This is a genomic window from Enterobacter sp. ku-bf2 (assembly GCF_001742765.1).
In the GTDB taxonomy this organism is placed as follows: domain Bacteria; phylum Pseudomonadota; class Gammaproteobacteria; order Enterobacterales; family Enterobacteriaceae; genus Enterobacter; species Enterobacter quasiroggenkampii.
The window spans coordinates 57,672-115,342 of record NZ_MDVW01000024.1; the positions used below are offsets into that span (position 1 = coordinate 57,672).

General features: G+C 56.6%; 47 protein-coding genes, 1 pseudogene and 1 riboswitch (2 of these 49 cut by a window edge). Of the genes and pseudogenes, 18 read left to right on the forward strand and 30 right to left on the reverse strand.

Annotated elements, in window-relative coordinates; all coding sequences use genetic code 11:
• From wcaM to BFG58_RS22535, 20 genes are all read right to left on the reverse strand, one after another.
• Positions 1-1,069, reverse strand: the 5' portion of a protein-coding gene (wcaM, locus tag BFG58_RS22440) for a colanic acid biosynthesis protein WcaM (protein WP_069720604.1). It extends 323 nt beyond the left edge of the window; 1,069 of the gene's 1,392 nt are visible here — the first part of the coding sequence; it begins with the start codon at positions 1,067-1,069; the stop codon falls past the left edge of the window.
• Positions 1,070-1,081: 12 nt separating this feature from the next.
• Positions 1,082-2,302, reverse strand: coding sequence for a colanic acid biosynthesis glycosyltransferase WcaL (wcaL, locus tag BFG58_RS22445; protein ID WP_069720605.1), 1,221 nt, complete (start codon positions 2,300-2,302; stop codon positions 1,082-1,084).
• Positions 2,299-3,579, reverse strand: a complete 1,281-nt coding sequence (gene wcaK, locus BFG58_RS22450; protein ID WP_045908618.1) for a colanic acid biosynthesis pyruvyl transferase WcaK — start codon at positions 3,577-3,579, stop codon at positions 2,299-2,301. The genes wcaL and wcaK overlap by 4 nt, the downstream gene beginning before the upstream one ends.
• A gap of 17 nt (positions 3,580-3,596) precedes the next feature.
• Positions 3,597-5,075 carry a colanic acid undecaprenyl disphosphate flippase WzxC gene (gene wzxC / locus BFG58_RS22455; RefSeq protein WP_069720606.1) on the reverse strand — a complete coding sequence of 493 codons (1,479 nt, stop codon included), beginning with the start codon at positions 5,073-5,075 and terminating at the stop codon, positions 3,597-3,599.
• A gap of 1 nt (position 5,076) precedes the next feature.
• Positions 5,077-6,471 (reverse strand): undecaprenyl-phosphate glucose phosphotransferase, encoded by a 1,395-nt coding sequence (gene wcaJ, locus BFG58_RS22460; RefSeq protein ID WP_048030843.1) that lies wholly within the window; start codon positions 6,469-6,471, stop codon positions 5,077-5,079.
• 46 nt (positions 6,472-6,517) lie between these two features.
• Positions 6,518-7,888, reverse strand: coding sequence for a colanic acid biosynthesis phosphomannomutase CpsG (gene cpsG, locus BFG58_RS22465; protein ID WP_069720607.1), 1,371 nt, complete (start codon positions 7,886-7,888; stop codon positions 6,518-6,520).
• A 111-nt stretch (positions 7,889-7,999) separates the two neighbouring features.
• Positions 8,000-9,436: a mannose-1-phosphate guanyltransferase gene (gene cpsB / locus BFG58_RS22470; RefSeq protein ID WP_045908620.1), complete on the reverse strand. Its 1,437-nt coding sequence runs from the start codon at positions 9,434-9,436 to the stop codon at positions 8,000-8,002.
• Between the two features lie 3 nt (positions 9,437-9,439).
• Positions 9,440-10,663: a colanic acid biosynthesis fucosyltransferase WcaI gene (wcaI, locus tag BFG58_RS22475; RefSeq protein WP_069720608.1), complete on the reverse strand. Its 1,224-nt coding sequence runs from the start codon at positions 10,661-10,663 to the stop codon at positions 9,440-9,442.
• Entirely contained in the window at positions 10,660-11,139 is a 480-nt protein-coding gene (locus BFG58_RS22480; RefSeq protein ID WP_045418617.1) for a GDP-mannose mannosyl hydrolase, read from the reverse strand. The genes wcaI and BFG58_RS22480 overlap by 4 nt, the downstream gene beginning before the upstream one ends.
• Before the next feature lie 2 nt (positions 11,140-11,141).
• Complete coding sequence (locus BFG58_RS22485; protein WP_069720609.1) at positions 11,142-12,107, reverse strand: GDP-L-fucose synthase; 966 nt, start codon at positions 12,105-12,107, stop codon at positions 11,142-11,144.
• Positions 12,108-12,109: 2 nt separating this feature from the next.
• Positions 12,110-13,231 carry a GDP-mannose 4,6-dehydratase gene (gene gmd / locus BFG58_RS22490; protein ID WP_069720610.1) on the reverse strand — a complete coding sequence of 374 codons (1,122 nt, stop codon included), beginning with the start codon at positions 13,229-13,231 and terminating at the stop codon, positions 12,110-12,112.
• A gap of 24 nt (positions 13,232-13,255) precedes the next feature.
• Complete coding sequence (wcaF, locus tag BFG58_RS22495) at positions 13,256-13,804, reverse strand: colanic acid biosynthesis acetyltransferase WcaF (RefSeq protein WP_069720611.1); 549 nt, start codon at positions 13,802-13,804, stop codon at positions 13,256-13,258.
• Between the two features lie 15 nt (positions 13,805-13,819).
• On the reverse strand, positions 13,820-14,566 hold the full coding sequence (wcaE, locus tag BFG58_RS22500) for a colanic acid biosynthesis glycosyltransferase WcaE (protein ID WP_069720612.1): 747 nt from the start codon (positions 14,564-14,566) through the stop codon (positions 13,820-13,822).
• A 16-nt stretch (positions 14,567-14,582) separates the two neighbouring features.
• Positions 14,583-15,803: a colanic acid polymerase WcaD gene (gene wcaD, locus BFG58_RS22505; protein WP_045908624.1), complete on the reverse strand. Its 1,221-nt coding sequence runs from the start codon at positions 15,801-15,803 to the stop codon at positions 14,583-14,585.
• Positions 15,778-16,995, reverse strand: coding sequence for a colanic acid biosynthesis glycosyltransferase WcaC (gene wcaC, locus BFG58_RS22510; RefSeq protein WP_045908625.1), 1,218 nt, complete (start codon positions 16,993-16,995; stop codon positions 15,778-15,780). Before wcaC ends, wcaD begins: the two co-directional genes overlap by 26 nt.
• Positions 16,992-17,483 carry a colanic acid biosynthesis acetyltransferase WcaB gene (gene wcaB / locus BFG58_RS22515; RefSeq protein WP_039025009.1) on the reverse strand — a complete coding sequence of 164 codons (492 nt, stop codon included), beginning with the start codon at positions 17,481-17,483 and terminating at the stop codon, positions 16,992-16,994. Before wcaB ends, wcaC begins: the two co-directional genes overlap by 4 nt.
• Positions 17,483-18,325 carry a colanic acid biosynthesis glycosyltransferase WcaA gene (gene wcaA, locus BFG58_RS22520; protein WP_045908626.1) on the reverse strand — a complete coding sequence of 281 codons (843 nt, stop codon included), beginning with the start codon at positions 18,323-18,325 and terminating at the stop codon, positions 17,483-17,485. The genes wcaB and wcaA overlap by 1 nt, the downstream gene beginning before the upstream one ends.
• Before the next feature lie 149 nt (positions 18,326-18,474).
• A complete protein-coding gene (wzc, locus tag BFG58_RS22525; RefSeq protein ID WP_048028312.1) occupies positions 18,475-20,637 on the reverse strand; it encodes a tyrosine-protein kinase Wzc in 2,163 nt (720 codons plus the stop codon).
• 2 nt (positions 20,638-20,639) lie between these two features.
• A complete protein-coding gene (gene wzb / locus BFG58_RS22530; protein ID WP_045908628.1) occupies positions 20,640-21,083 on the reverse strand; it encodes a low molecular weight protein-tyrosine-phosphatase Wzb in 444 nt (147 codons plus the stop codon).
• 6 nt (positions 21,084-21,089) lie between these two features.
• Positions 21,090-22,229, reverse strand: a complete 1,140-nt coding sequence (locus tag BFG58_RS22535; protein ID WP_008499413.1) for a polysaccharide export protein — start codon at positions 22,227-22,229, stop codon at positions 21,090-21,092.
• Positions 22,230-22,913: 684 nt separating this feature from the next.
• On the opposite strand from BFG58_RS22535, the gene BFG58_RS22540 reads away from it, so the two are divergent.
• Positions 22,914-24,497, forward strand: coding sequence for a TerC family protein (locus BFG58_RS22540; protein ID WP_069720613.1), 1,584 nt, complete (start codon positions 22,914-22,916; stop codon positions 24,495-24,497).
• 75 nt (positions 24,498-24,572) lie between these two features.
• Here BFG58_RS22540 and asmA read toward each other — a convergent pair whose 3' ends face one another.
• The 3 genes from asmA to udk all read right to left on the reverse strand — a co-directional run bounded on the left by asmA (position 24,573) and on the right by udk (position 27,760).
• Positions 24,573-26,423 carry an outer membrane assembly protein AsmA gene (gene asmA / locus BFG58_RS22545; RefSeq protein WP_069720614.1) on the reverse strand — a complete coding sequence of 617 codons (1,851 nt, stop codon included), beginning with the start codon at positions 26,421-26,423 and terminating at the stop codon, positions 24,573-24,575.
• 22 nt (positions 26,424-26,445) lie between these two features.
• Complete coding sequence (gene dcd / locus BFG58_RS22550; protein ID WP_024908111.1) at positions 26,446-27,027, reverse strand: dCTP deaminase; 582 nt, start codon at positions 27,025-27,027, stop codon at positions 26,446-26,448.
• 91 nt (positions 27,028-27,118) lie between these two features.
• A complete protein-coding gene (udk, locus tag BFG58_RS22555; protein ID WP_008500855.1) occupies positions 27,119-27,760 on the reverse strand; it encodes a uridine kinase in 642 nt (213 codons plus the stop codon).
• Between the two features lie 343 nt (positions 27,761-28,103).
• Between udk and BFG58_RS22560 the strand changes: the two genes are divergently transcribed.
• A complete protein-coding gene (locus tag BFG58_RS22560) occupies positions 28,104-31,433 on the forward strand; it encodes a diguanylate cyclase (RefSeq protein WP_069720615.1) in 3,330 nt (1,109 codons plus the stop codon).
• Here BFG58_RS22560 and alkA read toward each other — a convergent pair.
• Entirely contained in the window at positions 31,392-32,270 is an 879-nt protein-coding gene (alkA, locus tag BFG58_RS22565) for a DNA-3-methyladenine glycosylase 2 (protein WP_045908632.1), read from the reverse strand. The genes BFG58_RS22560 and alkA overlap by 42 nt on opposite strands.
• 130 nt (positions 32,271-32,400) lie before the next feature.
• On the opposite strand from alkA, the gene yegD reads away from it, so the two are divergent.
• The 8 genes from yegD to yegQ all read left to right on the forward strand — a co-directional run bounded on the left by yegD (position 32,401) and on the right by yegQ (position 46,501).
• Positions 32,401-33,753 carry a molecular chaperone gene (yegD, locus tag BFG58_RS22570; RefSeq protein ID WP_069720616.1) on the forward strand — a complete coding sequence of 451 codons (1,353 nt, stop codon included), beginning with the start codon at positions 32,401-32,403 and terminating at the stop codon, positions 33,751-33,753.
• A gap of 280 nt (positions 33,754-34,033) precedes the next feature.
• Positions 34,034-35,236 carry an MdtA/MuxA family multidrug efflux RND transporter periplasmic adaptor subunit gene (locus tag BFG58_RS22575; protein ID WP_047747586.1) on the forward strand — a complete coding sequence of 401 codons (1,203 nt, stop codon included), beginning with the start codon at positions 34,034-34,036 and terminating at the stop codon, positions 35,234-35,236.
• Entirely contained in the window at positions 35,236-38,358 is a 3,123-nt protein-coding gene (locus tag BFG58_RS22580) for an MdtB/MuxB family multidrug efflux RND transporter permease subunit (protein ID WP_069720617.1), read from the forward strand. The genes BFG58_RS22575 and BFG58_RS22580 overlap by 1 nt, the downstream gene beginning before the upstream one ends.
• Positions 38,359-41,436 (forward strand): multidrug efflux RND transporter permease subunit MdtC, encoded by a 3,078-nt coding sequence (gene mdtC / locus BFG58_RS22585; protein WP_069720618.1) that lies wholly within the window; start codon positions 38,359-38,361, stop codon positions 41,434-41,436.
• The gene (locus BFG58_RS22590; RefSeq protein ID WP_069720619.1) at positions 41,437-42,852 is read left to right on the forward strand and encodes an MFS transporter; all 1,416 of its coding nucleotides are present in this window, start codon (positions 41,437-41,439) and stop codon (positions 42,850-42,852) included.
• Positions 42,849-44,252, forward strand: a complete 1,404-nt coding sequence (gene baeS / locus BFG58_RS22595) for a two-component system sensor histidine kinase BaeS (RefSeq protein WP_039025016.1) — start codon at positions 42,849-42,851, stop codon at positions 44,250-44,252. The genes BFG58_RS22590 and baeS overlap by 4 nt, the downstream gene beginning before the upstream one ends.
• Positions 44,249-44,971 carry a two-component system response regulator BaeR gene (baeR, locus tag BFG58_RS22600; RefSeq protein WP_024908120.1) on the forward strand — a complete coding sequence of 241 codons (723 nt, stop codon included), beginning with the start codon at positions 44,249-44,251 and terminating at the stop codon, positions 44,969-44,971. The genes baeS and baeR overlap by 4 nt, the downstream gene beginning before the upstream one ends.
• Positions 44,972-45,139: 168 nt before the next feature.
• A complete protein-coding gene (gene yegQ / locus BFG58_RS22605) occupies positions 45,140-46,501 on the forward strand; it encodes a tRNA 5-hydroxyuridine modification protein YegQ (protein WP_008500866.1) in 1,362 nt (453 codons plus the stop codon).
• Between the two features lie 161 nt (positions 46,502-46,662).
• On the opposite strand, the gene BFG58_RS22610 is transcribed toward yegQ, so the two are convergent.
• Positions 46,663-47,163: a DUF523 domain-containing protein gene (locus tag BFG58_RS22610; RefSeq protein WP_069720620.1), complete on the reverse strand. Its 501-nt coding sequence runs from the start codon at positions 47,161-47,163 to the stop codon at positions 46,663-46,665.
• A gap of 141 nt (positions 47,164-47,304) precedes the next feature.
• Here BFG58_RS22610 and yegS point away from each other — a divergent pair, with 141 nt between their 5' ends.
• The gene (yegS, locus tag BFG58_RS22615; protein ID WP_045908639.1) at positions 47,305-48,204 is read left to right on the forward strand and encodes a lipid kinase YegS; all 900 of its coding nucleotides are present in this window, start codon (positions 47,305-47,307) and stop codon (positions 48,202-48,204) included.
• A gap of 53 nt (positions 48,205-48,257) precedes the next feature.
• Here yegS and fbaB read toward each other — a convergent pair whose 3' ends face one another.
• Positions 48,258-49,310: a class I fructose-bisphosphate aldolase gene (gene fbaB / locus BFG58_RS22620; protein ID WP_008500869.1), complete on the reverse strand. Its 1,053-nt coding sequence runs from the start codon at positions 49,308-49,310 to the stop codon at positions 48,258-48,260.
• 250 nt (positions 49,311-49,560) lie between these two features.
• Between fbaB and BFG58_RS22625 the strand changes: the two genes are divergently transcribed.
• From BFG58_RS22625 to BFG58_RS22635, 3 genes are read left to right on the forward strand one after another with little or no spacing between them, the layout of a single operon-like run.
• A complete protein-coding gene (locus tag BFG58_RS22625; protein WP_069720621.1) occupies positions 49,561-50,838 on the forward strand; it encodes a nucleoside permease in 1,278 nt (425 codons plus the stop codon).
• Complete coding sequence (locus BFG58_RS22630) at positions 50,835-51,839, forward strand: ADP-ribosylglycohydrolase family protein (protein ID WP_069720622.1); 1,005 nt, start codon at positions 50,835-50,837, stop codon at positions 51,837-51,839. The genes BFG58_RS22625 and BFG58_RS22630 overlap by 4 nt, the downstream gene beginning before the upstream one ends.
• Positions 51,836-52,789: a PfkB family carbohydrate kinase gene (locus tag BFG58_RS22635; protein ID WP_069720623.1), complete on the forward strand. Its 954-nt coding sequence runs from the start codon at positions 51,836-51,838 to the stop codon at positions 52,787-52,789. The genes BFG58_RS22630 and BFG58_RS22635 overlap by 4 nt, the downstream gene beginning before the upstream one ends.
• On the opposite strand, the gene BFG58_RS22640 is transcribed toward BFG58_RS22635, so the two are convergent.
• The 3 genes from BFG58_RS22640 to thiM are packed head-to-tail and all read right to left on the reverse strand — an operon-like array spanning position 52,763 to position 55,119.
• On the reverse strand, positions 52,763-53,509 hold the full coding sequence (locus BFG58_RS22640; RefSeq protein WP_069720624.1) for a GntR family transcriptional regulator: 747 nt from the start codon (positions 53,507-53,509) through the stop codon (positions 52,763-52,765). The genes BFG58_RS22635 and BFG58_RS22640 overlap by 27 nt on opposite strands.
• Before the next feature lie 42 nt (positions 53,510-53,551).
• Positions 53,552-54,352 (reverse strand): bifunctional hydroxymethylpyrimidine kinase/phosphomethylpyrimidine kinase, encoded by an 801-nt coding sequence (thiD, locus tag BFG58_RS22645; protein WP_069720625.1) that lies wholly within the window; start codon positions 54,350-54,352, stop codon positions 53,552-53,554.
• Positions 54,349-55,119, reverse strand: a complete 771-nt coding sequence (thiM, locus tag BFG58_RS22650) for a hydroxyethylthiazole kinase (RefSeq protein ID WP_069720626.1) — start codon at positions 55,117-55,119, stop codon at positions 54,349-54,351. Before thiM ends, thiD begins: the two co-directional genes overlap by 4 nt.
• Positions 55,120-55,154: 35 nt before the next feature.
• Positions 55,155-55,251: riboswitch (TPP riboswitch) on the reverse strand.
• Positions 55,252-55,595: 344 nt separating this feature from the next.
• Between thiM and BFG58_RS23640 the strand changes: the two genes are divergently transcribed.
• From BFG58_RS23640 to BFG58_RS23650, 3 genes and pseudogenes are all read left to right on the forward strand, one after another.
• A complete protein-coding gene (locus tag BFG58_RS23640) occupies positions 55,596-56,060 on the forward strand; it encodes an STM2901 family protein (RefSeq protein WP_083261565.1) in 465 nt (154 codons plus the stop codon).
• A complete protein-coding gene (locus BFG58_RS23645; RefSeq protein ID WP_083261567.1) occupies positions 56,054-56,380 on the forward strand; it encodes a DUF1493 family protein in 327 nt (108 codons plus the stop codon). The genes BFG58_RS23640 and BFG58_RS23645 overlap by 7 nt, the downstream gene beginning before the upstream one ends.
• A gap of 18 nt (positions 56,381-56,398) precedes the next feature.
• Positions 56,399-56,813, forward strand: a pseudogene (locus BFG58_RS23650) (Hcp family type VI secretion system effector).
• Here the strand turns inward: BFG58_RS23650 and BFG58_RS24160 are convergent.
• The gene (locus BFG58_RS24160; protein WP_175430187.1) at positions 56,730-56,990 is read right to left on the reverse strand and encodes a hypothetical protein; all 261 of its coding nucleotides are present in this window, start codon (positions 56,988-56,990) and stop codon (positions 56,730-56,732) included. The pseudogene BFG58_RS23650 and the gene BFG58_RS24160 overlap by 84 nt on opposite strands.
• Positions 56,991-57,406: 416 nt before the next feature.
• Between BFG58_RS24160 and BFG58_RS24395 the strand changes: the two genes are divergently transcribed.
• A protein-coding gene (locus BFG58_RS24395; protein WP_254665216.1) for a YadA-like family protein crosses the window boundary here: on the forward strand, positions 57,407-57,671 show its beginning. Its footprint extends 851 nt past the window's final position; the window shows 265 of its 1,116 coding nt (coding positions 1-265); it begins with the start codon at positions 57,407-57,409; its stop codon lies off the right edge, out of view.

Here is a 57,671-nt window from a genome sequence, read left to right on the forward strand (position 1 = left end):
AAATCTGTATTCCGCGCAATTTATACGCAAGCTGGCGGTTATCGAGGTGAATATTATTGAGCTTAAAGTTCTGCGGGATGGACAAATAATCGCCTTTTATGACCCCATAGCCGATTAACATTCCCGCGCTGTTGACCATGTCGACATTATCAATAATGAAATTATCACAGCCATAAATGGCCACCGTGGCGTTGTCTATTCCTGCCTTTTTACTGAAGTCAGGGGTGATATTTTTGGCCTTAATATTACGGATAACAAAGTGTTTCCCGTTTTCCACGTGCACCAACTGACGACAGTTACTGCCGGTGATGTTGGCCACCACGAAGTTCTTAACGGTTTGCTTTTCCGGGTAGTCGTTGTCGTAGGTGCTGCCGGCGAGGCCAATGCCGATGCCCCAGTTGATCTTGCCGTTGGTGCAGTTGATGTTATCGATGACATGGTCGGAAATCAGGATATTGCGATCGTTGATAGCGACGTTCCACTCGATCGCATCCCCCTGCAGATGGCTAAATTTGCTGTTGGTGATGCGGGCGCCGTCCACCTGGTTGTGGAAACCCTGGCGCAGGATGGCGTAGTTGGCCTGACTCACGCTGATGTTATCAATCAGCAAATTGCGCATCACGCTGGGTTTCTTACCGCCGATGTAGATCTGCGTTACAGGGCCAAAACCGCTCATGGCCAGCCCTTTAATTACGCAGTCGGAGCCACGTACATCGAGAGTGATATTCTCTGTCCGTCCCTCGCCTTCCCCTATCACTTTGCTGCCTTCCTGCAGAACAAAGCGGCCGCGGCCATTGCCGGTTAACGCCCCGCGGATCAGCAGCGTTTTACCGTCGGGAATGAAAATACCCGTGTTGATGTTTTCACAGGTCAGCCCGGCAGGGACAACGACGGTGTCCCCGTCATTAAACGCCTGCTTAAAGGCCGCGATCCAGTCGTTGTTATTGTACTGTTTAACAGAGACCGTTCTTCCGCTCGCCGCCCGCGCAATGCGGGACGACAGCAGCGGCGTGGCCGCCAGAACGGACAAAGACGAGACAAAGGTGCGTCGGGTAATCTTTTTCAGCATACATCCTCGGCATTACAACGTTTGCAGCAGGCTGGCTAACTGACGGTTAATCACCTGCTGGTTAAAATCGGCTTCAACTTTTTGTCGGGCATTGTGCAGCACAGGCTCCAGCGCCTGTTGGTCGATATCGCTGAAGGCAGCTAGCCGATCGGCGAGCGCCATGGCATTATTCTCCGGCACCAGCCAGCCGGAATGGTCAGACTTAATCAGCTCCGGGATCCCGCTGTGCAGGGTCGAGACCACCGGGATCCCCACGGCCATTGCCTCCATCAGCGCCACCGGAATGCCTTCCATATCGCCATCGGCCCCCGTTACGGAAGGCAGCAGAAATACATCTGCCTCATCAAGCATGGCCTTGACCTCGTGGCTCGGCTTGAAGCCCGGCATCTCTACGACATCTTCCAGCTGATACTGTTCGATCAGCGTGCGCAGACGACGCTCCCACGGCCCAATCCCGAGAATGCGGTAGTGGAAATCCACCCCACGCGCTTTCAGCTGGCGGCAGGCTTCAATCGCCACATGCAGCCCTTTCTTCTCGGTCAGACGCGCGACGGAGATGATCTGCAGCGGTTTGCCCGGCACTTTCACCGGACGGCGGGTAAAGCGCGTTAAATCCACGCCCATGCGCGAAACGGCAATTTTCTCTCCCGGGCAGCCCATGTTTTTCAGGCGTCCGGCCCACAGTTCGCTGATCGGCAGCATCATGTCGCCACGCCGGAAAAGCTGCTGGTATTCCGGCGTGTAGTGGTTCAGCACTTCGCGGCTGGAGATGTCGATACCGTGGAAGATAGTCGCAATTTTACCGTCAATTACGCCCAGTTCGCGCAGCTTCGCGGCGGTTACGCCTGCCGGGCCAAAGTGGGCAATAAACACGTCGGCACGATACGGCTGCGCCGTTTGCCCGCAGATGGCCGACAGGATCAGATTGCGTGATTCTGATCCATAGCGGGAGACATTCAGCGCCCGCCACGTCGACGCGCGATGGAGCCCACGTAAGGTCTGGCTGGCGCGGTGGCGCAACTTACTCAGCTTCCCGGACGGCTCATCCTGCAGCCAGCGGGTTTTTGCCTCCAGCCCATACTGGGTATACGCCGCATGGGTATTTTGGGTATCGCCCTTTTGCAGGGCGATAATCTCCACGTCATATCCCATATCGATAAACGCGGTGATTTGGTTCAGAACAAACGTTTCGGACGACAGTGGAAATTTCAGTAAGAAGAAACCAACCTTCATTTCCCCTCCCGTACGCGATCGAGTACCGATTTCACCATTCCAATGCCCTTCTCGCGCTCGGCTTTCACCGCCACCGCCAGACGTTCATTGATAGCAGGCAGTTGGCCAAGCGTGTCCCCCACCATGGCGCCGAGCGATCCGTCCAGCAGGTGACGAATATCCACCGCCATTTCCGGCATACCGAGCTGCTGCATAATCCCGGCGGACTTGTGCTCATAGTTAATGGCAATGGCCGGCGTGCCAAAGTTCATGGAGATAATGGCCGAGTGCAGACGGGTGCCCACTGTCAGGTCGCAGGCGGAGAGCAGCTTGCCCATCTCCAGGTCGTTCAGTTCATCCATCACCACGTGATAACGTGATGGGTCATTGACCAGGTTGCGCAGGTTCAGCGCCACCATGCGGTCATCTTTGTTGTAGCTGTCGATACCGGTACAGGTGGACAGCGCCAGCACCTGGTACCCGCTGTCCAGCACGCGGTTCACCACGTCGGCGAACGCTTGCTCATACGCCGCCTGCGTCGTGCCTAAACGTTTATCGAAGGGCGCCAGCTCGCGCAGGGTAATCGCGACGGTTTTCTGTTTCGCCGCCACGTCGAGCCAGTGCTGCACCGCATAGCTCGGCTGGAAGCTGTCGTCCTGGTGATCCACCAGCCAGGCGGTATCCACGCCGTGCTCAACTTTTGACGTGTCAATCTCGCTGCGCTTCATCATCTCAAGGCTGACCGACTCGCGCAGGATCAGCGCGTCGCAGTGGCCGAAGACATAGTTTGCGAGCTGGTTAAACTGCGGATCCTGGAAAGGCCCCACGCTGTGGCCAATCATAAATAGCGGCTTTTTCGCCATGAACGTGCAGAGCGCATGCTCAAACTGCGGCACGCCGTAGAGATCGACGAAGAATGAACCGCCGACCTGGATAATGGCGTCATAGCCGGACAGCAGACGAACAAAGTCAGTGAAGCCCTGCGCGATGGCGATGTTGCGCAGCTTGCCGGTATCGGTCACCCGGGAAAGCAGCACCTGATGCTGGTAGCGACGACGCAGCACTTTTTTCACGCGGCCCATCACGCCCGCGGCGTTGTTGTGCTGTTTCATCTGGCTATAAAGCGGGTCGCCCATCACCGGGCGGTTCAGTAACCAGGATGAGCTGACCGGATAACGGCTCATCACGTCCACTTCGGTCTCAGGCTTAAGGGTGTTAATCGCATCCAGTAAACCGCGCAGGATGGCGCTGTCGCCACGGTTGCCGCAGGTATGGTTGCCAAGAATTAATAATTTCATAATGGCCTCTTAAAGAACTAGCCTGCGCGAAGCAGCGTTTTCATTTTTTCGTTACGGCAAAACTGGCGCTTCATCTCAACGACCAGCGCATTGCGAGAAAGTACGATCATCACGACGAAGGCCAGCGCCCCCGCGGCAACCTGCACCGCCAGCAGCGCGGCCAGCGGCAGATGGCCGCTGAGGATCGCGCCCAGACCGTAGCTCACCGCCAGGGTCGGCAATGAGAGATAGAACGGCAGCCACAGGCTCAGGATGTACTGACGGTAGCTTGAGCCCAGCACGGGTTTAATCATGATGAAGTAGCTCAGGACGGTATTGACGATCTGCACCAGCAGGAAGCCCAGCGTCACGCCAATGGCGCCCGCCATGTGCCCGCCGACGATAATTGCCGGAATAAACAGGAAGGTTTTGAACACGTTGAATTTAAAGCTGATGTCCACGCGCGCTTTTGCCATCAGCAGGGACCCAATCGGGTTCCCCACGGAGCGCAGCAGCCCTACCACGCATAGCAGCTGAAGGATCGGGATAATACCGTTCCACTTCTCGCCAAACACCAGCGGCACGAAGTTGCTGGACACCACCATCAGCCCCAGCAGCACCGGGAAGTTGATAATCCCCACCACCGAAAGCAGCTTGTAAAAGTTAACGCGCAGCTTTTCGGTGTCGTCCTGAATCTTGGCAAACGCCGGGAACAGCACGCGGGTGATTATCGGGTTCAGCTTCATCGGCGGCACCACCGCGACGTTGTAGGCCAGGTTGTAGCCCCCCGCCACGCTCGCACCGAGAATACGTGCCAGCACCAGCGTCGAGAGGTTGGTGTTCACGTAGTTGATAATGCTGTCCGCCGTCAGCCACGCGCCAAAGCGCAGGTTGGACGAGACGGATGCAAGAGAGAAATGCAGTCCCGGACGGTAAATTTTACGCCCAAAGTAGCCGAACAGCAGCGTACGCACGGCAGAGTTCACCAGGTAACCGAGGATGGCGGTCATCGCCAGCGGCCAAAAATGGGCGCTCACGACGGTAAAGGTAAAGCCCGCCAGCACGGCGCTGGTCTCGATAATACCGATCTTATTGAACTCCAGCTCTTTCTGCATCAGCGCGCGGAACTGCTGCCCGTGGGGGATCACCACGAACGCAAACGACAGCGTGCGCATCAACGGGGCGAGATCCGGGTTGTGCAGCACGCTGGCGATGGTGTCGCTCAGCAGGAACACCAGCACAAACACGAAAATCCCCAGCCCCACGTTCAGCCAGTAGAGCGTGGTCAGCTCAAGATGGCTGATCTCTTTGCGCTGGATAATCGAGTTGGCGATACCAAAGTCAGACAGCGTATCGGCCAGCGCGATGATCACCAGCGAGACGGTCAGCAGACCGAACTGGTGATTATCGATAATGCGCGCCAGCACCGTCATCTGCACCAGGCCGAGGCCAATGATGACGATGGTCGCCATCGCTGACCACTTGGCGCCGCTGATGGTTTTTTCACGTAAGCTCATCTTAGTACGCCGCTTTGTTCACGAAACCTTTGAAGATGGTCAGAAAAACAATCTTGATATCGAACCAGAGGCTCCACTCACGGATGTACTCCAGATCGAACTCGATGCGTTTTTCCATTTTTTCCAGCGTGTCGGTTTCGCCGCGCCAGCCGTTGATTTGCGCCCAGCCGGTGATGCCCGGCTTCACCTTATGGCGCAACATGTAGCCTTCAATCAGCGAGCGGTACTGCTCGTTATGCGCCACCGCGTGCGGACGCGGGCCAACAATCGACATCCCGCCGGTAAAGACGTTGATAAACTGTGGCAGTTCATCCAGCGAGGTGCGGCGCAGGAAGTTCCCGACGCGGGTGACGCGCGGATCGTTCTGCGTGGCCTGGGTCACGACCTTGTCGTTCTCCATCACCTTCATGGAGCGGAATTTCCACACCATAATCGGCTTACCGTCCATGCCGTAGCGGGTCTGACGGAAGATAACCGGTCCTGGTGAGCTCAGCTTCACCGCGAGGGCAATGCAGCACAGCACCGGAGAGATGAGCAGAAGAATCAGCGAAGAGAGCACGATATCTTCCAGACGCTTCAGCACGCGGTTAATACCGGACAGCGGTGTGTCGTACAGCGGTACGACCGGCACGCCGTTCACCTCTTCAATACGCGAATGAAGGATGTTGAAGGTAAACACGTCCGGGATCAGGAGCACTGAACAGGTCGTATCCGCCAGTTCGCGCATCAACTGCTTAATGCGGGAGTCGTCTTTCATCTGCATGGCGATGTAGACGTTGTGAATTTTGCCGGCCTTGGCATCGTCAATCAGCTGTTCGTAGTTGCCCGCCCAGTCTGCAGGCACGCCGCCAGGCTTCGCGTCGTGATAAATCCCGACCACTTCAAAGCCTAACCACGGCTCTTTGCGGAAGCTGTCGAGCAGCACCCTGCCGACGGGCAGATCGCCTGCTACCGCCACGAAGCGACGATTATAGCCACGGTTGCGCAGCCAGCCTGCGCCAAAGCGGATCAGGGAGCGGCACACTACCATGCCGACGCTGCTCAAAAGATACCAGCAGAGATAGGTCACGAGGCGATTATCAAAATCATGGCTGAACGCCACCAGGCCTGCGCTGAAGATCAGGCTCAGGGTCCAGTTCTGCAGCAACAGCATCAGTTCGGTGGTCATTTTGACGCCGCGCCACGAGCGGTAGAAATCGGTCATTCCGCCGATCATCTGAAACACGACCAGCGCAATCAGGGCCATCAGAAGATGCATATATAAGAACGGCAGCCCGCTGATCCGACACACCGCCCACAATCCACCGACCATGATGGTGATATCAGAAAAACGCTGCACCATAGAGATTAACGATGCATTCGTTCTCGCTCGTTCGCGTTTTTTTAGATTCGTCATCGTTGTTCCTGTATTCGGTTCCCCCTCCCACCGGGAGGGGCAGTTATTACTGATTCAACAGCGCCAGAATGTCCTTCGTTCGGGCTTCCATCAGCGCGGTGTCCGCACGGGACTCCACGTTCAGGCGCACCACCGGCTCGGTGTTGGACGAGCGCAGGTTAAAGCGCCACTGCGGGAACGCCATGCTGATGCCGTCGGTACGGTCAATTTCCAGCGCGTGAATGGCAAAGTGCTGCTCCACGCGGGCAATCGCCTCGGCCGGCTGCGCCAGCTTGCTGTTGATCTCCCCGCTCGCCGGGAACGCCGCCATACGGTCGCGCACCAGCTCGCCCAGGGGCTGCCCCTTCAGGCACAGCAGTTCGGTGACCAGCAGCCACGGGATCATTCCGCTGTCGCAGTAGGCAAAGTCCCGGAAGTAGTGGTGGGCGCTCATCTCGCCGCCGTAGATGGCGTCTTCTTCGCGCATGCGCTCCTTGATGAAGGCGTGGCCGGTTTTGGACATCACCGGCGTGCCGCCTGCGGCAGACACCACGTCGACGGTGTTCCAGGACAGGCGCGGGTCATGAATGATTTTCGCGCCCGGGTTTTTCTCGAGGAACGCTTCTGCCAGCAGGCCGACAATGTAGTAGCCCTCGATGAACTGCCCTTTCTCGTCGAACAGGAAGCAGCGGTCGAAATCACCGTCAAAGGCGATACCCATGTCCGCGCCGTGCTCAATCACCGCGTTACGAGTATCGTCGCGGCACTCCGGCAGCAGCGGGTTAGGAATACCGTTCGGGAAGTTGCCGTCCGGGGTGTTGTGCACTTTCACGAAGGTCACCGGCACGTTCAGCGCCTTAAAGCGCGCTTCAAGGGCATCGACAACCGGGCCGGCCGCGCCGTTACCGGAGTTAATCACCAGCTTCAGCGGCTTAAGGTTCGCCACGTTGATGTAGCCCAGCAGGTGGTCGATGTACTCTTTCTGCAGGTTGATTTTTTTGTAGCTGCCGCGCTTCGCCTCGTTCACCGGCGGGAAATCGTTGGCTTCCGCCAGGCGCTGCACGTCGCGCAGGCCGGTGTCGCCGCTAATCGGGCGGGCACCCTTGCGCACCAGCTTCATGCCGTTGTAGTCCATCGGGTTGTGGCTGGCCGTCACTTCAATACCGCCGTCCACGCCCAGGTGGAAGGTGGCAAAGTAAATCTCTTCGGTTCCGGAAAGACCGATGTCCAGCACGTCCACGCCCGCATCCTGCAGCCCTTTCGCCAGAGCCAGCTTCAGGGAAACGCTTGTCAGACGCACGTCGCCGCCCAGCACGATGGTCTGCGGTTTTAAATATTCGCCGTACGCACGACCAATGCGCCACGCAATGTCTTCATTCAGCTCTTCGCCCAGCTTGCCGCGAATATCGTAGGCTTTAAAACAGGTTAATTTTTCCATGATGACCCCTTTTTCAGGCAACAGTCGGTCCTGACCACTCAATGGCCAAATTGATTTTTTTGTCATTCGTAGGCCCGGTAAGCGCAGCGCCACCGGGCATGATACTGAGGGCTACACCCGTCCGTAGCGGTCCTGGAAGCGCACGATATCGTCCTCTTCCAGATACGAACCGGAGCGCACCTCAATTAAATCGAGAGGAATTTTCCCCGGGTTCTCCAGACAGTGCGTCGCCCCCAGCGGAATATAAATGGACTCGTTTTCACCCAGCAGTTTGACTTCACCGTCGATCGTGACTTTGGCGGTACCCGCGACCACCACCCAGTGCTCGGCGCGGTGATGGTGCATCTGCACCGACAGCCCTTCGCCCGGCTTCACGGTGATGCGTTTCACCTGATAACGATCACCTGCGTCAATAGAGTCATATTTCCCCCACGGACGGTAGACTTCGCGATGAATGTGGTGCTCGTGACGGCCATCTGCCTTGATCTTCTCCACCACTTTTTTAACGTCCTGCACGGCGTTACGGTCGGCAATCAGCACCGCGTCTTTGGTCTGGACCACCACCAGATCTTTCACCCCGACCGTGGTGACCAGGCCAGACTCGGCGTAGACGTAGCTGTTTTCCGTTTTGTGGCTAATGACATCACCGTGATGGACGTTACCCTCCGGGGTATGGGCGCTGATCTCCCACAGGGAGGACCAGGAGCCGACATCGCTCCAGCCCGCATCCATCGGCACCACAACGGCATCTGCCGTGCGTTCCATCACCGCATAGTCAATGGACTCTTCCGGACAGGCGAGGAAGGCTTCTTCATCCACGCGGATGAAGTCGAGATCCGGGTCCACTACCGCCATCGCTTTCTCGCAGGCTTGCAGAATATCCGGACGATATTTGCTCAGCTCTTCCAGATAGCGTCCGGCGCGGAACAGGAACATCCCACTGTTCCAGTAATATTCCCCGCTGGCGACATACGCCTGCGCGGTTTCAAGATTTGGTTTTTCAACGAACTGCGCCACGTCAAACGCCACGCTGTCGCCTTCACCCGGCGTCACGTTGCCGCGACGGATGTAGCCATAGCCGGTTTCCGGCAGATCCGGCACGATACCGAAGGTCACCAGCTTGCCGCTCTCAGCGTAAGGAATGGCCGCACGCACTGCGTCACGGAAGGCCTCTTCCTGCTGGATCACGTGGTCTGCCGCCAGCACCAGCATCAGCGGGTCACAGTCCGGGCTGCTGCGTTTTGCCGCCAGCGCCGCCAGGGCGATAGCCGGTGCGGTATTGCGTCCGGCAGGCTCCAGGATGATATTTTCTGTGAGTTTGTTCAGCTGGCGCAGCTGCTCAGCAACGATAAAGCGGTGCTGTTCGTTACAGATCACCACCGGGCTTTCACACTCCACGCCGTGGAGACGGTTTACCGTCGTCTGCAGCATGGTGAGATCCCCTTTAAGGCAGAGGAACTGTTTTGGATAGAGCACGCGGGACAGCGGCCACAACCGGCTACCAGAGCCACCAGCCATCACAACCGGATACAAAGTGGTTTGACTCATGATTTATCCCCGTATATCTGCAATAAATTGGCTCAGCACGTTCTCTTTCTCGAGCGTGCGTTCGGCATATTCACGTGCCACCGTGTTCATTTTTGGCATGGCAAGTGCCTGTTCAATGCCGGTGACCAGCGCCGGGACCGATTCCGGCTCTACGCACACGGCAATCCCCGGATAGCTGTCACACAGCTGGCCTAATTCAGTTTCGGCTTCGGCCGTAATCACCGCGTTACCGCCCACTGCCAGAATGTTGGTCAGCTTGGACGGCAGCACCGCATCCGCCGCGCCGCGCTTTTGCACCACCAGATGGCAGTCGCCCATCTTCAGCAGCGCAGGCAATGCCTCGTAAGACTGAAGCGGGAAGAATTTCACGTTGGACAGGCCGCGTTCGCTGACCATTTTTTCCAGCCGCGCTTTTCCACCCCCCTGCCCGACAATCACAAACATCCATGGATGTTCGTTCAGCAGTTGAGCCGCCTCGATCACGCTCTCCAGCCCCTGCTTTTCGCCGATGTTGCCTGAGTAAAGAATGATTTTTTGATCTTCAGGCAAACCGAGATGCGCGCGCAGCGCCTGAGCGTCTTGCTCAGTCACGTCGCGAAAACGCGCCACTTCGGACCAGTTCGGGAAGAAGATCACCTTCTCCGCCGGGACGCCTTTCTCTTGCGCCTTGTTCATCATCGAGCGCGAGATCGTTGAGACGTAATCCACGTTGTGTAAGCCACTGCGCTCAAACGCGCTGGCGAGCTTCGCCACCTTGCCGCCTTTGCTTTTGCCTGCCATCCCCAGGCCCAGCATGGCGTCAACTTCATAATCCTGAATGTGCAGCAGGGTGCGCGCGCCGGAGAGTTTGCCCAGCAGACGCATGCCCGGCGTGCAAAACAGCGTCGGCACCACGCCGATGATGCGATCCGGCTTCCAGCGACGCTGCGCCATCAGCGGGAAGAAACTACTCAGAGCAAAGCTGCCGAGATGAATCAACCGTTTAAGCGTTGAGGGCTGCTTAGGCACATACAGCGGGCAGCGCCAGACGGTCGCTGCACCCTCTTCGCGACGGTAGCGCCAGCTTGAGTAGCGCTCCCCCACTTTCCATTCCGGGTAGTACGGCGGCGCGGTAATGACCCGCACGTCATGTCCCTGGCTCGCCATCCACTCGACCATCTCGCCGGTGTATTTCCCGATACCGGTTAGCTCCGGCGAGTAGTTGATTCCGTATACGAGGATCTTCATAAGCCCGGCACCCCGGACTGACGTTCAGCGAGGAAATAGGCGCGACTGTTGTCATGCACATTGTCGCTCGCCAGCAGCGCCTCTGGCGTCTGCCAGCGGTAGTCGTCGTGCTGAGAATCAGGCAGACGCAGGTCTGCCTCACTCACCTTCAGGCGGAACCCCAGCACGATGTAGTGCGTGGTGAACCCGGTGCCTGAAAAGTTATCGTCATAGAAGTGCTGCCAGACCCCGTAAAACTGGCCCGCTGCCATCGGCAGCTGCAGACCCAGTTCCGCCAGAGTGAGACGCTCAAACGCATCGGTAAGCGTCTCATCCTTTTGCACGCGCCCACCGGGCACGAACCAGAAGCCCTGCGCAGGACGGTTGGTTCGTTTCCCCAGCAAGAACTCGCCGCGTTCGTTCTCCACGATCAAATCAATCGAGATGAGCGGAGTGGAACGCACTACCGTGGCAAAATCTTCCTGACTTAAAAACATCATTACCCCCGGAAGCGGTGCTGGTTTTCCAGGAACCACTGATAGGTGCTTGCCAACCCCTGCTCCAGTGACACCTCGTGATACCAACCCAACTGATGCAGACGGGTCACGTCCAGCAGTTTGCGCGGCGTGCCGTCCGGTTTCGTGGCATCAAACACCACGCGGCCTTTGTAGCCCACCACCTGCGCGATGGTCTGCGCCAGCTCGCGAATCGTGCAGTCCACGCCGGTGCCCACGTTGATGTGCGACAGCATCGGCTCGGTGTTCTCCTGCCACACTTCGCGATCCAGTTCCATCACGTGAATGCTGGCCGCAGCCATGTCGTCCACGTGCAGGAATTCACGCATCGGCGTACCGCTGCCCCACACCACCACATCCGGCGCGTTCTCGGCGGTTGCCTCGTGGAAACGACGCAGCAGCGCCGGGATCACGTGCGAGTTGCTCGGGTGGAAGTTGTCGTGCGGTCCGTACAGGTTGGTCGGCATCACCGAGCGATAGTCTCGGTTGTACTGACGGTTGTAGGACTCGCACAGCTTGATCCCGGCAATTTTGGCAATCGCGTACGGCTCGTTGGTGGCTTCCAGGGTACCCTGCAGCAGCTCGCTTTCGGCGATCGGCTGTTTCGCCATTTTCGGGTAAATACAGGATGAGCCGAGGAACAGCAGCTTGTTCACGTTGTGCAGATGCGCCGCGTGAATGATGTTGCTCTCAATCATCATGTTTTCGTAGATGAAATCCGCCGGGTAGGTGTTGTTGGCAACAATGCCGCCCACCTTCGCCGCCGCCAGATACACCTGGTCAATGCGTTCGTTAGCAAAGAAGTCCTGTACCGCACGGCTGTCGAGCAGGTTAAGCTCGTCGCGCGGGCGGACAACCACTTCGACGTCACCGCGCTGTTCAAGCTGGCGAACAATCGCGGAACCCACCATTCCGCGATGACCGGCGACAAAAATACGTTGTTTTGTCATTCTCAGGACTCCAGCGCGATGGCAACCTCGTAGCCATGAGACTTGAGCAGGGAGTGTTTTTTCGCTGCTTCAAGATCTTTGGCTACCATCTCGGAAACCATCTCCTGCAGAGTGGTTTCTGGTTTCCAGCCCAGCTTCTCGTGCGCTTTGGTTGGGTCGCCCAGCAGGGTTTCCACTTCAGCAGGACGGAAGTAGCGCGGGTCAACCTGCACAATCACGTCGCCTGGCTTCACGCCCGGTGCGTCATGGCCGGTCACGGAAACCACGATGCCCTTCTCTTCCACGTCGGTGCCTTCGAAGCGCAGCTTGATGCCCAGCTGCGCGGCAGCCATTTCAACGAACTGACGAACGGAGTACTGCACGCCGGTGGCGATCACGAAGTCTTCTGGCTGTTCCTGCTGCAGCATCATCCACTGCATTTTCACGTAGTCTTTGGCATGGCCCCAGTCACGCAGGGAGTCCATGTTGCCGAGGTGCAGGCACGATTCCAGACCCTGCGCGATGTTGGCGATAGCGCGGGTGATTTTGCGGGTCACGAAGGTTTCGCCGCGACGTGGAGATTCGTGGTTGAACAGAATGCCGTTACAGGCGTACATGCCGTAGGATTCACGGTAGTTCACGGTGATCCAGTAAGCGTACAGTTTCGCTACGGCGTACGGAGAGCGCGGATAGAATGGCGTGGTCTCTTTCTGTGGAATTTCCTGCACCAGACCGTACAGCTCAGAGGTGGATGCCTGGTAGAAACGGGTTTTCTTCTCAAGGCCGAGGAAGCGAATCGCTTCCAGCAGACGCAGCGTACCCATGGCGTCCACGTCAGCGGTGTATTCCGGAGACTCGAAGGAGACCGCAACGTGGCTCATCGCGCCCAGGTTGTAGACTTCATCCGGCTGCACTTCCTGCAGGATACGGGTCAGGTTGGAGGTATCGGTCAGGTCGCCGTAGTGCAGGTGGAATTTCGGGTTCGCCGCGTGAGGATCCTGATAAATATGATCGACACGTTCGGTGTTGAAAGAAGACGCACGACGTTTAATACCGTGTACTTCATAACCTTTTTCCAGCAGTAACTCTGCCAGGTAAGAACCATCCTGCCCGGTAACGCCGGTGATGAGAGCGACTTTAGACATGTTTATATTCCTCTACTTATGAATTTAATCAGTTTCAACGCGTTCGCGTATCACCACTGCGGGGTTGCCACGGCAAACTTTATTTGCCGGTAGCGATTTAAAAACGCTGCTGCGGGCACCAACGACCGTGCCATCGCCAACAGAAACACCCGGTGCAACAAAAACATCCGTTGCCAGCCAGCATTTTTCGCCAATCACAATAGGCGAAGCGGTAATATCAAAATGCTGACTCATAAAGTCATGGCTGCCGGTGCACAAATAACATTTCTGTGAAACCACCGAATTTGCGCCAATCGTAATCTCGCCCAGGGTATATAACACCGCGTCATCCCCTACCCAGGCGCAATCCCCAAGCGTTAATTTCCAGGGGTAGGTAATTTTCACCGAGGGCCGAATGACTACGTTTTTTCCTATTTTTGCGCCAAACAGACGCAATAAAAATGCTCGCCAGCGGTACAGTATTTGTGGTGACCAGGCAAATAAGGTGGCCTGAACGGCCCACCATAACTGCACTTTAATACCGCCCGCCCCCCGAAAACCTTTCGGCACGGAGAAACCCTTCAGATCCTGCATTACGTTTCCTTATATTCAGGCTTTGTTATATAAGGCTTTCGTTTTACTCGTGGTGCGCACGCGTAAAAAATAAGATAATTCCGCCCAGAACCCCGGCACGCGTAATATTTTACGCTGCACGTTTTTGGCATCCTGGCACAATTCCAGATTATTCGAGGTTGACACGCCACCCATTGAAAATTCAGATACCAGCCCTTTAATTCGGCGGAACGTGTAACCTGACTTATAGAGACTGGCGGCCAGCGCATAATCGGAAGACACTTTATACTGCAAATCGTAAGGCTGTTTTTTCAGACCTTTTACCGGAAAGAAAATGGCCTGATGGCTGGCGGGTAAACTGTGATAGATATACCAGCCCGGCTTCGCGCTGCGGCACACTTTATGTCCGTCGCCAAAATCGAGCAGCGCATCGCCAATATACATGGCGTCCTCTTTCTGGCGCGCCAGTTGACGGGCAAACAGCGCCACGTCATCATGGAAAATATCACCCGAATTCAGAAAGATGGCATAACGGCCCTGCGCCATATTGATGCCTTTGTTCATCGCATCGTAAATGCCTTTATCTTTCTCGCTGATGTAACGTAAGTTGAACTCACCGTTGAGTTTTTCCAGAAACTCCGCCGTGCCATCGTTCGAGCCGCCGTCGACCACAATCCACTCAAAGGTGAGGCTTGGATCGCGCGCCAGGTTGCGCAGCGAGCGCCAGGTTTTTACCACCCCTTCGTAATTACGAAAAGCGACAGTAATGACGCTAAGAAACATAAATCACCTCATTTCGTCATACGTTCGTAATATTAAGCGCTTTGCGCAGAATAAACGGACAGACAATCAAGAAAGCATATTCCGGACTAAATATTGACCCGGTAAAAAACAGCGACACCGGCGTAAACAGATAAAGCTGCACGCGAAAGTTCTGGTTATCCCCGAACGCGTTAATCATCATTTTGAAAACTTTAAACAGATACCACAGCGTCAACAGTACAGCGAACCACGAAAAATAAATAATTAACAGATACAGACCATTGTCTATCGTTTTACCGACATCCGCACCGTTAAAGATTCCGAATGATGCAACATATTCGTAAAGTGAGCCGAATCTTACTACACCATCTATATGGGTTAAGGAATAACCCACCATCACCAGCGGTCCAATGATGCGATAATAGGACGATGAGCCTTCTGTTCCCAAATCACCCAGTCGTTCTGAGATGTATGGGAAGGCAAATATCACGCCCACCATAAATACCGTCAGGGAGATAATCGCCAGCGGCAGTTTTTTCTTAATCGCATCTTTGTTCAGGTACTGAAACGCCCATTCCAGCAGGTAAAACAGGATAAATGTCATTACCCCTGAGAACGATCCAGACAGAACGATTCCTGCAAGAATCATAGCATCGGTCTTAGGCGTTTTGATACCAAACTGTTTGATGCTGAGCCAAATTGAGATTAACGCCAAAGCGAAAAACGCCGGTTCAAAATAGAGGGCCGTGGTACGCTTCCCGCCGAACTTGATGAAGTTCAAAACATAGCTGTTGCTGTAAATGAGATATTTCGAAATTATCTCCATCAGACTACTGCCGCCGGTAAGAATAATTTGCGCCATCTCCATGGCAGCAAGCATAACAATTAACGCAACGGCAATATAAAAGAACCTGAGGATTTTCCGATAATTGTGCGGAGAAATCGTTTTGAAGCGAATACTCCAGACCATTCCGATAATAATAACGATATAAACAAACAGCATGGTCGAGGTGACGTATTTACTGGCATCCAGCGACTGGCCAAAGATGTAGTTGAACAGCGTCAGGCCCGTACCCAACCCTAAGGCAATCATCAGCTTCTTCAGGTTGATTTTATCGACATACAGCAGAAGCAGAACGGGCAAGAAGGTGACGATGGTTATCGGAAAGCTTTCGCCGAGCTGGGCAATTTTGACGTTGACCAGCAGATAGATCAGCGGCAGCAGCAGATAACTACAGATTCTGATAGAACGAGACATACTCCTCCAGCATCTGTTGTCCACTGTAGGCCTTGCGGCTGCGGTTGCGGAACGATTCCAGGTCAGTGCCAAAAACAGCCTGAGCGATCTGCGCCTTCGGCAGTTGCACCAGCGGCAGGACCTCCTGCTCGGCAAAAGTTTTCCCGCCGGATTTTTCCAGCACTTCGCGTGCCGCATCGCTGTGGGTGGCAATCACCGGCACGCCGATGGAGAGCGCTTCACAGAGGATCAGCGGGTAGTTATCCACGCGGGAGCTGAATACCAGCGCATCCATTTCATTCAGCGCGCTCATCAGCTTGCGCTTATCGGTTTCAAACCCGTGGTTCACCACGTTAGCCCCTTCGAACGGTGAAAATTTGCCGAAGGTATGGAGCTCAATTTTGTCACCCAGTGCCATCATGTCGCGCACCAGCTGCTGGTTGGTTTTCCCGTCGTAACGCAGGTCATGCGCAACGATAGCGATTTTCGGTTTGCCCGCGGTTTCTGCCACCGGCGTCAGCTCGGCGAGAATGGCTTCCGTCGCCACGTCGATGCCGTTGTTAATAATCTGGCAGCGCCCTGCCCCGTACAGACTGTTGAAGGCATCGGCCACGTGCTGGCTCGGGGAGATAAACGTACAGCCGAGCGAGAGCATGTCGCGGAAAAGCTGGCGCTTGCCGGCCACCAGCGTGTGCGCGCGATCCACCTTCACCGGCGGATAATTGCTCAGCGTCGGGCATTTCTGGCAGTTGTTTTTCCAGCCTTCGCAGCCGTCGGTAAACGCGCAACGGCCGGTTACGCTCCAGTGATCGTGTAGCGTCCAGACGAAGCGGGTGTCGGGCTTGTGGGCCTGCACCTTCTGACAGAACGCCACTACCTCTTCCAGATTTAGCCAGTAGCTGTGCAGCACGTGAAAATGCAGCACAACCGGGCCGGTAGTGCGGGTCACCGTGCGATAAAGCGTATTCAGGTTGCCAAACAGATCGCGGTTAAACAGACGGAACAACGCGATATTGGCAATCGAGGTCAGGCGCGGCGTGTGCTTGTGCACCTGCGGGAAGTTATCGTGACTGACGCTTTTCTTGCCGCCCTTGCCATAGCCGTAAATAAAACGAGACTGAAGTCCTTTTTGCAGCGCGCGCTGGTGCAGATCCAGCGCCACCCCTGCCGCTCCGCCTTCTGCGAGGCGTACGTTAAATTGCAGAATATTCATTTAATCACCTTCACGCGGGCTTTTTCTCCCACCACCAGCGCGTTATCCGGAATGGTGTCCAGCACCACGCTGCCCGCACCAATCGTGACGTTGTTACCAATCGTAATGTCACCAATGATCACCACGTTCGCGCCCAGCTCGACGTTATTGCCAATGACCGGGCAGGCCAGGCTGTCTGGCCCACGGTTGCCAATGGTCACCCCATGGCGGATGGTGAAATCATCCCCGGCGACCACGAACTTGTTGATCACCACCGCATAGCCGTGGTGGATGGTAAAGCGGCGGCCAATGGTGGCCGCGGCCTGAATTTCATAGCCAAAAAAGCATTCGGTGATGATGCGATACAGCACCAGCACGGGTGCCGCCCAGATGTTGTTCAGGACATTTTTCTTACGCCACACCGAGCAAAAATGCGCGATGCGGTACGCCAGAACCATGCAGCACGGACGCAGGCTCCAGCTGTTAGCGCGGCAATCTTCCAGAAACATTATTTCCCCCGAAGTCCATCAGCCAGGCGCTTGCCGTTACGAACGGACAACAGCGTGAGCAGCGTGCGCCAGTTCATGCGCTTATTGCGGATCTGATAGAGGGTAAAGAGCTGATATTTACGGCTGGCACGGTCAAACTTGTCCTTGTGCTTGCGGTAAAAATGGAAGTAACCCGAGAATTTTTTCGGCGAGGAGGTAATCTGCATCTCCCCGTGATTGATGTGCAGGATCTGCGTGGCCTCTTCGACCTTCCACGGTTCGCCGTATTCCACCACCATCCGGAGAAAAATATCGTAATCCTGCGCGGCCTTCAGTTCGGTATCGAACAGGCACTCTTTAAAGCGCCACGCCCAGGTGAAGACCTGGTTACCAATGATGTTGCGCTTGTAGAACAGGCGTCGAGAGTACGGTGATTTCGGATAGAGCGGCAGGCTGGCAGGCTGCGAGTACACCTCGCCCTGACAGACATAGTCGTTGGCATACAGGAACGCGTGCGTGACCAGCTGCTCTTTATGCGACAGGAAGACAGACAGGCGGTTCGGCGTCCATTCGTCGTCGTCGTCGATGCCGGTCAGATACTGCCCTTTGGCCTGCATAATCGCCTGGTTACGCACAGCACAGGCACCGGAGTTAATGGCGTTATGTGTATAAACCACCCGCGGGTCGTTGAGGTCAGTCACAAATTTTTGCAGCTGTTCATACGAGGAAGAGCAGTCATCCACGATGATCAGCTCCCAGTTATCGTAATCCTGACGTAACACCGACTTGATTGCGCGGATCGCCAGCTGCTGACGATTCCATGTCGGCATATAGATAGAAATCAAAGGGCGTTGTGTGGTCATTTTTTCCCCTCACCCCGGCCCTCTCCCCAAAGGGGAGAGGGTGAAAGGCAGCCAGTGGTTATCATTACGTTCGTCCCCCAAATCCAGCACCGAACAGTCCCCTCTCCCCTTTGGGGAGAGGGTTAGGGTGAGGGGTGTGGGGGGTTTTGTTATTTACTGTCAGACTTATATTCGTACTCGTAATAGCCATAATCCTGATAGCCGGTCGCGCGACGGAAGATGGAGTTCAGGATCACCCCTTTTACCTCAATCCCGTTCTGCTCGAAGCGGCTCAGGCTGGTTTCCACCTCTTTCAGGGTGTTCACCGCGTAACGCGCCACCATCAACGTGGTACCCGCATGGCGGCCAACAACGGCCGCGTCGGTCACGGCCAGAATCGGCGGCGTATCGATCAGCACCAGGTCGTAGTTTTTGCTCGCCCACTCCACCAGTTCGCTAAAGCGCTCGCTCATCAGCAGCTCGGACGGGTTAGGCGGCACCTGCCCACGAGGGATCAGGTCAAATTTCGGCACCGTAGTGGGCTTCGCGCTCTGGCTGATATCACCTTTGCCAAGCAGGATTTCCGACAGACCGTTAACGTTGTTGGTACCCAGCAGTTCGTGGGTGTAGCCTTTGCGCATATCGCAGTCGATCAGCAGCACACGCTTGTTGGTCTGGCTGACCACCGCCGCCAGGTTGGCGCAGACAAAGGTTTTACCGATTGACGGGCTGACGCCGGTTAACATCAGGACGTTATTTTTAGCCTGCATCATGGCGAAGTGCAGACTGGTGCGCAGGCTGCGGATCGCTTCGATAGCGAGGTCGGTTGGGTTACCCACCGCCAGCAGCTGGCTCTGTTTGTAACGCTTAACGCCTTTGATGGTTTTGACGCTGTCACGGGATTTTTGCCACTCAGACAGCGGAATGCTGGCATAGACGTTGATACCGTTTTCTTCCAGCACCTGCGGGCTTTCGATACCGCGGTTGAACAGCGAACGCAGCAGCACGCCAACGATGGAGAGCATCAGGCCGAGAATAATGCTGCCGAGAATGATCAGCGCTTTCTTCGGCTTCAGCACGCCAGGCTGGGTAATGGCCGGGTCGACGATGCGCACGTCACCCACGGTGCTTGCCTCGGTGATTTTCAGCTCCTGCTGCTTGTTCAGCAGCTGCATATAGACCTGCTGTCCGGACTCCACGTCGCGGGTCAGACGCACGATCTCCTGCTGAGTTTTCGGCATCGCGGTCACGCGGTCATTGAGCTTCGCCTTCTCCTCTTCCAGCGTGCGGCGTTTTTCCAGCAGGGTGCGGTAGGCCGGGTGGCGTTTGGTGTAAAGCTTGGAAATCTCCGCCTCTTTGAAGGTCAGCTCGTTAAGCTGCGCATCAATATTGACCATCGAATCGAGGACAGACTTTGCCTCCAGCGGCAGGTCAACGGAGTCTTTATCCTGACGGTAGGCGTTCAGCTTGTTCTCGGCATCATCCAGACGGCCGCGTACTTCCGGGAGCTGTTTCGCGAGGAAGGCCAGGCTTTTCGCCGCTTCAGCCGACTTACGCTCGACGTTCTGCTCAAGATAGTTGCGGGTAATGCTGTTCAGGATGTCGCGGATCTGATCCTTATCTTCACCGGTAAAGGTCATGCTCAGCACGCCGGTATCCTTACCGTTTTCGGTGACGGTCAGGTTGTTCTGCAGATTGTTGATCATCCCCAGCGTGGAGAATTTCGTGACGGTGAATTCACCGCCCTCCTGGGCATTGATCGCGCTGACCATCATGCTGACGCCATCTTTGGTGAGCATCTGCCCCACTTCACCGCGCGCGCTAAAGCCCGCGTCGCTGGTCAGCTGGTACTGTTTCGGGCCAAGCACCGTCAGGGTAAAGGTCTGATCGGCTGCCCCTTTTGGCAGCACAAAGTCAGTGACCTTGACCGTGTCGTTGTTTCTGCCCATCAACCGATCCCAGCCCGCACCAAAGATCGGGAAGGTATTTTTGGTGACGGAGATATCAAGCCCAAGGTCATGGACCGTTTTACCCAGTACCAGACGTGACTGGATGAGCTGAATTTCAGCGTCGGAGGCCGGCGGCTTGTTCGCCAGCGCAGAGCCAATGTCCTGCACCAGCGAGTTGCCGGTATTCTGCTCGATCTGCACCAGCGCATCGGCGCTGTAGATAGGGGTGGCAAACAGCGTGTAGACGACGGCCGCAGCGGCAAACACGGCGGTAATGCCCAGCACCCACCACTTTGCCTCGACAACAGTGCCGACCAGGCGTCCAATATCAATTTCATCACTGCCCGAAGTCGGGGCGGCAGAAGGTCTTGTTTTTTCGGTCATTGTTATCCCTGCTGAGCTTTCAGTGCCTGCGCCCACTGTTGGGCAGACTGGTCAAGTAAGGTGTAAACCGCCTCAAAGGCCTCATGGCTTTTGCGGTAGGGATCGGGGATTTCACGTTCATTGTCCCAGTGTCCAAACAGCATCACCTTACCGCGCATCTCCGGAGCGATATCGCACAGCGCATGAATATGGCGTTTTTCCATCGCCAGAATCAGGTCATACTCGCGGCACATGCGGCCAGTGACCTGGCGGGCAACATGCCCGTCGAGAGAGAGGTGATGATCCCGCGCCACGATCGTTGCGCGCTCATCGGCACCTTTACCGACCAGTGCACCCAGCCCTGCCGAATCAACGGTCAGTTCGGGCTGGTAGTGTTTCAACAACCGTTCAGCCGTAGGGGAACGGCAAATGTTCCCCACGCATACCACCAGAATTTTGTTAAACATCGCGGATTACCAGGTATGAATGTCGCGCGCCGTATCCGTCATGTAGCGAACGCCACTGATGGTTGGCAGCAACTGGTTGATCAGACGGTTCCAGCGGGCAACCGGTGCGGTAGTGACATACACCACATCGTATGGCTGGAGACGGAACTCCGTCGCCATCACCAGAGAGGTCGCATCGGACATATCCAGCTGGTAGATGTTGGCAATCTTGCCTTTCGCACTGCCCTCACCTTTCAGCGGACGGATCACGAAGATGCCGGTCGCGTTAGAGGTCGTCAGATCGATACCCTCAGCATTGCCCAGCGCTTCGGTCAGCGTCATACCGCTGAAGTCCATCTTGAGGGTGCTTTGTTTCTTCACTTCACCCATCACGAAGACTTTGAGATCGTCATTGCGTGGTACATAGAGGATGTCGCCCGGGTAAAGCAGGCGGTTCTGGGTCAGATCGCCGTTTTGCATCAGCGCCTGAAGCGAAATGCGCTGCTCCTTCCCGTTGTGGGTCAGTACCACGTTGCGCCAGTCGGCGCCGTCGGTTAACCCGCCCGCGGCGTTAATGGCATCCAGCACGGTCAGAGGAACGTTGGTGATAGCCTGCTGACCGGATTTGTTCACCTGGCCGGAGATGTAGGCTTTTTGCGAGCGGAATGCGGCGATATTAACGTCCACCTGCGGGTCGGCGATGTACTGCGCTAAGCGGCCGGTAATATCACTACGGATCTCGGCAAGCGTTTTCCCTGCCACATGGACTTTACCAATGTAGGGATAGAACATGGTGCCATCTGACTGCACCCAGTTACCGGTGTCGCTTGAGCTACGGTACTGGCCCGCTGGCGTGGTCAGTTCGGGGTGGTCCCAGACGGTCACGTTAATGACGTCTCCTGGCCCTACGCGATACTGGTAGGACGCAATTTCCTGGTCCAGTGACATATTCGGCTGGGCAACGTTTGGACGTGGGCGTAATTGTTCGACCAGACGAGGCGTAAGTGGATAAACATTCACCATTTTGTCGAGATCAAAATCGGCATCCTGTTGCTTGATCACATCCTTGCCCATTGTTGACATATTGCTGCCGGGAAAGACAGTGCAACCGCTCATCAAGGTCACAGACACCAATAATGGCATCAATTTCATTTTGGAGTTCATCATTGATTATTTATCACTTTGGCAGAGTAATTATCCTGTGCAATTTAAATACGTGTGAATCTAAAATGCATTAAGAATGTAGCTAATTAAATAAAAATATAACTAGCATCATTCCTAAAAAAAACGTTATTTGGCCAGTCACTGTTGACAACGGAATCATGGCTCATCCACACACATCCAGGCACGCTACCGCCCTTGGCTTCCAGCTACCAATACGCTATAACACGATGAATTGCAGGCAAAAAATCGCCAGATTTTTTGCATTTGAAATAAATGGAGCATTCATAATACGCAGGCACTATTTCGTTAGTCGCTCAAAAAAAAACAACAACCAGTAACAGAAGATATCCTTTTTCAGGCTATTAATCTTGTAACAGCTAATCTCAAAACAGGCAAGAAAACGGGTTCCGAACACCAAATTTTAAGAATTTGTTTAGAAAAGCAGTTTATTTTTAAGAATTTCTTTATATTGACAGTGTTATCATTGAACACCTTTTAATGCGATATTTCTTAATTTTGTTATTTCAGATAAATACAGACTTTCTTGATGAATTAGACTTATTATTCCCGGTATTATTAATTTAATGATTATTGAGAGAAATCTCATACTGACATTGCAATTTCCCCCAGCTTTATCCATGATCGAATTGTGTCATTCGTCATGTTACAGAAGGTATTGCTACTACTATGGAATGGATTGCCGATCCCTCAATCTGGGCCGGGCTGGTTACGCTGGTCGTCATCGAGCTGGTGCTCGGGATTGATAATCTGGTTTTTATCGCCATCCTCGCTGAAAAACTGCCCCCTTCCCAGCGCGATCGCGCGCGCGTAACGGGGTTGCTGCTGGCGATGGTCATGAGGTTACTGCTGCTGGCCTCTATTTCCTGGCTGGTCACGCTCACTCAGCCTCTGTTCTCTATCCACGGTCTGAGCTTTAGCGCCCGCGATCTGATCATGCTCTTCGGCGGCCTGTTCCTGCTGTTCAAAGCCACCATAGAGCTCAACGAGCGGCTGGAAGGCAAAGACAGCGAGAACCCGACCCAGCGCCACGGAGCAAAATTCTGGCCGGTGGTCGCGCAAATCGTGGTGCTGGATGCGGTCTTCTCCCTGGACTCGGTGATCACTGCCGTCGGGATGGTGGACCATCTTGCGGTGATGATGGCCGCGGTCATTATTGCCATCACGCTGATGGTCATGGCCAGCAAGGCACTGACCCGTTTTGTGAACAGTCACCCCACCATCGTGATCCTCTGTCTGAGCTTCCTGCTGATGATTGGCTTTAGCCTGGTGGCCGACGGTTTTGGCTTCCATATTCCGAAAGGCTACCTGTATGCCGCCATCGGGTTCTCCGTCATGATTGAAGCGCTTAACCAGCTGGCGATATTCAACCGCCGCCGCTTCCTTTCCGCAAATCAGACGCTGCGTCAGCGTACGGCCGACACGGTCATGCGCCTGTTAAGCGGTAAGAAAGAGGATGCGGAGCTGGACGCCGAATCCTCCGCCATGCTGGCCGACCACAGTGACGGGCAGATCTTTGACCCGCAGGAACGACGGATGATTGAGCGAGTGCTCAATCTTAACCAGCGTACGGTCAGCAGCATTATGACGTCGCGGCATGATATAGAGCATATTGACCTGACGGCCCCGGAAGCGCACATTCGCGCCCTGCTGGATAAAAACCAGCACACACGCGTGGTGGTGACCGGCGGGGAAACGGAAGAAGAGCTGCTGGGCGTGGTGCACGTCATTGACCTGCTCCAGCAGCAGCTTCACGGCGAGCCGCTCAATCTCCGCGTCCTGGTTCGCCAGCCGCTGGTCTTCCCGGAGGGGCTGCCGTTGCTTTCCGCCCTTGAGCAGTTCCGTAACGCGCGGACCCACTTTGCCTTTGTGGTGGATGAGTTTGGTTCGGTGGAAGGACTGGTCACGCTCAGCGACGTGATGGAAACCATTGCCGGTAATCTGCCAAACGAGGTGGATGAGATTGATGCCCGCCACGACATTCAGAAAAACGCCGATGGCTCGTGGACGGCAAACGGCCATATGCCGCTGGAAGATCTGGTGCAATATGTCCCGCTGCCGCTGGATGAAAAGCGAGAATATCACACCATTGCCGGTTTGCTGATGGAGTATCTGCAGCGTATCCCGCAGCCGGGGGAAGAGGTTCAGGTAGGCGACTATCGGCTTAAAACGCTACAAATTGAAAACCATCGCGTGCAGAAGGTTCAGCTGATACCGCTGCGGGATGAGGAAGAACTGGATTTTGAGGTGTAAAAAAGTCGGGTGGCGCAACGGCGTCAGGCTTTTGTAGGCCGGGTAAGGCGAAGCCGCCACCCGGCGCAACAGGCATCACAGCTTATCCAGCAGCTTCTTCACATCCTTGCCGTCCTGCGAATCTTTATTACGATCCGCCCAGCCGCTCAGCCGACGTTTCGCTTCATCCTGCAGATGCTTACGCAGGATCTGATCCACCTGGAGGCTATAATTCAGAGCCTGCCATTTGCCGTATACGCTCAATGGGACCGGCGTCTCTTTCAGGAAGTCGATGAGCTTACTTTCTCCCTGCCAGCCGGAAAGTACCCGCACGTTAAAGCGCGTGTCCGCCGTCTCTTTGACCAGATCCAGCTTACCTTCGCCCGTCAATGATAAGAATGAAGAGGTACCCTGCATTCCGTCGAGAGAGAGTTGTCCGTTGTCCAGCGTCAGGTCCGTGGTGAAGCTGTCGAGTCGCGTAGCGCTGTCGTAGTTCTCCTGGGCTTTCACATCGCTGCTGCGCTCTACCGCCTGCTGCACCAGCTGCTGGAAATTGAGCCCTTCCATATGGGAGTTTTTCAGATCAAGATGCGCCTGTCCCTGCCACTCGCGGCGGAACGCCTCGGCATCAATTTTCGAGCCCGAGAAGTCCCCCGCCAGCGTCAACTGCCCCGTCAGGGATATCGGGTAGTTAAACGCGTTCAGGATGGTCCCTATCTCAACGTTATCGAGACGCGGCTGGAATTCGGCGCTGGCAACGTCTTTACGGACATCCAGCGTGCCGGGCAGCGAGAGGTGCCCTGCGCCCATCTTGCCACTCAGTTCGGAGATCACCAGCAAACCGTTATGGTTAAACATCTGGCTGCTCACGTCGGTAAAGTCCATGCCGCGCCAGCGCAGGCTATTGGCTTTCAGCAGAATATCCGCCGTGAATCCGCGCAGGGCGTTATAGTCAGGCTGATCGAGATTCGACGAAATAACCGGGCGTGATACCGCTGCCTGGCTTTGCCCCGTCTGCGCCGCATTGCTGTCCGTGGCGCTGGCTGGCAGAGGCGGCAACAGATTTTCCAGGTTGAGTTTGTCAAACTGCAGATTCAGCACCCACTTCGGCTTTTCTTCGAGCGTGACGCTGGCCTGCCCTTTCAGACTACTGTCATTTGCCTGCAGGTTGAGGTTATCCAGCTCCAGCTGTTTTTGTTCCTCGCGCCATACGGCCTGCAGCGTCCCCTGCCCGGCGATCCCCTGGGTGGGAAGATCGGCCCCCGTCAGCTGCCAGTCCAGCTGCTGAATGTCGGCGGTGAGCTGGTGCGGATAGTCTGACGCGTTAACGCTGGCATTCAGCGACAGGGTCAGATCGCGCTGATCGCGGTTCACGCGCCCGCTGAATTCCACCGACGCAATATGGTGTGCATCCTGTTCCATCTGCAGGTTAATGTTGCGAACGGTGACCTGCTCTTCGTGCTCATGCTGGAAAACCAGTACGCTATCGGCCACTTTCAGTTTGCCAATATCAAAGGACCAGCCTGTATCAGACGGTTCATCAGGCAGAGTGTTTTCGCGCGGTGCCACCGGCGCGTTAGCATCACGCACGGCCTCGGTTTGCGGGGTGAGCTGAATCACCGCGCCTTTCAGCATCACCTGATTCACCTGCAGCTGATGGGAAATGAGCGGGATTAGCGCCACATCAAGGCGCATGTTGTCTGCGGAAACCAGCGGCTGGGATGCCCCCGGCGCCGTGAGCGACATGCGGCCAGAGAGAATACTGAGCTGAGGCCAGACGTGCCAGCGCAGCGGCCCATCAAGCTTCAGTTGATAACCACTGCGTGCCTCGACCTGCCGCACCATGTAAGCGCGGAAGTCATTGGGGTTAACCAGCAGAACCAACGCCGAAAGGCCAGCCACCAGCACCACCAGCAAAATCATCAGCGTTGTCAGAACTCTTCTCATGGCATCCTCAATGGACTAACGATCAGTCTTTATCAATACGGCTGGCAACCGCACCCTGCTGGTCGCGATATTTTGCGTCCTGGCGGCGGTTATACGGCCTGTCTGCCGGGCCTGACAGCGGTTCAAAACTCAACGCGCCGATCATCATGCCCGGACGAAGCGCCAGCGGCAATTTACCGGCATTGAAGAATTCCAGCACGATACGTCCTGACCAGCCTGGATCGATACGGTGCGCGGTCACGTGTACCATCAGCCCCAGTCGCGCCAGCGAAGAGCGGCCATCAAGCCAGCCGACGAGGTCCGCAGGCAGGGTGACGGATTCAAATGTGACCGCCAGCGCCAGTTCACCCGGATGCAGATAAAAGGCTTCGCCGTCGTCGATAACGATTTCATCACTCATCACGCGATCGAGCGCGGCGCTGACTTCGTCCTTCGGACCGCTGAGGTCGATGAACGGTGCGGTATGGCCGCTAAAGGTGCGGAATTTATTCCCCAACCGGACATCAACGGTCACCCCATTGATACGCTCAACAGGTGGACGCGGGGTAATAGACAAACGGCCTTCATCCAGCCAGGCTTCTATATCGCGATCACAAAGACGCACGCCTCTTTCTCCTTTCATGCAACGTACCCTGAGTCGGTAAGCGCTCAGGGTAAAACCAGGTTATCTCTGAACGGTACACAATTCACGCGGCTTATTCAAAAAACTGGCTGATTTTCGCTTTTAAGATATCAATCGCAATGCGGTTTTTACCCCCGCGCGGCACGATAATATCGGCGTATTGTTTGGAGGGTTCAATAAACTGCAGGAACATTGGGCGGACCGTTTTCTGGTATTGCGCCATCACGGAGTCCATTGAACGGCCGCGTTCATTAACGTCACGCTTGATGCGGCGCATCAGGCAGATATCCAGCGGGGTATCGACGAAAATCGAGAAGTTCATGGATTCACGCAGGCGGGCATCGGTCAGCAGCAGGATGCCTTCAAGGATAATGACCTTTTTCGGCTCGATGCGGATCGTTTCCTGGGTACGGGTATGTTCGACATAACTGTAAACGGGCAGTTCAATCGCCTGGCCGCTCTTAAGCGCTTCTAAATGCTGGAACAGCAGGCTGTGATCCATTGCATTGGGGTGGTCATAGTTCGTTTTAACGCGCTCTTCCATCGACAGATGGGATTGATCTTTGTAATAGCTGTCTTCGGGAATGACGCCGATATGCTCATCACCTACTTGTTCACGCAGTTCGCGATAAAGCGTACTGGCAATTAGACTTTTACCTGAAGCCGATGCGCCGGCGATGCCTATAATGACGCACTGATGAGACTTATCAGTCATAAATTTAGCGACCTGATTAACCTGGATGTTAAGGAAGGACGACGCCGGAGCGTCAAACGCGGCAATTATAGGGATTTCGCGGGCGTGATACCAGTCGAATGCACAGGTTCTGCGAGACTGGCCGAAAAGTGACAACTTATTCCCTGAATGAAATTTAAATGACCATTTTTTCACCGTTTCACCGTTTTTTTTAACGGAGTAAGTATTTAATAAGTCTGTGGTGTCAAATTCTGAGCGGTCACCATATGAATTGTAAATTGTTTGTACTAGCATAAACCAAATTATCAAATTCACGCGTTCGGACATCTTCCCTGACGGCATGGCGTCTCTGGATAAAGCGGTAATGAATAAACAATACCAGCGGGTTTTGGTGACTACCCCACATCCTTTAACACGACTTGTCTGTCTGGGCCTGGTCACCTTTATCTTTACCTTATTTTCGCTGGAACTCACCCGTTTCGGCACCCTGCTGGCTCCGCTCTGGTTCCCCACCGCCATTATGATGGTGGCGTTTTACCGCCATGCCGGAAAAATGTGGCCGGGCATTGCCCTGGCCTGCTCGTTCGGTAATGTTCTGGCCTCGTGGATGCTGTTCTCCTGGGGATCGGTCAGCCTCATCTATCCTTCGATCAACATCATTGAGGCCGCTATCGGTGCGCTGTTTCTGCGCAAATGGCTCCCATGGTACAACCCGCTGCAGAATCTGAACGACTGGATCCGCGTGGCCATCGGCAGCGCGCTGGTGCCGCCGCTGGTGGGCGGTATTCTGGTGACCCTGCTGGCCCCCGGCCCAGAGCCCCTGCGTAATTTCTTCGTCTGGGTATTGTCAGAAGCGATTGGCGCGCTGGCGCTGGTGCCGCTAGGGCTGTTGTTTAAGCCGCATTATCTGCTGCGCCACCGCGATCCGCGGTTGCTTCTGGAAACGCTGACCACGCTGGCCGTGACGTTAGCCCTCAGCTGGGCAGCCATCACCTGGCTGCCGTGGCCCTTCACCTGCGTGATCGTTCTGCTGATGTGGAGCGCTGTGCGCCTGCCGAGGATGGAAGCGTTCATGGTGTTTCTGGTCACCGTGATGGTGGTGTCGCTGATGATTGCCCGCAACCCTCTGGCGCTGACCACCCAGCACGCCGGGCCGATGCTGAACGCCCCCTGGCTGCCGTTCCTGATGCTGCTCCTGCCCGCTAACGTTATGACCATGGTGATGTACGCCTTCCGCGCCGAGCGCAAACACATCACCGAAAGCGAAGAGCGTTTTCGTAACGCAATGGAATATTCTGCCATCGGTATGGCGCTGGTCAGCATCGAAGGAAAATGGCTTCAGGCGAACAAGGCGCTGTGCAATTTCCTCGGCTACAGCCAGACGGAGCTCCAGTCGCTGACCTTCCAGCAGCTCACCTGGCCGGAAGATCTGAATACCGACCTGGAGCAGCTCGAACAGCTCATTAACGGCGACATCAATACCTATACCCTCGAGAAGCGCTATTACACGCGCGATGGAGAAGTGGTCTGGGCGCTTCTTGCCGTCTCCGTGGTGCGCCATGCCGACGGCTCGCCGCTCTATTTTATCGCCCAGATTGAAGACATTAACGACCTGAAGCAGACCGAGTGGGTCAATAAACGCCTGATGGAGCGCATCACCCTGGCAAACGAAGCAGGGGGCATCGGCATCTGGGAGTGGGATCTGGAACCCGACGTTATCAGCTGGGATAAGCGGATGTTTGAACTGTATGAAATTCCGCCGCACATCAAGCCCACCTGGCAGCTCTGGCACGACACGATGCTGCCGGAAGATCGCGCCCACGCAGAGAAGGTGCTGCGGGACTCTCTGATTTCCCGTCTGCCGTTTAAGCTGGAATTCCGCATTCGCGTGAAGGAAGGCGTGCGTCATATTCGCTCCCTGGCGAACCGGGTGCTCAATAAGCAGGGGGAAGTCGAACGGTTGCTCGGTATCAACATGGACATGACCGAGGTTAAGCAGCTTAACGAGGCGCTTTTCCAGGAAAAAGAGCGTCTGCACATTACCCTCGACTCCATCGGTGAAGCAGTGCTGTGCACCGATATCAACATGAACGTCACCTTTATGAACCCGGTCGCCGAGAAAATGAGCGGCTGGCTGCAGACCGAAGCTATTGGTCAGCCGATCCTGAAGGTGTTACACATCACCTTTGGTGAAAAAGGGCCGCTGATGGAGAATATTCACAGCGGCGATATGTCCCGTTCCGATATCGATCAGGACGTGGTGCTGAACTGCCGTACCGGCGGCAATTTTGATATCCACTACAGCATTACGCCGCTCAGCACGCTGGATGGACAGAATATCGGCTCGGTGATCGTGATTCAGGACGTGACCGAGTCGCGCAAAATGCTGCGCCAGCTCAGCTACAGCGCTTCCCACGATGCCCTGACCCATCTGGCTAACCGGGTCAGCTTCGAAAATCATCTTAAACGGCTCCTGCAGACCGTTCGCGAAACGCGCCAGCGTCATGCCCTGGTGTTTATCGACCTCGATCGCTTCAAAGCCGTCAATGACACGGCTGGCCACGCCGCGGGCGATGCCCTGCTGCGGGAACTGGCTTCCCTGATGTTAACCATGCTCCGCTCCAGCGACGTGCTGGCGCGTCTGGGCGGGGACGAGTTCGGGTTACTTTTACCGGACTGCAATCTGGAAAGCGCGCGCTATATCGCCGGTCGCCTGATTCATGCCATCAACGACTATCACTTTATGTGGGAAGGCCGCCTGCACCGGATCGGCGCCAGCGCCGGCATCACGCTGATTGATGAAAATAACCATCAGGCGTCGGAGATCATGTCGCAGGCGGACATTGCCTGTTACGCCTCAAAAAACAGCGGACGTGGCATGGTGACGGTGTATGAACCCCAGCAGGAGCGGGATCACCACACGCGCAGCATGATGTCGCTTGATGAACAGTGGCACATGATTAAAGACAATCATCTGATGATGATTGCCCGCAGCGTCGCCTCACCGCGCATCCCTGAGAGCAGTAATTTCTGGCTGCTGTCGTTACGCCTGTGGACCAGCCAGGGCGAAGTTCAGGAAGAGCATGCCTTCCGCTCGGGCCTGGCGGAACCAGAGCTTCTGCACGCCCTCGACAGGCGGATCTTTAGCGAGTTTTTCCGCACCTCAGCCGCCCAGATCGCCAGTAAAGGCATGGGGGTGGCGCTGCCGCTCTCGGAGGCCGGTTTAGCCAGCGTGACGCTGGTCGATGAACTGCTCGACCTGCTGGATAAAAGCCCGATGCCGGGCCGTCTGCTGCATCTGGTTATCTCTGTCGATGTGGTGTGCAATCCGGATAAGAACCTGCATCGGGGTCTGCAAAAGCTCCGTCAGGCGGGCTGCCGCGTGATCTTCAGCCAGGTGGGACGCGATATGAACGTCTTTACCCACCTGACCGCGAACATGGCCGACTATCTGATGCTGGATGCGGAGGTGGTAACCAACGTGTACGGCAATCTGATGGATGAGATGATGGTGACCATTGTTCAGGGCCACGCCCAGCGTCTGGGAATGAAAACCATTGCAGGCCCCTGTAACCAGCCCATCATGATGGATACGCTCTCCGGTATCGGCATCGATTTTATCTTTGGTGACACCATCGCTGAGCCGCAGCCATTAGATCTTCTTCTCAATACCAGTTATTTCGCGATCAACTGACGGTGCCCAGCCGTCGGTATACCAGATATGCAGCAGCGCATAGGAGCGCCACGGCTTCCAGCGTTCGGCATAGCGACGAATTTGCGCGGGCGTCATTCCGGCGAAGCGTTGTTTAATCAGGTAATCATCCGGCAGAAACACATCTTTCGCCTGCCAGCCGCGCAGGGCCAGATAATTTGCCGTCCAGCGCCCTATCCCCGGCCGCTGCTGTAGCGCCTTCATCCCCTCTTCTATATTCGCGGGCGGGAAAAGCGGAAATGTTCCGTCGATAACCGACTGCGCCAGATGAATCAGCGACTCCGCGCGCTTTACCGGCATGCCCAACGCTTTCAGCGCCAGCGGGTCCACTGCCGCCAGCGCCTGCGGCGTGGGGAAGCAGAGATAGCCCGGGCAATCCGCCACGGGTTCACCGCATAACGCCACCACGCGTGACGCCAGCTTCGCCGCCATCGCCACGCTCACCAGCTGCCCGAGAATCGCCCGGACGCCCTGCTCGTAAGCATCCATCGCTCCCGGCAAACGTAAGCCCGGCCTTGCAGCACCGAGATCGCCCAGCGTCTCTGCGATGTGCTGCGGATTGCAGGCAAGATCGAACAGGCGTTCGATGCGCTCAAGGCACGGCTGCGCAACCGGAATTAACCCCGGGCTGAGGGTCACGACCAGCGTGTGGGTTGCGATATCCGGCGTCACGCGGAAGATCCCCTGATGTCCCTCGCAGGCAAAACTGCGCTCGTAGTAGTCGGGCGTGACGGTTTCAATGCCCGTCACCGCACGCGCGCCAAGAAAGCCAAACATCCACTGCCAGTCGTAAGGGGGAAGCCAGTTCAGGGTGTACATCATCTCTCCTTTTGGGTTCTTCACAGCATAAACGGAAAGGTCCTGTTTCGCCTTGCTTTCATATTCCTGTTGTCGCCATGCGGACATTTCGTTAAAGTCTCGCCCCTTCTCACCGGCATGGGGATTCATCGTGTTTATTGGATTTGACTACGGTACGGCAAACTGCTCGGTTGCGATTATGCAAAACGGGCAGCCACGGCTCCTGAAAATGGAAAAAGAGAGCACGCTACTGCCGTCAATGCTCTGCGCACCGACGCGTGAAGCGGTGAGCGAATGGCTGTTCCGCCACCATCAGGTTCCGGCTTCGGCGGCGGAAACCCAGGCGCTGTTACGCCGTGCCGTCAGCTTCAACCGCGAGGAAGATATCGACGTTACGCCGTCCAGCGTGCAGTTCGGCCTCTCCTCGCTCGGACACTACATTGAAGACCCCGAAGAGGTCTATTTCGTTAAGTCGCCAAAATCCTTCCTCGGCGCCAGCGGCCTGAAGCCGCAGCAGGTCGCGCTGTTCGAAGACCTGGTGTGTGCGATGATGCTGCACATCCGCAACCAGGCGCAGACGCAGGTCCCAGAGGCGATTACCCAGGCGGTGATTGGCCGTCCGATCAACTTCCAGGGGCTGGGCGGCGACGAGGCCAACCAGCAGGCGCAGGGGATCCTGGAACGCGCAGCGCACCGCGCAGGCTTCCGCGACGTGGTATTCCAGTATGAACCCGTTGCCGCAGGGCTGGACTTCGAAGCCACGCTGACGGAAGAGAAGCGCGTATTAGTCGTGGACATCGGCGGGGGCACGACGGACTGCTCGCTGCTGCTGATGGGCCCCCAGTGGCATAACCGTCGCGATCGTGAAAACAGCCTGCTGGGACACAGCGGCTGCCGCGTAGGCGGGAACGATCTTGACATCGCCCTGGCATTCAAGAGCCTGATGCCGCTGCTCGGCATGGGCGGGCAAACGGAAAAAGGCATCGCGCTGCCGATCCTGCCGTGGTGGAACGCGATTGCCATCAACGACGTGCCGGCACAGAGTGATTTTTACAGCACCGCCAACGGCCGCTTCCTTAACGATCTGGTGCGTGATGCCCAGGATGGCGAAAAAGTCGCCCTGCTCTATAAAGTGTGGCGTCAGCGCCTCAGCTACCGCGTGGTGCGTACGGCGGAAGAGAGCAAAATCGCCCTTTCCGACCGCGCTGAGCATGCGGTCTCCCTGCCGTTTATCAGTGACGAACTGGCCACCGCCATTTCGCAGGAGGGGCTGGAGACGGCGCTCGCTCAGCCGCTGCAGCGCATTCTGGAACAGGTGCAGCTCGCGCTGGAGAACGGCAACGAGAAGCCGGATGTGATTTACCTGACCGGCGGTAGCGCCCGTTCGCCGCTGATCAAGAAAGCGCTGGCCGAACAGCTGCCGGGTATTCCGATTGCAGGTGGCGATGACTTTGGTTCCGTTACCGCTGGTCTGGCACGCTGGGCGCAGGTGATGTTTAGCTAGTGCGGTTGTGCCGGGTGGCGGCTTCGCCTTACCCGGCCTACAAAACGTGTGTTGTTGTGGTGCGGTCTGGTGCTATCTCCCACAAAACACCAAAAACGGCAACTTCCGTTGCCGTTCGCATTTACCTTGTAGGCCGGGTAAGCGAAGCGTCACCCGGCTAAAAAGAGCTCCACACTCAGACCATTCCTGACAGTCTTCCATATTTCCTCCATTTTTCCGCTGTGTTGCCTGACTAAACTAGTATCATTCCCCGAAGTATTCAGGATGAGAACGTATAACGATGAAAGGCAGTAACAAATCCCGCTGGGCAATCGCCGCTGGCATCATTGTGGTGGCCCTTGCCGCCGCCTGGTACTGGCACAGCCAATCCGCGAACTCCGCCGCACCTGCCGGTGCCACCAGCCAGGCTCAGCGCCCCACGGGCGGAGGGCGTCATGGAATGCGCGGCGGCGCCCTGGCGCCGGTTCAGGCGGCGACGGCGGTGAATAAAGCCGTTCCTCGCTATCTCACAGGTCTCGGGACCATTACCGCCGCCAACACCGCCACGGTGCGCAGCCGCGTCGACGGCCAGCTCATCGCGATCCACTTCCAGGAAGGTCAGCAGGTTAAGGCTGGTGACCTGTTGGCGGAAATCGACCCGAGCCAGTTTAAGGTCGCCCTCGCCCAGGCGCAGGGACAGCTTGCGAAAGACAACGCGACCCTCGCCAACGCCCGGCGCGATTTAGCCCGCTACCAGCAACTGGTGAAAACGAATCTGGTGTCCCGTCAGGAGCTGGATACCCAGCAGTCGCTGGTCAGAGAAACGCAGGGCACCATCAAAGCCGACGAAGCCGCCGTGGCCAGCGCCCAACTGCAGCTGGACTGGAGCCGCATCACCGCGCCGATTGACGGACGCGTCGGCCTGAAGCAGGTCGATATCGGCAACCAAATCTCCAGCGGCGACACCACGGGCATCGTGGTGATCACCCAGACCCACCCGATTGATTTAGTCTTTACCCTGCCGGAAAGCGATATCGCGACCGTCATGCAGGCGCAAAAAGCCGGTAAAGGCCTGGTCGTGGAAGCCTGGGACCGCACCAACAAGCAGAAACTGAGTGAAGGGTCTCTGCTCAGTCTGGATAACCAGATCGACACCACCACCGGCACCATCAAGCTGAAGGCGCGCTTTAATAACCAGGACGATGCCCTCTTCCCGAACCAGTTCGTCAATGCGCGCATGCTGGTCGCGACCGAAGAGAACGCGGTGGTGATCCCCACCGCTGCGCTGCAGATGGGTAATGAAGGTAACTTCGTCTGGGTGCTTAACAGCGACAATAAAGTCAGCAAGCACCTCGTAAAAACCGGAATTCAGGACAGCCAGACGGTGGTCATCAGCGCCGGACTTTCCGCAGGCGACCGCGTGGTCACCGACGGCATTGACCGTCTGACCGAAGGGGCCAAAGTGGAAGTGGTTGAACCTGCGAAACAGGGAGCGACCTCCTGATGCAGGTGCTGCCGCCGGGCTCTACAGGTGGGCCTTCACGCCTGTTTATCCTCCGTCCTGTCGCCACCACGCTGCTGATGGTGGCGATCCTGCTCGCCGGGATTATCGGCTATCGCTTCCTGCCCGTCTCGGCGCTGCCGGAGGTGGATTATCCAACCATTCAGGTTGTCACTCTCTATCCCGGGGCCAGCCCGGACGTGGTGACGTCCGCCATTACCGCCCCTCTGGAGCGCCAGTTCGGCCAGATGTCGGGGCTAAAACAGATGTCCTCCCAGAGTTCTGGCGGGGCATCCGTGGTGACGCTGCAGTTCCAGTTGACGCTGTCACTGGACGTCGCCGAGCAGGAGGTGCAGGCCGCCATCAACGCCGCCACCAACCTGCTGCCGTCAGACCTGCCTAACCCGCCGGTCTACAGCAAGGTGAACCCGGCGGATCCGCCGATCATGACGCTTGCCGTCACCTCCTCCGCCATGCCGATGACCCAGGTCGAAGACATGGTCGAAACGCGCGTGGCGCAGAAGATTTCTCAGGTCTCCGGCGTTGGCCTCGTCACCCTCGCGGGCGGCCAGCGCCCGGCGGTGCGCGTCAAGCTGAACGCGCAGGCCATTGCCGCGCTGGGGCTCACCAGCGAAACCATCCGCAGCGCCATCAGCAACGCGAACGTCAACTCGGCGAAGGGCTCGCTGGACGGCCCAACCCGCGCCGTGACGCTCTCCGCCAACGACCAGATGCAGTCCGCCGACGAATATCGTCAGCTGATTATCGCCTACCAGAACGGCGCGCCAGTGCGTCTGGGCGACGTGGCGACCGTAGAACAAGGCGCGGAGAACAGCTGGCTGGGGGCATGGGCCAACAAGCAGCAGGCGATCGTGATGAACGTGCAACGCCAGCCGGGTGCCAACATCATCGAAACCGCCGACAGCATCCGCACCATGCTGCCGCAGTTGATCGAAAGCCTGCCGAAATCGGTCAGCGTGAAGGTGCTTTCCGACCGTACCACCAACATTCGCGCGTCGGTCACCGACACCCAGTTCGAGCTGATGCTGGCGATTGCACTGGTGGTGATGATCATTTATCTGTTCCTGCGCAACGTTCCGGCGACCATTATTCCCGCCGTCGCCGTACCGCTCTCGCTGGTCGGCACGTTTGCCGTCATGGTGTTCCTCGATTTTTCGATCAACAACCTGACGCTGATGGCGCTCACCATCGCCACCGGGTTCGTGGTGGATGACGCTATCGTCGTTATTGAGAACATCTCGCGCTATATCGAGAAAGGCGAAAAACCGCTGGCCGCGGCGCTGAAAGGCGCGGGCGAGATCGGCTTTACCATTATCTCGCTGACCTTCTCGCTGATTGCGGTGCTGATCCCGCTGCTGTTTATGGGCGATATCGTCGGGCGGCTGTTCCGCGAGTTTGCCGTGACGCTGGCGGTCGCCATTCTGATCTCCGCGGTTGTGTCGCTGACCCTGACGCCGATGATGTGCGCCCGCATGCTGAGCCACGAGTCCCTGCGCAAGCAAAACCGCTTCTCGCGCGCCTCCGAGCGCATGTTCGAGCGGATTATTGCAGCCTACGGTCGCGTGCTGGCGAAAGTCCTCAACCACCCGTGGGCCACGCTCGGCGTGGCGCTCGGCACGCTGGCGCTCAGCGTGATGCTGTGGATTTTCATTCCGAAAGGCTTCTTCCCCATCCAGGACAACGGCATTATTCAGGGCACGCTTCAGGTGCCGCAGTCGGTCTCATTCGCCAATATGGCCCAGCGCCAGCAGCAGGTGTCTGAGATTGTTATGAAAGATCCGGCGGTCGAGAGCCTGACGTCCTACGTGGGCGTCGACGGCACCAACCCGTCGCTCAACAGCGCGCGTCTGCAGATCAACCTTAAGCCGCTGGATGAGCGCGACGATCGCGTCAACGCCGTCATTGAGCGGCTGCAAAACGCCGTGGCCCGCGTGCCGGGCGTTGAGCTTTACCTGCAGCCGATTCAGGATTTGACCATCGATACCCAGGTCAGCCGCACGCAGTACCAGTTCACGCTGCAGGCCACCTCGCTGGACGCGCTCAGCACCTGGGTGCCGCAGCTGGTGGATAAACTCAAAACCCTGCCGCACCTCTCGGACGTCAGCAGCGACTGGCAGGACAAGGGCCTGGCGGCGTATGTGAACGTCAACCGCGATGCCGCCAGCCGTCTGGGTATTACCATGGCGGACGTGGATAACGCCCTGTATAACGCGTTTGGGCAGCGCCTGATCTCCACCATCTACACCCAGGCTAACCAGTACCGCGTGGTGCTGGAGCACAACACCGAAAATACGCCCGGCCTGGCGGGGCTGGACTCGGTGCGCCTGACCAGCAAAGATGGCGGCATTGTGCCGCTGAGCGCTATCGCCACGGTGGAAGAACGCTATACCCCGCTGTCGATTAACCATCTGGATCAGTTCCCGTCCACCACCATCTCCTTTAACGTGCCGGACAATTACTCTCTGGGTGAAGCGGTGGAGGCCATTCAGGCGGCTGAAAGAGACCTCAGCTTCCCGTCCGACATTCAGACCCAGTTCCAGGGCAGCACCCTGGCGTTCCAGGCTGCGCTGGGCAACACCATCTGGCTGATCGTGGCGGCGGTCGTGGCGATGTACATCGTGCTCGGCGTGCTGTACGAAAGCTTTATCCACCCGATCACCATCCTTTCTACCCTGCCGACGGCGGGCGTTGGGGCACTGCTGGCATTAATGCTGGCGGGCAGCGAACTGGACGTGATTGCCATCATCGGCATTATCCTGCTTATCGGGATCGTGAAGAAAAACGCCATCATGATGATCGACTTTGCCCTGGCCGCCGAGCGCGAGCAGGGCATGTCGCCGCGCGATGCGATTTTCCAGGCCTGCCTGCTGCGTTTTCGTCCCATCCTGATGACCACGCTGGCCGCCCTGCTGGGCGCGCTGCCGCTGATGCTGAGCACCGGCGTCGGCGCGGAGCTGCGCCGTCCGCTGGGTATCGGCATGGTCGGCGGTCTGCTGGTGAGCCAGGTGCTGACGCTGTTCACCACACCGGTGATCTACCTGCTGTTTGACCGCCTGGCGCTGTGGACCAAAAGCCGCTTCCCGAAACGTGAAGAGGAGGCATAAGTGAAGTTTTTCGCCCTCTTCATTTATCGCCCGGTGGCGACGATTTTAATCTCGCTCGCCATTACCCTCTGCGGCGTGCTGGGCTTCCGGTTGCTGCCGGTGGCACCGCTGCCGCAGGTGGATTTCCCGGTGATCATGGTCAGCGCCTCGCTGCCTGGCGCCTCGCCGGAAACCATGGCCTCGTCCGTTGCCACGCCGCTGGAGCGTTCGCTCGGGCGGATTGCGGGGGTCAACGAGATGACCTCCAGCAGCTCGCTGGGCAGCACGCGCATCATTCTGGAGTTCAGCTTCGACCGGGATATCAACGGCGCGGCGCGCGACGTGCAGGCGGCCATTAACGCCGCACAGAGCCTGCTGCCGAGCGGGATGCCGAGCCGTCCGACCTACCGCAAGGCCAACCCGTCCGACGCGCCGATCATGATCCTGACGCTGACCTCGGATACGTACTCGCAGGGGCAGCTGTACGACTTTGCGTCTACCCAGCTGGCGCAGACAATCTCACAAATTAACGGCGTCGGCGACGTGAGCGTCGGTGGGAGTTCCCTGCCCGCCGTGCGCGTGGGGTTAAACCCGCAGGCGCTGTTTAACCAGGGCGTGTCGCTGGATGACGTGCGCTCCGCCATCAGCAACGCCAACGTGCGTAAACCGCAGGGGGCGATTGAGGATAACAGCCACCGCTGGCAGATCCATACCAACGACGAGCTGAAAACCGCGGCGGAATTTCAACCGCTCATCATCCACTATAATAACGGCGCGGCGGTGCGATTAAGCGACGTGGCCAGCGTCACCGACTCGGTGCAGGACGTGCGCAACGCCGGGATGACCAACGCCAAACCGGCGATTTTGCTGATGATCCGCAAGCTGCCGGAGGCCAACATTATTGAGACGGTGAACAGCATTCGCGCCCGTCTTCCGGACCTGCAGGAGACCATCCCGGCAGCAATCGATCTGCAAATTGCCCAGGATCGCTCCCCGACCATTCGCGCCTCGCTGGAAGAGGTCGAGCAAACGCTGGTGATCTCCGTTGCGCTGGTGATCCTGGTGGTCTTCCTGTTCCTGCGCTCTGGCCGCGCGACGCTGATCCCGGCGGTGGCCGTGCCGGTCTCGCTGATCGGTACCTTTGCCGCCATGTATCTGTGCGGGTTTAGCCTCAACAACCTGTCGCTGATGGCCCTGACGATTGCGACGGGCTTCGTGGTGGATGACGCCATCGTGGTGCTGGAGAACATCTCCCGCCATCTGGAAGCGGGCGTGAAGCCGCTGCAGGCTGCGTTGCAGGGCACGCGCGAGGTGGGGTTTACGGTGCTCTCCATGAGCCTGTCGCTGGTGGCGGTGTTCCTGCCGCTGCTGCTGATGGGCGGGCTGCCGGGCCGGTTGCTGCGCGAGTTTGCCGTCACCCTCTCCGTCGCGATCGGCATTTCGCTGGCGATCTCCCTAACGCTGACGCCAATGATGTGCGGCTGGATGCTCAAGCGCAGCAAACCGCACTCGCAGCCGCGCCGCAAAGGCTTTGGCCGTTTCCTGATGGCAATGCAGGAAGGCTACGGTAAATCGCTGAAGTGGGTGCTGAACCATACGCGTCTGGTCGGCCTGGTGCTGATCGGCACCATCGTGCTCAACGTGTGGATGTATATCACCATCCCGAAAACTTTCTTCCCGGAGCAGGACACCGGCGTGCTGATGGGCGGCATTCAGGCGGACCAGAGTATTTCTTTCCAGGCCATGCGCGGCAAGCTGCAGGACTTTATGAAGATCATTCGTGAAGACAAAGCCGTGGATAACGTCACCGGCTTTACCGGCGGGTCGCGCGTCAACAGCGGGATGATGTTTATTACCCTCAAACCGCGCGGCGAGCGCAACGAAACCGCCCAGCAGGTGATTGACCGCCTGCGGGTGAAGCTCGCCAAAGAGCCGGGGGCAAACCTGTTTTTGATGGCCGTTCAGGATATCCGCGTCGGCGGGCGACAGGCGAACGCCAGCTATCAGTACACAATACTCTCGGACGATTTGGCCGCCCTGCGCGAGTGGGAGCCGAAGATCCGCAAGGCGCTGGCCGCCCTTCCCCAACTGGCGGACGTAAACTCCGATCAGCAGGACAACGGCGCCGAGATGGCCCTGACCTACGACCGTGAAACCATGTCGCGGCTGGGCATCAACGTTGAAGCCGCCAATAGCCTGCTGAACAACGCCTTCGGCCAGCGCGAGATCTCCACCATCTACCAGCCGATGAACCAGTATAAGGTGGTGATGGAAGTTGACCCGCGCTACACCCAGGACATCAGCGCCCTGGACAAAATGTTTGTGATTAACAACGACGGCAAGGCGATTCCGCTCTCCTACTTCGCCAGCTGGCAGCCTGCCAACGCGCCGCTGTCGGTGAACCATCAGGGGCTGTCGGCAGCATCGACCATCTCCTTTAACCTGCCCGCCGGTTCGTCACTGTCTGAGGCCAGCGATGCAATCAACCGCGCGATGACCCAGCTTGGTGTGCCGTCCACCGTGCGCGGCAGCTTTGCCGGGACCGCGCAGGTATTCCAGGAGACGATGAACTCGCAGGTGATTTTGATTCTGGCCGCCATCGCCACGGTCTATATTGTGCTGGGCGTGCTGTATGAGAGCTACGTGCACCCGCTGACCATCCTCTCGACGCTGCCGTCGGCGGGCGTGGGGGCACTGCTGGCGCTGGAGCTGTTCGGCGCACCGTTCAGCCTTATCGCGCTTATCGGGATCATGCTGCTGATCGGCATCGTGAAGAAAAACGCCATCATGATGGTGGACTTCGCGCTGGACGCCCAGCGCAACGGCAACCTCTCGCCGGAAGAGGCCATCTTCCAGGCCTGCCTGCTGCGCTTCCGTCCGATCATGATGACCACCCTGGCGGCGCTGTTTGGCGCGCTGCCGCTGGTGATCTCGGGCGGCGACGGCTCAGAGCTGCGCCAGCCGCTGGGGATCACCATTGTCGGCGGCCTGGTGATGAGCCAACTGCTGACGCTGTACACCACGCCGGTGGTCTATCTGTTCTTCGACCGCCTGCGGCTGCGCTTTTCGCGTAAAAACAGAGAAACGGTAAACGGGTAAATGACTGAGCTTCCCAGCAACGTTCGCTGGCAATTATGGATAGTCGCCTTCGGCTTCTTTATGCAGTCGCTGGATACGACCATCGTCAACACCGCCCTCCCCTCCATGGCGAAAAGCCTGAGGGAGAGCCCGCTGCATATGCACATGGTGATTGTCTCCTACGTGCTGACCGTTGCCGTGATGCTGCCCGCCAGCGGCTGGCTGGCCGATAAGGTCGGCGTGCGGAATATCTTCTTTACCGCCATCGTGCTGTTTACCACCGGCTCGCTGTTTTGCGCGCAGGCCAATACCCTCGACCAGCTGGTCATGGCGCGCGTGCTGCAGGGCATCGGCGGGGCGATGATGGTGCCCGTCGGGCGGTTAACGGTGATGAAGATTGTGCCGCGCGAGCAGTACATGGCCGCGATGACCTTTGTCACCCTGCCCGGTCAGGTGGGACCGCTGCTGGGCCCGGCGCTGGGCGGCATGCTGGTGGAGTACGCCTCCTGGCACTGGATCTTCTTAATCAACCTCCCGGTAGGCATCATCGGCGCGATGGCCACCCTGACGCTGATGCCGAACTACAAAATGCAGACCCGGCGCTTTGATTTCTTCGGTTTTATCCTGCTGGCGGCGGGTATGGCCACGCTTACCCTGGCGCTCGACGGGCAAAAAGGACTGGGGATTTCGCCCCTGACGCTCGAGCTCCTGATCGCGCTCGGTGTTACCGCCATACTGTGGTATCTGTGGCACGCCAGAGGAAACGACAAGGCGCTGTTCAGCCTGGCGTTGTTTAAAAACCCCACTTACCGTCTGGGCCTGTCTGGCAGCTTCGCCGGACGCATCGGCAGCGGGATGCTGCCGTTTATGACGCCCGTTTTTCTGCAAATTGGCATGGGTTTTTCGCCATTCCACGCGGGCCTGATGATGATCCCGATGGTGCTCGGCAGCATGGGAATGAAGCGCATTGTGGTGCAGGTGGTGAACCGCTTTGGTTACCGACACGTGCTGGTGGCCGCCACGCTGGGGCTGGCGCTGGTCAGTCTGCTGTTTATGGCCGTGGCGCTGATGGGCTGGTACTACGTCCTGCCGCTGGTGCTGTTCTGCCAGGGGATCATCAACTCCATGCGCTTCTCGTCGATGAATACCCTGACGCTAAAAGACCTGCCGGACGATCTGGCGAGCAGCGGCAACAGCCTGCTGTCGATGGTGATGCAGCTCTCCATGAGCGTGGGCGTGACTATTGCGGGGTTACTGCTCGGCATGTACGGTCAGCACCACCTCAGCGTCGACACGCCGGTGGCGCATCAGGTCTTTATGTATACCTACCTCAGCATGGCGATCATTATCGCCCTGCCCGCTTTCATCTTCGCCAGAGTGCCGGATGATACCAGCAAGAACGTCGTCATCAGGCGCGGCAAAAGGAGTGGCTCATGAAATTCTGGCGTCCGGGTATTACCGGCAAGCTCTTTGTAGCGATCTTCGCCACCTGTATCGTCCTGCTGATCACCATGCACTGGGCGGTGCGGGTCAGCTTCGAACGCGGCTTTATTGATTACATCAAGCATGGCAATGAGCAGCGTTTGCAGGGCTTAAGTGATGCACTGAGTGAACAGTACGCCCAGCACGGCAACTGGCGTTTTCTGCGCAACAATGATCGCTTTATTTTCCAGATCCTGCGCTCGCTGGAGCACGATACCGGTGACGATCGTCCGGGCCCGGGTATGCCGCCGCACGGCTGGCGCACCCAGTTCTGGGTAATCGACCAGGATATGCGCCCCCTGGTTGGCCCGCGCGCGCCGATACCGCCGGACGGCACCCGGCGGGCGATTAAAGTGAATAACGCCACCGTTGGCTGGGTGATCGCCTCCCCGGTGGAGCGCCTGACGCGCAACACCGACATCAACTTTGACCGCCAGCAGCGTCGGACAAGCTGGCTGATTGTCGCGCTCTCCACGCTGCTCGCCGCGCTCGCCACCTTCCCGCTGGCACGCGGTCTGCTCGCCCCGGTGAAACGCCTGGTGGAAGGCACGCACAAGCTCGCCGCCGGGGATTTCACTACTCGCGTCGATACCCGCAGCCAGGACGAACTGGGCAAGCTGGCGCAGGACTTTAACCAGCTCGCCAGCACGCTTGAGAAAAACCAGCAGATGCGCCGCGACTTTATGGCCGATATTTCACACGAGCTGCGTACGCCGCTGGCGGTGCTGCGCGGCGAGCTCGAGGCCATTCAGGACGGCGTGCGCCAGTTTACGCCCGAATCGGTGGCTTCCCTGCAGGCGGAGGTGGGCACGCTCACCAAGCTGGTGGACGATCTCCACCAGCTCTCCATGTCGGACGAAGGCGCACTGGCCTACCAGAAGGCGCCCGTAGACGTCATTAACGTGCTGGAAGTAGCGAGCGGCGCCTTCCGCGAACGCTTTGCCAGTCGCAACCTGAAAATCGACCTCTCCCTGCCGGACAGCGCGGTGGTGTTTGGCGACAAAGATCGGCTGATGCAGCTGTTCAACAACCTGCTGGAAAACAGCCTGCGCTATACCGACAGCGGCGGCGGGCTGCTGATTTCCGGCAGACAGGAAAACGGGCGCTTTGCCCTTACCTTCGCGGATTCCGCACCCGGCGTGCAGGACGCGCAGCTGGAAAAACTGTTTGAACGTTTTTACCGTACCGAAGGCTCCCGCAATCGCGCCAGCGGCGGATCCGGTCTGGGGCTGGCGATTTGCGTTAACATCGTCGAGGCGCATAATGGCACGATCCGCGCCGCCCATTCGCCTTTTGGCGGGGTTAGCATTACAGTAGAGTTACCTCTGGAACGGGATTTATCGAGAGAAGTATGACCGAGTTACCGATTGACGAAAACACGCCGCGCATTTTGATCGTCGAAGACGAACCCAAGCTGGGACAGCTGCTGATCGACTATTTACGCGCGGCCAGCTATGCCCCGTCACTGATCAGCCACGGCGACCAGGTGCTGCCGTACGTGCGCCAAACCCCGCCGGACCTGATCCTGCTGGATCTGATGCTTCCCGGGACCGATGGCCTGACCCTGTGCCGGGAAATTCGCCGCTTCTCCGACGTACCGATCGTCATGGTCACCGCCAAAATTGAAGAGATCGACCGCCTGCTGGGGCTCGAAATCGGCGCGGACGACTATATCTGCAAGCCCTACAGTCCGCGCGAGGTGGTTGCCCGCGTGAAAACCATTCTGCGCCGCTGCAGGCCGCAGCGCGAGCTTCAGGTGCTGGACGCCGAAAGCCCGCTGATTGTCGACGAAAGCCGCTTCCAGGCGAGCTGGCGCAGCAAGCTGCTGGACCTGACGCCAGCGGAGTTCCGCCTGCTGAAAACTCTCTCCCACGAGCCGGGAAAAGTCTTCTCCCGCGAACAGCTGCTGAACCACCTGTACGACGATTACCGTGTGGTGACCGACCGCACCATCGACAGCCACATTAAAAACCTGCGCCGCAAGCTGGAGGCGCTGGACGCCGAACAGTCGTTTATCCGCGCGGTGTATGGCGTGGGGTATCGCTGGGAAGCGGATGCGTGCAGGATAGCCTAGCCAGCAGAGGGTCAATCCAGGCCGGGTAAGGCGAAGCCGCCGCCCGGCACAATAACTTTACCTCCCTGCCCCGCAGCGCTACAATGCCCGCCCTTAAAGTGGGGGATCTCCCCTTACCGCTGCACCTGGTGCACGCGGATCTGACCTGTCATCAGAACGAGAACAAACATGTTTAAACCGGAACTCCTTTCCCCGGCGGGAACGCTGCAAAATATGCGTTACGCTTTCGCCTATGGTGCCGACGCCGTTTACGCGGGCCAGCCGCGCTACTCGCTGCGCGTACGTAATAACGAATTCAACCACGAGAACCTGCAGCTCGGCATCAACGAGGCGCACGCTCTGGGTAAAAAATTCTACGTGGTGGTCAACATCGCGCCACACAACGCCAAGCTGAAAACGTTCATCCGTGACCTGAAGCCGGTGGTGGATATGGGACCGGACGCGCTGATCATGTCGGACCCGGGTTTAATCATGCTGGTTCGGGAGAATTTCCCGGAGATGGATATCCACCTCTCCGTACAAGCTAACGCCGTCAACTGGGCAACGGTGAAGTTCTGGAAGCAGATGGGGCTGACCCGCGTCATCCTGTCTCGCGAGCTTTCGCTGGAAGAGATCGAAGAGATCCGCACTCAGGTGCCGGATATGGAAATCGAAATCTTCGTTCACGGCGCGCTGTGCATGGCCTATTCCGGCCGCTGCCTGCTTTCTGGCTACATCAACAAGCGCGACCCGAACCAGGGCACCTGCACCAACGCCTGCCGCTGGGAATATAACGTCCAGGAAGGCAAAGAGGATGACATCGGCAACATCGTCCACAAGCATGAACCGATCCCGGTGACCAACGTTGAGCCGACGCTGGGCATCGGCGCGCCAACCGACAGCGTGTTTATGATTGAAGAAGCCAAACGTCCGGGCGAGTACATGACCGCCTTTGAAGACGAGCACGGCACCTACATCATGAACTCGAAAGATCTGCGTGCCATCGCCCACGTCGAGCGCCTGACCCAGATGGGCGTGCACTCCCTGAAGATTGAAGGCCGCACCAAATCCTATTACTACTGCGCGCGTACCGCGCAGGTATACCGCAAAGCCATCGACGATGCGGCCGCCGGTAAACCGTTCGATACCAGCCTGCTGGAAACTCTGGAAGGCCTGGCGCATCGCGGCTATACCGAAGGCTTCCTGCGCCGTCATACCCACGACGACTACCAGAACTACGAGCACGGCTACTCCGTATCCGAGCGCCAGCAGTTTGTCGGTGACTTCACCGGCGAGCGCAAAGGCGCGCTGGCGGCCGTCGCGGTGAAAAACAAGTTCACCAAAGGCGACAGCCTGGAGCTGATGACCCCGCAGGGCAACATGAACTTTACGCTGGAGCATCTGGAAAACGGCAAGGGCGAAGCGATTGAGGTCGCGCCGGGTGACGGGCATACCGTCTGGCTGCCGGTTCCGGAAGAGGTGGAGCTGAAGTTCGCGCTGCTGATGCGTAACTTCAACGGTGAAAGCACCCGTAACCCACACGGCAAATAGTCAATCAGGGAAATTTTTTCGCGCTGGGATAATTCTTAGAATCGGATCACATACCGCTTCGTTCAATACGGGTATTATCCCCCCGCTGAAAAACATAACCCATAAATGCTAGCTGTACCAGGAACCACCTCCTTAGCCTGCGTAATCTCCCTTACGCGGGCTTATTTTTTGCCTTCTCTCTCCTCAATCCAGGCAATGAGTTCGTCGATTTGCTTCTCTGAGAACACGGCGATCCCATTCTCAGCGAGCAACGATGCCGCAACCCCCCTCCCCGTTTTATGTATGCCGCGAAACGATCCGTCATAAATAAACTCACTGCCGCACGTTGGGCTGCCATCGGTTAACAATGCAGCGCTACACCCCGACTCGTGAGCAGCGCGTAGCGCAAGCCAGGCTGCAAGCTGATAATGTGCGGTCACGTCCTGCCCGGTATTTTCAATAATTCTGGCTTGCCCGCGCATTACGTCTTTGCCATCAGCGGACATAATCTCTACCGGAGGACGCGGTACAGGCAGCCCGGCAGCCAATTCAGGGCAGTGGATAACCAGACGTTGTTCCTGTTGCCAGCGAGCGAGTTGCGCGTTCATTCTCGCTTTTTCACTTCCGTTATAACGAACCCTGAAGCCCATCAGGCACGCGCTTACCAAAATTTTATTCATCATCACTTTCCTGTGATTACGTTAATATCATCGCTGGAGTGTAACGCGCTTTCAGGCTTATTTTGTTCCTTTCATCCTGTTCTTACCCGCTTTTTTCCTCTCTGCTATACACTCTTACTAACGCTAAAAAAGGGAGAAGCGCGGATGGCAACCTATCCAGACAGTTTATTGATTCTCAATGGCAAAAGTGCGGGCAACGATCTCCTGCGTCAGGCAATTCAGGATTTGCGTGACGACGGCGCGCGCATCCACGTCAGGGTAACCTGGGAAAAAGGCGACGCGGCACGCTATATCAATGAAGCCCTCGGGCTTGGCGTCAACACCATCATTTCCGGCGGCGGCGATGGCACCATCAATGAGATCGCGTCAGCGCTGATCGACCTGCCCCCGGCAAACCGCCCGGTGATGGGCATTTTACCGCTCGGCACCGCCAATGATTTTGCCACCAGCGCAGGGATCCCGGAGGCGTTAGAAAAAGCGCTCCAGCTGGCGATCCTCGGTAAAGCCACCGCGGTAGATATTGCGCAGGTGAATGACAAAACCTGCTTTATCAATATGGCCACCGGCGGGTTCGGCACGCGCATCACCAGCGAAACGCCGGAAAAACTGAAGGCGGCGCTGGGCGGCGTGTCGTATCTCATCCACGGTCTGATGCGCATGGATACCCTCAAGCCTGACCGCTGCGAAATTCGCGGCGAGGATTTTCAGTGGCAGGGTGACGCGCTGGTCATTGGCATTGGCAATGGTCGACAGGCTGGCGGCGGCCAGCAGCTGTGCCCGGAGGCGCTGATCAATGACGGTCAGCTACAGCTGCGGATTTTCACGGGCGATGGCCTGCTGCCCGCGCTGTTTACCACGCTGACGCAGCCGGAAGAGAGTCCGAATATCATTGATGGGAAATCCGCATGGTTTGAGGTCAATGCCCCGCACGGGATGACGTTTAACCTCGACGGAGAGCCGCTAAGCGGAACACAGTTCCGCATTGAGGTGTTGCCCGGCGCGCTGCAGTGTCGGTTGCCGCCGGACTGTGTGCTTTTGCGCTGATGGTATTGCCGGGTGGCGGCTACGCCTTACCCGGCCAACACTTCGCCCTCAGGTCAGGCAATCGTGACTTTGCTGTCCAGATAGACGTCCTGCACCGCATTGATCAGCTTCACGCCGTCGGCCATCGATTTCTTAAACGCCTTACGACCCAGGATCAGCCCCATGCCGCCCGCGCGTTTGTTAATAACCGCCGTACGCACTGCGTCTGACAGGTCAGTATCGCCGCCCGCCGCGCCGCCGGAGTTAATCAGCCCTGCACGTCCCATATAGCAGTTCGCCAGCTGGTAGCGCACCAGATCGATCGGGTTATCGCTGGTCAGCTTGCTGTAAACGCGGTCATCGGTGTAACCAAAGTTCACCGCTTTATAGCCGCCGTTATTCTCGGCCATTTTCTGCTTCACGATGTCTGCGCCAATGGTCGCCGCCAGATGGTTCGCCTGGCCGGTAAGATCGGCCGACACGTGGTAATCCACGCCGTCTTTTTTGAACGCCGAGTTACGCAGGTACGCCCACAGCACGGTTACCATACCCAGCTCGTGCGCGCGCTCAAACGCCGCAGAGATCTCTTCAATCTGACGACGGGACTGTTCAGAGCCAAAGTAAATCGTCGCCCCAACGGCAACCGCCCCCATATTGAACGCCTGCTCGACGCTGGCGTAGAGCGTCTGGTCATATTCGGTGGGATAGCTCAGGGTTTCATTGTGGTTCAGCTTCACGAGGAACGGAATGCGGTGGGCATAGCGACGCGAGACGGAGGCCAGCACGCCGTAGGTGGAGGCCACGCAGTTACAGCCCGCTTCAATCGCCAGCTCAACAATGTTCTTCGGATCGAAATAGAGCGGATTCGCCGCGAAAGAGGCGCCCGCCGAGTGCTCAACGCCCTGGTCTACCGGCAGAATGGAAAGATATCCGGTGCCACCGAGCCGCCCGGTGTTGTAGAGCGTCTGCATATTTCGCAAAACCGCAGGCGGACGGTTGTTATCGACCATCACGCGGTCGACGTAGTCGTGACCCGGCAGATAGAGCTGGTCGGCTGGAATGGTCATACAACGATGCTGTAAAAGGCTGTCGGCGTCTTTGCCAAGCAACTGCGCAATATCAGTCATGTGATACTCCCGTAAGTCCGACGTCGTGTCGGTGTGTGTTTATCCAGTCCCATTATTTATGGGCAGACTAAGCCTGGTACCGACTTAACAGATTTTCCACCTTTTGCATTTTTTTTCAGCACAATCTGCTGGCTCGATTCGTGTACAACAAAACTGTTACATTGATCAAACAATCGCCACAAAGGTATTTAAAAGGTATTATAGAATGGTATGTTAAAGGCGTACCCTCTCTGACATGCAGGATTAAAAAATGAAAACGAAAGTCCAACTGTCATTCATGATGTTTGTTGAATGGTTTATCTGGGGCGCGTGGTTTGTGCCGCTGTGGCTGTGGCTGAGCAAAAGCGGTTTTACCGCCGGGGAAATCGGCTGGTCTTATGCCTGTACCGCCATTGCCGCTATCCTCTCCCCAATTCTGGTCGGATCGCTGACGGACCGCTTCTTCGCCGCGCAGAAAGTGCTGGCGGTGCTGATGTTTGCCGGCGCGATTCTGATGTACTTCGCCGCACAGCAAACCCAGTTCAGCACCTTCTTCCCGCTGCTGCTGGTTTACTCCCTGACCTATATGCCCACCATCGCGCTGACCAACAGTATTGCCTTCGCGAACGTGGATGACGTCGAGGCCGATTTCCCGCGTATCCGCGTGATGGGCACTATCGGCTGGATCGCCTCCGGGCTGGCGTGCGGCTTCCTGCCGCAGATGCTGGGCTATAGCGATATTTCCGATACCAATATTCCTCTGCTGATGACGGCAGCCAGCTCCGCCCTGCTCGGCGTGTTTGCCCTCTTCCTGCCGAACACACCGCCGAAAAGTACCGGCAAGCTGGACTTCAAAGTGATGCTGGGGCTGGACGCGCTGGTCCTGCTGCGCGACAAAAACTTCCTCGTGTTCTTCTTCTGCTCGTTTCTGTTCGCCATGCCGCTGGCCTTCTATTACATCTTCGCCAACGGCTATCTCACCGAAGTGGGAATGAAAAACGCCACCGGCTGGATGACGCTCGGCCAGTTCTCTGAAATCTTCTTTATGCTGGCGCTGCCGTTCTTTACCAAACGCTTTGGTATTAAGAAGGTCTTACTGCTGGGTCTGATCACGGCCGCCATCCGCTACGGGTTCTTCGTTTATGGCGGTGCGGAACAGTACTTCACCTACGCCCTGCTGTTCCTCGGCATTCTGCTGCACGGCGTGAGCTACGACTTCTACTACGTTACCGCGTACATCTACGTGGATAAAAAAGCGCCGGTGCACATGCGTACCGCCGCGCAAGGCCTGATTACGCTGTGCTGCCAGGGCTTTGGTAGCCTGCTGGGTTACCGCCTGGGCGGCGTGATGATGGAAAAAATGTTCGCATATAAAGAGCCGGTGAATGGGCTGACCTTCAACTGGGCCGGAATGTGGGCATTTGGCGCAATCATGATTGCCGTGATTGCCGTGCTGTTTATGCTGTTTTTCCGCGAATCGGACAAAGAGATCACTGCTATTGAGGTGGTTGATGGCGATACCGCGCTGACACAAGGGGAAGTTAAATGAAACAAGAACGTGTTCTCGGTGCCCTTTACGGGCAGGCGTTAGGGGATGCGATGGGCATGCCGTCGGAGCTGTGGCCGAGAAAGCGCGTCAAAGCGCACTTCGGCTGGATCGACCGCTTTTTACCCGGCCCGGCAGAAAATAACGCGGCCTGCTATTTCGGGCAGGCAGAGTTCACCGACGATACCTCAATGGCGCTGTGCCTCGCCGATGCGATCATTGAGTGCGACGGGGAGATTAACGCAGACGTTATCGGCAAGCATATCCTGAACTGGGCGCTCGATTTCGACGCGTTCAACAAGAATGTGCTCGGCCCGACCTCAAAAATCGCGCTTAATGCGATTCGTGACGGGAAACCGGTCAGCGAACTGGAAAACAACGGCGTGACGAACGGGGCGGCGATGCGCGCCTCCCCGCTGGGCTGCCTGCTCCCGGCGACGCGGCTGGAACACTTTGTTGAACAGGTGGCGCTGGCCTCCAGCCCGACCCATAAATCGGACCTCGCCATTGCCGGCGCGGTGGTGATTGCCTGGGCGGTTTCCCGCGCCATCGACGGCGAAAGCTGGCAGAACATCGTTGATGCCCTGCCGGGGATCGCCCGCTATGCGCAGGAGATGAAAACCACCACCTTCAGCGCGTCGCTGGCGGCGCGTATTGAGCTGGCGCTTAAGAACGTGCGGGAAGCCAACGGTATTGACTCCGCCAGCGAGCAGGTTTATCAGCTGATTGGCGCGGGAACCAGCACCATCGAGTCCGTTCCGGCGGCCATTGCGATGGTGGAACTGGCGGGAACCGACCCGAACCGCTGCGCCATTTTATGCGCCAATCTGGGCGGTGATACGGACACCATTGGCGCTATGGCGACGGCCATCTGTGGTGCGCTCCACGGTGTGCAGGCGATTGACCCGGCGCTCAAAGCCGAACTCGATGCCGTCAACCAGCTCAGCTTCGGCCATTATTGCGAGAAACTGCTGCACTTCAGGGAGCAAAGGGAGGGCGTATGAATGCATTTGCCCAACGTCTCGAAAATCTGCACGCCACGCGCCCGGTGACGGTGCTGGGCGCAGCGGTGATTGACGTCATCGCCGACGCCTACGCCCTGCCCTGGCGCGGGTGCGATATCGAACTTAAGCAGCAGGGCGTGAATATTGGCGGCTGCGCGCTGAATATCGCCATTGCCCTGAAGCGGCTCGGCATTACGGCGCAAAACGCTCTGCCCGTCGGTCATGGCGTGTGGGCAGATATTATCCGCAACGCCATGGCGAAGCAGGATCTGCACAGCGCCGTGGAGGCCGATACGGGCGATAACGGCTGGTGCCTGGCGCTGGTTGAGCCTGACGGCGAACGCACCTTTATGTCCTTTAGCGGCGTGGAGAACCAGTGGCAGCAGCGCTGGCTGGATGCGCTTCACGTCCCGCAAAACAGCCTGGTGTATTTGTCCGGCTATCAGTTGGCCTCACCGTGCGGTGAACTGCTGACACGCTGGCTGGAGGGATTACAGGACGTGACGGCCTTCATCGATTTCGGCCCCCGTATTGCGGATATCCCCGACGCGCTGATGGAGAGAATCATAGCCTGCAGGCCAATCGTGTCCCTTAATCGTCAGGAAGCGGAGATCGCAGCCGGGCGGCTGGGTGTCGTGGCTGAAAACCTGGGTGCAGAGTGGCAGCAGCGTTTCGGGGCCGCACTGATTGTGCGCCACGATAAAGACGGTGCGGCCTGGTATGACGCCGGGAGATCGGGCGTTGTTCCGGCGTTCCCGGCGACGGTCGTGGACACCATTGGCGCAGGCGACAGCCACGCGGGCGGCACGCTTGCCGGACTGGCGGGAGGATGGTCGCTGGCGGACGCGGTTCTGCTAGGTAATGCCGTGGCGTCCCGGGTGGTCAGCCAACGCGGCGGCGATTGCGCACCAACTCGCGAGGAATTACTCCTCGCACACAAAGACGTATAGGTCGCTGCGACAGTAGCTGATGCTGTACTCAATCGGCCGGTGCTGCTGGTCAAGCGCGACCTGCTTGATCACCAGCACCGGTATTTTTTCATCCATCTTAATGTGCGCCTGAAACTCGCTGTCCGGCATGCGGGCGCTCACCCTTGAGCGGGTGCGTTGCGGGAAGATATTCTGGCTGCGGAAGTAGTCGTAGAGAGAAATACCAATCGCATCCGGGTCGGGAATTAACCCGACCGGGACCCAGGACTCTTCAATGGACACCGCATCGTCATCCACATAGCGAATGCGCTTGAGCAAAAAGACCTCGCTGTCCGGGGAGATCGACAGGTGGTCAGCCACCTCTTCCGGGCATTTCACCACCCGCTTGTTAACCCAGAGCGTATTTGGCGTTTGGCCGCGCAGCACCACCTGCTGTGAGAAGCCGCGCGCCTCTTTCAGCGAATATTCGAAGATATTGTTGATTTGCGTCCCGTAGCCACGAGCGCGCGTCACCACACCCTCTTCCTCCAGCGCCTGCATCGCTTTACGCACGGTAATGCGCGACACCCCGGTCAACTGGCTCAGATCGCGCTCGCCGGGCAAAATATTCCCGTGCTCCAGCACCCCGCTGCGCACCGCATTTTTTACCGTTTCGGCAAACTTCAGGTACAGCGGCGTGTTATCGGGCGCGGCGATCCGTTCATTCAATTGAGCGATTAACCGGGTATGCGCTTGTTCCATCTCTGTTTTCTCAGGCGTGATGTATTCTGCCAGTATACTGGCTTACCACCATGCATGAAAATGATGAACCGGCCCAATACCGTGACCGACTTCCAGAGTATCGGCTTTTGCCAGCGCCGCCGAGAGCCAGGCTTTCGCTTCGCGCACCGTATCGACCCAGCCTTCATGCCGGGGACGCAGCGCCGCCAGCGCGGCCGAGAGCGTACAGCCCGTGCCGTGGGTATTTTTGGTCTGCACGCGTGGCGCGGTAAAGCGCACTTCGCCGTCGCGGGTGAAGAGCCAGTCCGGGCTTTCCGCGTCATCCAGATGCCCACCCTTCATCAGCACCGCCCCGCAGCCCATCGCCAGCAGCGCGTTGCCCTGCGCTTTCATCTCGCGTTCCGTTTGCGCGTGCGATGTGCCCAACAGCGCGGCGGCTTCCGGCAGGTTGGGCGTGATGAGTGCTACCTGTGGCAGCAGCTTTTTGCGTAGCGTTTCCACGGCAGAGGCGGAGAGCAGCGGATCGCCGCTTTTCGCCAGCATCACCGTATCCAGCACTACGTTTTGCACCTGATAGCGTTTAAGCCGCTCGGCCACCGCTTCAACGATATCCGTTTCGGCCAGCATGCCGATTTTGGTGGTATCGATGCGCACGTCGCTGAACACTGAATCCAGCTGCGCGGCAACAAAATCCGGCTCGATACGGTAGACCGACTGCACGCCGCGCGTGTTTTGCGCCACCAGCGCGGTGATGACCGAGCAGCCGTACGCGCCAAGGGCTGAGAAGGTTTTCAGATCAGCCTGGATACCCGCGCCGCCGCTGGGATCGGTGCCGGCAATGGTCAGGGCGTTAATTCGCTTCATGCCTGCTCCTCCAGCGTGTAGAGCGCATCCAGGAACGCGCTGGCAAAACTGCCCGGGCCACGCGACTGCGCAACGGCGACCGTTCCGGCTCGTTTCATCCATCCGCAGGCGGCAGCGATGTTATCCAGCCGGTCACCCGGCAGCGAACAGCTCGCCGCCACAACGGCAGAAAGCGCGCATCCGGTGCCCACCACGCGCGTCATCAGCGGGTCACCGCCGGTAACCGTTCGGGTACGTTGCCCGTCCGTGATGTAGTCCACCTCGCCGGTGACTACCACAATCGTATTGATCTGCCGGGCCAGCGCCTGGGCAGCAGGCACCGCGCTGGCGGCGGTATCGGTCGTATCGACGCCGCGCCCGCCGGCGCTCATCCCGGCAAGAGCAAGGATTTCAGAGGCATTGCCGCGAATGGCCGCCGGTTTCAGGGCAAGAATTTGATGGCAAAAGCGGGTGCGGAACGCCAGGGCGCCCACGGCAACAGGGTCCAGCGTCCAGGGCTTGCCTGCCGCCACCGCGCTTTCAATGGCACGACGCATCGACTGGGCGCGCGGCGCGGTCAGCGTGCCAACGTTAACCAGCAGCGCATCGGCTATCGCGGCAAATTGCTCGGCCTCTTCGGCCTCGATCACCATCGCCGGGGATGCGCCAAGCGCCAGCAAAACGTTGGCCGTAAAGGTCTGTACGACGTCATTGGTCATACAATGGGTCAGCGGAGAACGGGTGCGGAAGTGATGTAAAACGTGTAAATCGAGCAGGTCAGGCTGCATGGGTTCGCTCCTGCCTTGCGTGAAGAAGCGATGACCGGGAAGGCATCTGACTTCCCTACGCTGGCATTATCCAGATCAGGTAATACGGGTATTTCTCAGCCTTCACAAAGAAGGGCACCCCGAGTCATTTGGTAAGCATTAGCTTACTTTTTGCCAGATTAGGGGAATTTGCTGGCTCAAGCAAGCCCACTCTTTCGGATAATGATTCTTCACTCAAGGCAGGAGCGAAAGACTTCGAGTGCTCAAAAAGAACAACGACATTCTATTACACACTGTCTTTTTAGTTAAACAACTAAAAGGTCCTTCCCAGAAAAGAAAATAATTAACATTGTAAGAGATGGTATTGAGCAGTAGCTAATGAATTATTTAGCCAACAGCACTTTGATTTTAAGTGCTTTTTCATAAAAACAGCTTCCCCTTTGTACTTGCACGCAGTACGATTAATAAACATGTTGCCTGAAACTAAAGGGTTACTGATGGATACAGTTGAAGAATTAAATGGAACATATTTCTATGCAGGGAAATCTAATCTTACTGCGTCTGAATTGTTTTTCATGATTTTCTGTGAAAAAGTTGTAGAGCAATTAGGGTTAGGTGTTGCTGACTTCACTGCAGTCGTAGCTATTGTATCTGGGCGTAATTCTCTTCCCACAAGGGCAAAACCTACAGGTGCAGAAAAGGGTACCTCTTACGCTTCTAAAGCAGCACGTAAGGTATTCAAAAAAGCAAAGTTTCCATTTGGAATTAAACTCCCTTCTGTGATTGGTGGTTATCCTCCTTCAACGATAAGAATTAGATCCGTAGCGAATATTGCCGCTTTTACAGGAAGAGCCATACCAGTTTTAGGATGGATTATTTTCGCTTCGGATGTGTCTCAAATTAGTTATAACACAATTCGAGAATATAACACCATTGCTAGAGGTGATGATAAATCATGGTAGATAATCTTGAATCAAAAATTTATGATTTAGTACGTAAATATGATGGTGTTTATATTTTAAATAATAAACACAAGGAATTAACACCTGAAACGGATTTAGATACCGATCTAAATCTTGATGAATATGAAGCAGAAGAGTTATTAGAAAAATTCTTTGCTCAATTCCATGTTGATCGTGGAAAATTTTGTATTAAAACTTATTATCCTGATACACCGACATCATTTAATCCTTTTAGGAAAAAAGAATCTATCCCTGTTCCTCATTTCACAATAGGGATGTTAATTGAATCAGCAAAATCTAAGCGCTGGTTATATGATTAACAGCAAGGAGCGTTAAAAATGGCTGTACCAGTACATTTGATTTTAAAAGATGATGGTGGATCTCAGATCATGGGATCTTGTGACGTTCATGGACGTGATGGAAGCATAGAACTGCGTAGCTTACAGCATAGCGTGATCATTCCTACAGACAATTTAACAGGTAAAGTGACAGGAAGCCGGCAACATTGCTCATTCAATTTCACTAAAGAGATTGACAGTTCATCATCCTATCTGTTTAAAGCTGTTGCAACGGGGCAGAACATTAGAAAGTGTGAAAGTAGTTAGCTTTAGTCCTGTAATGCACGATACCCGAACGGCTACGGGTACAGGCCATATGGAAGATATTTCTTTAGCCTACGAGAAAATCACTCACCTTTATAAGGATGGCAATATCTTGCATTCCGATGCCTGGAACGAAAAGAAACAAGCATAGCAAAAAACCTTTAAACATGGGGCTACCCTGCCCCTCCTTCAGACTCTCCATTTTGTATAACAATTCTGTTACTAAGTCATATAAATTTATATCCAGATACATTTCGCTTGAGTTTTCAACAACAATATTTTTAGCAAAAAACTGCAGGATTACTGTTAGGCTCAGCATTGCTTTCATTCAAAACATAAGAAGGATTCACTAATAAAACAGAGAGAGAGATCCATTAACTGACATTAACTATTTCGCCTATTTTTCATCTTTCCTCGCCAAAAAACTTAAAAAATGTTAATGAGTTTTTATTTCATGCATATCATGAAATCAAACCAACTTAAAACTTATATCATTGATATTTAACACATAATATCTTTTTTAATACAACGAACTAAATTAGCTATTAATGCGATTTATGATTTAGATCAATAATCATAATTACACATTCATAGATAGTTGCTGCACGTTACGAAATAAGTTGCCAAACTTAAATTTCTAAACACGCCATAATTTAATCAAGATATAACAAGAGGTTATATCTTTCCGCCAGGATAGCACCTTTACTTTAATTTATTTCTTGCATTGATGATGAGAGCTTTCAAATGAAACCTATCAATAAATCTGCCGTAGTTGTATTTGGTTGTTTGTTCGCTGGTATTATGGTCAAGGCACATGCTGCAACGCTGACTGTTGATCAATATAACAACCGTCTAAATCTGGCTCGTTCTTTGGCTTCTGACATCGCTAATGACTATAACAATGCTCTGCGCGCTTATACTGCACAGGGTTCTAAAAGTGGCACACCAGAAGCACAAGCGTTAGATGACGCTACACAACGTTATTTGCACGATTTACCTAAGCTGAAAG

Bases quoted from the DNA above. Each gene is read 5' to 3' on its own strand.
- BFG58_RS22535 (WP_008499413.1), bottom strand. From the start codon at position 22,229: ATGATGAACTCCAAAATGAAATTGATGCCATTATTGGTGTCTGTGACC.
- BFG58_RS22625 (WP_069720621.1), top strand. From the start codon at position 49,561: ATGAAAACGAAAGTCCAACTGTCATTCATGATGTTTGTTGAATGGTTT.
- wcaJ (WP_048030843.1), bottom strand. From the start codon at position 6,471: ATGACGAATCTAAAAAAACGCGAACGAGCGAGAACGAATGCATCGTTA.
- wcaE (WP_069720612.1), bottom strand. From the start codon at position 14,566: ATGTTTCTTAGCGTCATTACTGTCGCTTTTCGTAATTACGAAGGGGTG.
- baeR (WP_024908120.1), top strand. From the start codon at position 44,249: ATGACCGAGTTACCGATTGACGAAAACACGCCGCGCATTTTGATCGTC.
- baeS (WP_039025016.1), top strand. From the start codon at position 42,849: ATGAAATTCTGGCGTCCGGGTATTACCGGCAAGCTCTTTGTAGCGATC.
- gmd (WP_069720610.1), bottom strand. From the start codon at position 13,231: ATGTCTAAAGTCGCTCTCATCACCGGCGTTACCGGGCAGGATGGTTCT.
- wcaF (WP_069720611.1), bottom strand. From the start codon at position 13,804: ATGCAGGATCTGAAGGGTTTCTCCGTGCCGAAAGGTTTTCGGGGGGCG.
- BFG58_RS24160 (WP_175430187.1), bottom strand. From the start codon at position 56,990: ATGAAAGCAATGCTGAGCCTAACAGTAATCCTGCAGTTTTTTGCTAAA.
- wzb (WP_045908628.1), bottom strand. From the start codon at position 21,083: ATGTTTAACAAAATTCTGGTGGTATGCGTGGGGAACATTTGCCGTTCC.
- wzxC (WP_069720606.1), bottom strand. From the start codon at position 5,075: ATGAGCTTACGTGAAAAAACCATCAGCGGCGCCAAGTGGTCAGCGATG.
- BFG58_RS22540 (WP_069720613.1), top strand. From the start codon at position 22,914: ATGGAATGGATTGCCGATCCCTCAATCTGGGCCGGGCTGGTTACGCTG.
- thiM (WP_069720626.1), bottom strand. From the start codon at position 55,119: ATGCAGCCTGACCTGCTCGATTTACACGTTTTACATCACTTCCGCACC.
- cpsB (WP_045908620.1), bottom strand. From the start codon at position 9,436: ATGAGTCAAACCACTTTGTATCCGGTTGTGATGGCTGGTGGCTCTGGT.
- BFG58_RS22590 (WP_069720619.1), top strand. From the start codon at position 41,437: ATGACTGAGCTTCCCAGCAACGTTCGCTGGCAATTATGGATAGTCGCC.
- asmA (WP_069720614.1), bottom strand. From the start codon at position 26,423: ATGAGAAGAGTTCTGACAACGCTGATGATTTTGCTGGTGGTGCTGGTG.
- yegS (WP_045908639.1), top strand. From the start codon at position 47,305: ATGGCAACCTATCCAGACAGTTTATTGATTCTCAATGGCAAAAGTGCG.
- BFG58_RS22630 (WP_069720622.1), top strand. From the start codon at position 50,835: ATGAAACAAGAACGTGTTCTCGGTGCCCTTTACGGGCAGGCGTTAGGG.
- wcaK (WP_045908618.1), bottom strand. From the start codon at position 3,579: ATGAAATTATTAATTCTTGGCAACCATACCTGCGGCAACCGTGGCGAC.
- udk (WP_008500855.1), bottom strand. From the start codon at position 27,760: ATGACTGATAAGTCTCATCAGTGCGTCATTATAGGCATCGCCGGCGCA.
- wcaC (WP_045908625.1), bottom strand. From the start codon at position 16,995: ATGAATATTCTGCAATTTAACGTACGCCTCGCAGAAGGCGGAGCGGCA.
- wcaD (WP_045908624.1), bottom strand. From the start codon at position 15,803: ATGTCTCGTTCTATCAGAATCTGTAGTTATCTGCTGCTGCCGCTGATC.
- yegQ (WP_008500866.1), top strand. From the start codon at position 45,140: ATGTTTAAACCGGAACTCCTTTCCCCGGCGGGAACGCTGCAAAATATG.
- BFG58_RS23640 (WP_083261565.1), top strand. From the start codon at position 55,596: ATGGATACAGTTGAAGAATTAAATGGAACATATTTCTATGCAGGGAAA.
- BFG58_RS22480 (WP_045418617.1), bottom strand. From the start codon at position 11,139: ATGTTTTTAAGTCAGGAAGATTTTGCCACGGTAGTGCGTTCCACTCCG.
- fbaB (WP_008500869.1), bottom strand. From the start codon at position 49,310: ATGACTGATATTGCGCAGTTGCTTGGCAAAGACGCCGACAGCCTTTTA.
- BFG58_RS22560 (WP_069720615.1), top strand. From the start codon at position 28,104: ATGAATAAACAATACCAGCGGGTTTTGGTGACTACCCCACATCCTTTA.
- BFG58_RS22640 (WP_069720624.1), bottom strand. From the start codon at position 53,509: ATGGAACAAGCGCATACCCGGTTAATCGCTCAATTGAATGAACGGATC.
- BFG58_RS22635 (WP_069720623.1), top strand. From the start codon at position 51,836: ATGAATGCATTTGCCCAACGTCTCGAAAATCTGCACGCCACGCGCCCG.
- BFG58_RS23645 (WP_083261567.1), top strand. From the start codon at position 56,054: ATGGTAGATAATCTTGAATCAAAAATTTATGATTTAGTACGTAAATAT.
- BFG58_RS22485 (WP_069720609.1), bottom strand. From the start codon at position 12,107: ATGACAAAACAACGTATTTTTGTCGCCGGTCATCGCGGAATGGTGGGT.
- BFG58_RS22580 (WP_069720617.1), top strand. From the start codon at position 35,236: ATGCAGGTGCTGCCGCCGGGCTCTACAGGTGGGCCTTCACGCCTGTTT.
- wcaI (WP_069720608.1), bottom strand. From the start codon at position 10,663: ATGAAGATCCTCGTATACGGAATCAACTACTCGCCGGAGCTAACCGGT.
- cpsG (WP_069720607.1), bottom strand. From the start codon at position 7,888: ATGGAAAAATTAACCTGTTTTAAAGCCTACGATATTCGCGGCAAGCTG.
- wcaA (WP_045908626.1), bottom strand. From the start codon at position 18,325: ATGACCACACAACGCCCTTTGATTTCTATCTATATGCCGACATGGAAT.
- wcaL (WP_069720605.1), bottom strand. From the start codon at position 2,302: ATGAAGGTTGGTTTCTTCTTACTGAAATTTCCACTGTCGTCCGAAACG.
- wcaB (WP_039025009.1), bottom strand. From the start codon at position 17,483: ATGTTTCTGGAAGATTGCCGCGCTAACAGCTGGAGCCTGCGTCCGTGC.
- BFG58_RS22610 (WP_069720620.1), bottom strand. From the start codon at position 47,163: ATGATGAATAAAATTTTGGTAAGCGCGTGCCTGATGGGCTTCAGGGTT.
- thiD (WP_069720625.1), bottom strand. From the start codon at position 54,352: ATGAAGCGAATTAACGCCCTGACCATTGCCGGCACCGATCCCAGCGGC.
- wzc (WP_048028312.1), bottom strand. From the start codon at position 20,637: ATGACCGAAAAAACAAGACCTTCTGCCGCCCCGACTTCGGGCAGTGAT.
- BFG58_RS22575 (WP_047747586.1), top strand. From the start codon at position 34,034: ATGAAAGGCAGTAACAAATCCCGCTGGGCAATCGCCGCTGGCATCATT.
- alkA (WP_045908632.1), bottom strand. From the start codon at position 32,270: ATGTACACCCTGAACTGGCTTCCCCCTTACGACTGGCAGTGGATGTTT.